This window comes from Roseivirga sp. E12 (genome assembly GCF_017592825.1).
Lineage (GTDB): Bacteria > Bacteroidota > Bacteroidia > Cytophagales > Cyclobacteriaceae > Roseivirga.
This window is the reverse complement of sequence record NZ_JAGFMD010000003.1, coordinates 1-57,671: the sequence shown is the minus strand read 5'-3', so window position 1 is coordinate 57,671 and position 57,671 is coordinate 1. Positions and strand designations below refer to the sequence as shown.

The window sequence follows — 57,671 nt, the reverse complement described above, 5'->3', positions numbered from 1 at the left end:
GTCCGAACTTAAGTGAAGCGGGCCTATTGGGCCTCTTTGTAGTTTTTCACTTGTTTATATATCCTGCCAGTAATGCTTATAACAGCTTTTATGACAAGGATGAAAAGAGCATCGGTGGTCTAAAGAACCCACCACCGGTTGACAAAGGGTTGTATTGGCTAGCGCAACTGTTTGACCTTATAGGCTTGTTGGTTGCCTTCATCTATTTTCCAGGAAACTATACGCTGATGGCCATGCTGCTGGCCTACGTCATCGCTTCCAGAGCTTATAGTAACCCAAGAATTCGACTTAAAAAGTACCCTTTTACGAGTTGGCTGATCGCTGGCTTCTTTCAAGGAGCATGGGTGGTTTGGCTGGTCTACATTGGGCTCAATGACTTTCCTTTTGCCAATGTTTTTAGGCCACATGTTTTAATTCCAGGGCTGCTGGCCTCGGCTATTTTATGGGGTTCTTATCCCATGACGCAGATTTATCAGCACGAGGAAGATGCCAAAAGAGGAGACATAACTTTATCAATTAAACTAGGCGTTAAGGGTACGTTTCTGTTTACAGGCGTGTTTTTTGGCCTTGCCAGCTTGGGTTATGTATTGTATTTCAATGAATTCTTTAGTCTGAACTATGGGCTGATCTTCTTGGTGGCCATGTCACCCGTGATCATTTTCTTTACCCAATGGTTTTTTAAGGCATTAAAAGATGAATCTAAGGCTGACTATTCAAATACTATGCGACTGAACTGGATTTCGGCTACCTGCCTAGGAGGCTTTTTTCTGTACCTCTTTTTGCATTCAACCAATATTCTATCCGTAGTGGGTGTCTATTAAAAGGGTTGTCCGTGGGTATTCTTCATGATTTGGTAGGCGAGAAACGAAGAATTTTTCATTAAGCTCACGGCTATTTCAGAGGTAATTGAAGACCCAAAAAGGGCTTGAGTCCTTCTTCCAACGCGAAGTCTCTTTTTAAAAGTGTCATTCCAGGTTTTGGTATACTCTTTTTCCAGCGCTTCTCTATTGAGCTTATCCTTTGTATAGTGTCTTTCAATACAGTCGGCCACAATTTTTGCAGAATGAATTGCCATGGCCATGCCATTGCCGCAAAGAGGGGTGATTAAGCCCGCAGAGTCCCCTGTCATCAGTACATGTTCCTCAACTGCGGATTTTGGGGCAAATGAGAACTCATTGATTACTTCTGGCTTGTCGAAAAGGAAGTCTGCATTTTCGAATATTCCTTTCAAGTATGGGTTGCGCTTTACTTCGGCTTCTTCCATCGCTGTAATGGACCCGTATTTTCGTAACCTATCCCTACTTCCTAGGTAACATAGGTTGTACTTGTCATCTTCTATGGCGCTTATACCACAGTAGCCATTCGGAAAATTGTGTAGCGCTATTTTATCCTTCGGAAAGTCCGTTTTGATATGATACTTCACTCCAATAAAGGGTGCTCTTTTTCGAGTAAAGCCTCTTTGCAGCTTATTGTCTAACACACTCTTTTTGCCATAGGCAGCAATGGCTACTTTGGTTTCGAACTGTTCGGTAGCTGTGCTAAGAACGAAGCGATCGGCTTCGAAGCTTGTATCGATTATTGTGGCTTTGGTAACCACATTGATGCCTTCTTTAAGAGCGGTTTGATATAGAAAATCATCGAGCACATATCGACTGATACCAAAGCCCCCTAAGTCCAAAGGCAGTTCAAAGCTTCTTCCTTTAATAGAAGTAAACTCAAAACGCTTTATTTCTGATGGTTCGGAAGTGTCAGGAAAGAGACCGTTTCGTTTGAGAAAAGGCTTTACTTCGTCAGAAATATACTCACCACAGACCCTATGGAAGGGATATTCCTTTTTCTCGTACAGACTGACATCATAGCCTTTGCGCTGCAAAAGAATGCTGCTGACAAGACCAGCTAAACCACCACCAATGATTGTTATTTCCTTCAAGATATCCCTTAAGACAGGTCTATAACCACTCAAATAAAACGGAACAGACACATTATAATTTGAATTAAGTTTATATTTCGATAAGAACCAGAATTTCTAAAATACAATCCAATGAAAATACTAAATCTAAGACCAGCAACACTCGTTGCTTGCGCGCTTGCGGCATTTATGCTGATAGCCGTAAATCCCGCTGAAGCTCAGCGGAAGAAAAAGAAAAAAGATGCGAAAAAAGAGCAAGAGGCACCTAAACCTGCTCCTAAAAAGCCAGCCCCTAAAAAAGGCGGTATTCAGCCTTTTGACAAAGTAATAACCAAAGATGCCAAGACGGATGAAGGCCTTTTCAATGTTCATAAACTGGACAAGAAGTACTTCTTCGAGATTCCTAATGACCTATTAGGTAGAGACATGCTAATGGTAACGCGTATTGCCAAGACAGCATCAGGTATAGGCTTTGGTGGTGGAAAAACCAACACACAAATGCTTCGCTGGGAAAGAGTTGAAGACAAAATTCTTCTTAGAATTATTTCGACAACAATAACAGCTGCTGATTCACTACCAATTAGTGAGGCAGTCAATAACTCTAACCTAGAGCCAATTTTAGCTGCTTATGATATCAAGGCGCTGTCTAAGGACTCGTCAGGGGTAGTTGTTGATGTGACTGCTCTTCTCACAGGTGATGTTAAGCCTTTGGGTTTACCGCAGTTTAGAAGAACACAATACAGAGTAACAAGACTAGACAACGCAAGGTCTTATGTATCTCGTGTAAGCAGTTATCCTGAAAACATTGAGTTAAGACACGTGAAGACATATTTCGCGAGTAACTCTCCATCAAGCTCAGCAGATGGATCTATTTCTGTTGAAATGAGCAACTCAATGGTTCTTCTTCCTGAAGTGCCAATGCAAAGAAGACTTTTTGATGAAAGAGTAGGTTGGTTTGCTAGAGGAACTACAGATTACGGTCTTGAGGCTCAACAATCAAAGACGGTCAGATATTTAGATCGTTGGAGACTAGAAGTAAGAGATGAAGACGTGGCTAAATTCCGTAGAGGAGAGTTAGTTGTCCCTAAGAAACAAATCGTTTACTATGTAGACAGAGCAACACCAAAGCAGTGGGTACAAGCAATCAAAGATGGTATTGAAGATTGGCAAGTTGCTTTTGAGGCAGCTGGTTTCAAAGACGCGATCATTGCTGCAGATCCTCCAAGCAAGGAAGAAGATCCAGATTGGAGCCCTGAAGATGTACGTTACTCGGTAGTAAGGTACTTGGCTTCTCCGATTCCTAATGCTAATGGTCCTCACGTATCAGACCCACGTTCTGGAGAAATCTTAGAAAGTGATATCAACTGGTACCATAATGTAATGACACTACTTAGGCGTTGGTTCTTTGTACAGACTGCTGCGATCAACCCACAAGCACAAAGCTCTGAGTTCGATGATGAAGTAATGTCTCGTTTGATTCGCTTTGTATCTTCTCACGAAGTAGGACACACACTAGGTTTACCACACAACTTTGGTTCAAGTAATGCTTACCCTGTTGATTCACTAAGATCAGCTTCTTTTACTCAGCGAATGGGTACTGCGCCTTCCATCATGGATTATGCTCGTTTTAACTACATCGCTCAGCCAGAGGATGCAGGTGTTGCTTTAATGCCAGAAGTTGGTGCATATGATAAGTATGCTATCTCTTGGGGCTACAGACCAATTTTGGATGCTGACTCACCAGAGGCAGAAGTACCTACTTTGAGAAGATGGATCGAAGAGAAAAACGGAGACCCACTTTATAGGTATGGTCGTCAAGGAAATGCAAATGACTATACTGCTCAGAGCGAAGACTTAGGTGATGACGCAATGAAAGCCAGTGATTATGGTATTGCTAACCTTAAGAGAATCATGACAAACCTTAGAGATTGGACCTACGTTCCTGGCTCGGATTATACCGAACTGCAGGAGATGTACGGTGAAGTAAGATCTCAGTTTAACAGATATATGGGTCATGTTGGTCGCTATGTAGGTGGCGTAAAAGAGAACTACAAAACTGCCGATCAGGATGGTTTAGTATATACTCATGCTCCAAAAGCGAAACAGAAAGAAGCGGTTAAGTTCATCACTGATAACCTATTCAATACGCCAAAATGGATGTTGGATCAAGAGATCATCGGTAGACTTCAGGATTATGGCGCTGTTGAAAGCATGCGTTCACTTCAGGTAAATGCTATGAACTCACTTCTTGAGTGGAGAAAACTTGGAAGAGTTATAGAAAATGATGCTATGAACGGTTCTGATGCCTACAGCATCACTGAGCTTTTCTCCGATGTGAGAAACGGTATCTGGTCTGAGCTTTCTAGAGGAAGAACAATCGATACTTATAGAAGGAATCTTCAGAGAGCTCATATCGAGCGTTTGGAATTGTTGATGACAGGTGAAATGCCTTCAGTACCAGCACAGTTCAGAAGGTTCTTTGGACCGGGTATCGATGCCAGTCAGTCTGACATCAGACCAGTTGTGAGAGCAGAGCTGAAAACACTTCAGTCTAGAGTAAGAGCTGCTATTCCAAGAACCGCGGACAGAATGTCTAAGATTCACTTAGAAGATGCTCTTGAGAGAATCAAGAATATCCTTGATCCTAAGTAAGACAAACAGTATTGCATAAAAAAAGCCCCGACCCCCGAAGTTTCGGGGCGGGGCTTTTTTTATGGCTTGAAATTAGGATCAAATCAGATCCTTTAATTCTATTGTTTTCTCTATTAGCTGGCCGTCTCTTTTGACTACAATTTTCAATACAGTCCCGGAAGGCTGTCTTAAAAGGCTGTTCATACTGGCAAAAGAATAGAAGAAAACAGGCTTATCACCTATTGAAATTATCTCATCGCCAGGTTTCAAACCCTTTATCATGGCTGGAGAATCTGGAATAATGTCAGCTACAAAGTATCTATTCAACTCTTCTCCTGATGCGCTAAAAGTGAAACCAGCAGTATTGAACTTGAAGGTGTTTTTATAATCATCGTTTCTCTTCAAGTAAATGGCCTCATTGAGGTAGTCAAAAATGACATTGAAGCGAGATAAGACATCAGAACCAATAGTGCCGTAACGTTTGATTTGTTTGGCATTTCCTTCGATTCCGTCTACCACTCTCTTCACCTGCCAGTTTTCAGGAAATGAAGTCACAACCTTAGTAAACCTGAATCGCCTTCCAAAACGAAGTCCTTGTACTCTCCCCACTTTGCCTTGTAGTTCGCCAATGAGGCTACTTCCCAAAGAATGATCAATGGTGTGCTTTGGTAGCACAATCTCTTCATGACGCTCCTGATCTAAAAATAGGGCACTACTCGCACCAGTATCGATCAATAGGTTAACGTTCTGTTTTTTCTGACCCTTCTGCTTGATTTGAGCCTCGATGTATGGGCGAAAATCACGGATCTCAACATCCACTTTACGGAATCCTTTTGGTGCCTTGAATTTGTCAGGCTCGTAAAGGCGAAGCTTTTCATTTGCGTAATCCACTTCCACCACAAAGCGATTGAATAGCTCAGAACCTAGAATTCCATGTGCCTCAACACCTAATACGTTACGGATATCTTTTCCAGATTCTTCTAGCAAAAGCATGGATTGATCTTTTCCGCTAACACCATTTAATTTTATACTGAGGTTACTAGCGACAATTAAATCAGTGATTTTGTCACCATTTCCGGCATAAATAGGAATCGTTCTGGCGTTAGCCAGATTATTATCCGCAATCACAAAACGATCGAAGATCATGCCTGACTCAGAGCCAGTATCTAGAATAAAATTGAAAGGGCCCTCCCCGTTCACGAGAATTGGGACAACAATGAGGTTACTTTCATCTTTGAAGCTCAATTCAACATACTGCTTGCCATCATCGAAAGAGAATCCGAGAGAGTTTTGGGCAAAGCTATTAATTGAAAATAAAAGCGCGAGTGTCAGTATTGTATATCGCATGGTAATGATTTTGGTTGTATGGCGCCAAGGCCAACTAATTAACACTAACGGAGTATTCATACCCTTAGTTTTATTTGAAGACTCGTCTATATACTGGTTTTCGATAAACGAATTGCAATAATAATAAAGGATAAAGAAGAATGGTGATTAATTTGTTTTTTGCTTTATACTCTATGCTATCAACTATTTCGCACCCTTCAGCATTGCCAATTAGTATATGATGGTGCTTCCAATAACTAAAGGGAAAAGGCAAGACGATACCCTCATCGATAAACTCGAATCGCTCAGGTGTCTCATTATCATAGGTGATTTCACTGACCCATTTCTGCTTTGCTAGTTTAAAGTCAAGCAATAGCTCTACAATATCGCCAGAACCGCAACCATCGAATCTCAATAATGATACGGAGGGAAATGGAGGGTTTAACTTCAAAAATAGCTCCTCATTAAAACCAGCTTTAACCAATGGTAAAGCCTGATTGACTTTTGTGGTCACCTTGACATTCATAAGAGGATAACATCAAATACAGCTAAATGTTAGTGCCTAACACTTGTTTGTATGTTGCATGAATGTTCGTATCTTCAATTAGATTCACCTCGACTAGTTAAAGTGTACAGAATATACCACCAGGCCACTATATTTTTGGCCTCGATGCTCTTATTGATTGCTACCCAAAGCCTATCGCTAGCACAAGAGCTTGCGCTAAAGTCGAAGTACTCCTATTCCACCCCTGATTTAGAAGCCGCCCAACAACTTTATAGTCAAAGAAAATACCCAGAAGCCTTAGCTGCTTTTGAAGCCATCATTACTCAGGCAGAAGCACAGCAAAACTATGAGGAGATCGTCTATGCTATGGAAAAAAAGGCTTTGGCTTTGAGGAGGTTAAATAAGTATGATCAGGCTATTGACACAATTGAAGAGGCTATTAGGTTAGCGCAACTTGAGTTACCAAAAGAGCATATACTAATTTCGAGGACATACTACACAAGAGGGGTATTGGACCATAGGCTGGGGAACTTTTATCAAGCACGATCATATTTTGATACTGCCCTAGTGTATTATGACAATGCTGTTCAATATGACTCAGCGGGGTACAATAGACTAATACAGTACAAGTACTATGCCTATCAGTATTCTGAAGGAAGTCAAGATACTCTTTTGAAGTATTTGGATAAGCTTGTGGAACTAGAAGAATTGAAACCAACACCTAGCAGAGATGAAATCTTAATTCTGCTTCAGAGCTATCCTACAATTTATACCCAAAAAGGAGACTTTGAGCAAGCTCTGTCTTATGCGATTCAAGGATATAAATATGCTAAAGATCATCGTGAAGAAGTTTCTGATAGGTATTTTGCCGAATCTCAGTATTACTTGGCACGAGTTCTCTATAACAAGAAGGATCATCGAAGAGCAATTGATATAGGGGAAGAAGCAATGCCTCTGGTGGAGAAAATTCCAAGGAATCAAATGCCAGAATACTATTCCTTCAACAATCTGATGGGCATCGCTTATATGGCCGTTGGTAAACCACAAAAGGCACTACCTTTTCTGACTAAAGCGATTGAATTACCCATTGAGGATAGTAGGGGAAACACTATTAGAAATAGTCTCAGGTTCAGGGCCCAAGTAAAAATTAACCTTGGCCTTTGCTATTTAAATTTAGGAGCCGATGAGAAAGGAAAAAGATTCTTGGACGAGTCATTGGCAGAAATGAAGAATCTAGTGACGAGCCCAAATTCTAACTTAAGAGTTAACTACAAACACCTTGGGGATTATTATTTCAATAAGAGAGACTGGAAAGAATCTTTGATAATGTATGATTCAGCCCTAAGAAATAGTATCCCGTCATATACATCTGAACTTCACGGGTTTCCCCCAACGGAAAACGTTGACTTCTCTTACGAAGACCTAAGGATACTACAGAAAAAGGCATCGAGTATGAAGAATGCTGCCTTTAATGATTATTCCACGGAGGAAGCTCTTCTATCTTCTAGAAAATATATTCTTGAGACTCACAAACTACTTTTAAGTAGGAGAAAAGAACTTCTTGCAACCCAAGGCAAGCTTTTTTTGAGCGAGAACTTCAAGAGGCTTTATGAGAATGGGCTGGATATTTCTTTCAAATTATATAAGTCCACGGGAAATAAAGAATACTTCAATGATGCAATGGGCTTTGCAAGCAACAGTAAGGCTATATTATTTCTGGAACAGTCAAATGAATTTGACCTAGTGAATAATGATCAATTGAATATTGATATCAAAGAACTGTTTTTTAAAGCCAAAAACAATGTTGAAAGACTTCAAAAAATCTTTGACGGCCTTATCGACAAGTCTGTTACAAGTGATTCGGTCATTACGATAAACGACCAGTTATTGCTGGCAAGGAATGATGTTCAAGAGGTAAGGGATACTGTTGAATTTTTACTTACTCAATTTGACAGCAAAAACTCATTTGTAGAACTCCTGAACAACAGTAAAACTCCGAACCTTAAAAAAAGTCAGGCGCTAGTTGAGTTCTTTTACGGTGAGGAAGACATATATATTCTGGCCAAAATTGATGATCGACAATCTTTTAATCGGGTTAAACTTGATGAACAACTTCTGGCATCAATAGAGCAGGTAATTGCGTTGGTTTCAAAAGCGCCAAAAGCGGAAGAGATTAGGGGTCAAGCAACAGTATTTCACAACGAATCAGCTAGTGTTTTTGATAAACTATTGCGTCCTACCTTTGATGAACTGGACATTGAGTCTGGACACTTGATTATTGTTCCAGACGAGATACTGTCAAGGCTCCCTTTTGAAACGTTGGTTATGGAAGGGGGTCCTTCAAGCTTTGACGAGCTGAGTTACCTAGTCAAACAATTCAGCGTTCAATATCAACTGTCAACACAATTGTTGTCGAATTCTTGGGATAAGGATAAAGCTGGAAAAGGGCTATTGGGTATTGGGTTTAAACAAGAAGGAGAAACTTCATACGACCGAGGCTCATATGAATCTCTTCCTGGTACTGAAAAAGAGATACGATTTTTGGAGGCATCAGTGCCAGGGACATACCTCATCGGTGCAAATGGCACAAAGACAGAATTTTTAGATAAAGCAAAGGATTATGATATTTTGCATCTTGCTATTCATGGGCAAGCAGACACTGTAAGTAGGTACGAATCAAGTCTGATCTTTAATGGCCAAGAAGATAATATCCTTAACACAGATGATCTCTATAGAGCTGATTTAAGAGCTAGGCTTGCCGTGCTAAGTGCCTGTGAAAGTGGTATAGGAGTTTTGAATAAAGGAGAAGGAACCTTCAGTATTGCGAGGGGCTTTGCTTTGGTAGGAGTCCCGTCTGTCGTAATGAGTCTTTGGAAAGTGAATGATCAAATTACATCTGAAATAATGGTTGACATGTACGAATCGTTTAGGGAGAGTCACACGATTAATGAGTCATTGCGCCAGGCTAAGCTCAATTACTTGGAAAGAAGTGACGAGTATTCAGCTCATCCATATTATTGGGCGGCATTTCTTCAACTTGGTGAGAATGTTAGAAAAGATCAGAGAAAGAGCGGTTGGACTTTAGGTCAAGTAACTCTTTTATCGATAGCTGCCCTATCCTTGTTAACCATTATTGCCCTACTCTTAATAAAAAGAAAAAGGGCTATATAGCCCTTCTTCTCGCGTGTATATGTGTGTGAAATAAAGATTCTTAATAAACACTATCTAATATAAAGGCCCAGCCTTTGGATTTCCTACCACTACCTTTTTTCAAGATAATAAACTCAACATAGTCTCCTTCCTCAAGAGATTTGATTGGTGTTTCATTGTGAAATCTATAAAAATCTCCGGTTAAAAGGCTTTTGACTTCACCAAACTGGATTTGGCGTTTGCCCATAGACCCGTCAGGACTATCTCCACCTTCCGAATCATCAGGCCTCACAATAACTTCTACAGCAGGGCCACCATCAGGTTCATTGTCTAGACCGTCAAACCCAAGGCTAGTTAAGGCCTCTTTGCTTCTCTTTGAATATGAATTCTTTTTCATAGACAAGGAAATTAGTGAAGACAAAGCTTCTTCCTCCTTCTTATCAGCTAAAAGGGCCATACTCAAGTACCACTTAGATTGGTCTTTGAAAGTGGAGAAGTTGTTAAGCGTAGTATTTAAACTCTTAACGGCAGTTTCATAATTACCGATTTCGATATTGGCAATACCCATATAGAAATAGTTTTCGGCTGTCTTCTCAACTTCTACTAATACTTCGAAGTTTTCAACAGCAAGAGCGTAGTTACCGGCATCATAAGCACTGTACGCAGCAGCACTCATTGATTCAGTATTTATTGATTCGCCCCTGACTTGTCCGTTCAGGTTATTATAGGGTTTGTAATATTCAGTAAATACGTCCTTCGGTGACGGTTGCCCGCTCCCGTTTAGGACAAAGTAGCTGACCGATACCATAAGTATCAAGCTGGCAGCCACGGTTAACATTCTTTTCATAGCAGTCTGATTGTTGGTAGTCAATTCTTCTTGGTTGAGGGAGTCCTCGATGTCAGTAAATAAGGACTTAATATTCTTGCGCGCTTCTAGCTTAACGGCAAGTTTAATTTCTTTGATCTCCTGGAATTCCTGATTGAATTGGGGGTCAGTTTTTAGCCTTTCATTGAAAGCCTTGAGTTCGCTTTTGTCAAGCTCATTGGAAAAATACCTGTCTAGCAGATCAAAATTGCTCATCATAAGGGTTTACCTATAGTTGATTCTTTATTCTTTGGATACACTTGTATTTTAAGTTTTTCACAGTGTTTCCATTTTTATATCTCATCACCTCAGCAATTTCATCGTTGCTAAGGTTGCTGAAATAGAAAAGTCTTAATATTTCACTACAGGGTTCTCCCAGCTCGGAAACGAGCTTCTTGATTTTGTTAAGTCTGACCTCTTTCTCCGAATCATCTTCTTCTAGGACTTCGAAGAGTTCATCTTCGTCAATTTCTTCTTGATAAGAAATCTTAGAATTCTTTCGCGAATCCGCGAGTAGTTTATTCTTGCCTATAGAGTAGAGATAAGTCTTAATCCCTGCTTCGTTCATTTCTTCAAACGACTCTTCTAGAACGTTTTCGTAGAAGGAGAGTATGGAGTATTGAAAAATATCAACAGCCTCGTCATCGGTGCACTTGTGGGTATAGGTAATCCACTTTAAAAAGCTGGCTCTATACTTTTTGTAAATGTCCTCAAGTGCAGTACGATCACCGTTCCGCAATCGTAAGATCAACGAGTTTACACTCATGCTCTACTTCTTTAGTGATTAGGCAATTAAAAGGTCACCCAAAAGAGAGGGTTTTTTTTAAAAAAAATTCATGTCCGGGAGCAATTCTCATTATCAAAAAGGTAAAAGACAATATATACTAAAAAAAGGCACATTTAGAGAGGTTTTTTGGCCTCGGTAAAAAAAATGTCCACTAAAAGGGTGACATTTGCAATCCCCTAATCATTAATAACATACAAGCAACTTATTTATGGGTGCCAAGTCGTATTTTTTGATTGACAACAAAATCCAACCAATGGACGATGAGTTCGTGGAGGGTGTTGAGAAAAAAGAAACGACTTCAAGCAAGGTTTTATCAGACATAACTGTCCTTGTAATTGATGATAACCCAATAAATCTAATTGTTGCAGAAAAGACACTCAGCAAGTTTGGAGCGAATTCTATCAAAGCGCTTTCTGCCAAAGAAGGAATTCAAAAATTTTCTACGGGTTCGATTAATCTCGTTCTAATGGATTTGCACATGCCCGGCATCGATGGCTACAAGGCTACCAAGCTTTTGCATGAGACTGAGCAATTCAAAAACAGCCCTGTTCCTGTTTTAGCCTACACCACTTTTGCCTATGATGAGGTAAAAGAGAAAGTCGAAGCACACAAGCTGGATGGTTATATCGGAAAACCATTCACCCAAGGTCAGGTTTTTGAAACTATTATGTCTGTTTTGAGCATCAAACCTGATACAAAACAGGCTTAAATAGACTTCCTTAATTTCCCTGAAATCTTCGCAGCAAATGCCATTGGTAATTACTGAACCAAAGCGTATTTTTGACAAAACATTATTGAATGCAGCAAGACCAAATCGTCTTTGATCTGATATCAAAAGAAGAGAAAAGACAAACCGAAGGGCTCGAACTAATTGCCTCAGAAAACTACGCTTCACCTCAGGTCATTCAAGCCATGGGCTCGGTTTTGACCAACAAATACGCAGAGGGACTTCCTGGAAAAAGATATTACGGTGGATGTGAGGTAGTCGATGAAATCGAAAACCTAGCAATTGATCGTGCCAAAGAACTTTTTGGAGCGGTTTGGGCCAATGTTCAGCCACACTCAGGTGCACAGGCCAATGCTGCGGTCATGCTAGCCTGCTTAAATCCGGGCGACAAAATCTTGGGTTTTGATCTCTCACATGGTGGGCATTTGACACACGGATCTCCAGTTAATTTCTCGGGTAAGCTTTATCAACCCTTCTTTTATGGAGTAGAAAAAGAGACGGGCCTTATCGATTGGCATAAGGTGGTGGAGACTGCCAGGAAAGAGAAACCTCAAATGATTATATGTGGCGCTTCTGCCTACAGTAGAGAATGGGATTATGCCACTTTGAGAGAAGTTGCGGATGAGATTGGAGCCATACTATTGGCAGACATCTCGCACCCATCAGGCCTAATCGCAAGAGGTTTGCTCAGCGATCCATTGGAGCACTGCCATATTGTGACCACAACAACCCATAAAACACTTAGGGGACCTAGGGGTGGTTTGATTATGATGGGCGAAGACTTTGAAAACCCATGGGGTCATAAAACCATGAAGGGCGATGTCAAGATGATGTCTCAGCTCTTAGATGGTGGTGTTTTTCCGGGAACTCAAGGAGGTCCATTAGAGCATGTAATTGCCGCTAAAGCTGTCGCTTTTGGTGAAGCGCTCAGCGATGAATACATGGAGTATGTGCTTCAAGTAAAGAAAAACGCGAGTGTTATGGCGCAGGCATTTGTGAACAAGGGTTACGATCTGATTTCTGGCGGAACAGATAACCACTTGATGCTAATAGATCTGCGGTCGAAAGGACTTACAGGTAAACTCGCAGAGAAAGCACTAGGCTTGGCAGATATTACGATTAACAAAAACATGGTACCTTTTGATGATAGGTCGCCATTCGTTACTTCAGGAATGAGGGTTGGTACCGCTGCAGTTACTACACGTGGTTTGGTGGAGGCAGATATGGAAAGAATCGTTGAGTATATCGACAGAGTGCTGTTGGACCCGGAAAACGAGGCTAACCTTCAAAGTGTAAAGGCAGAAGTGAATGCCTGGATGAATCAATACCCATTATTTAAAGCATAATTGGCACTAGACCAACTACAAGACGATCAGCAAGAAAAGGAAATGGGGTTCCTTGACCACCTAGAAGAACTTAGGTGGCATTTAGTTCGTGCTGCAGCCTCAGTATTTATTTTTTCCATAGCTGCCTTCTTGTTCAAGGATATTATTTTCGAGACCATTCTTGGCCCAACTCAGTCAAATTTCTGGACATACCAACAGTTATGCCGATTGGCCGAACTGATCAATACCCCAGCGCTCTGTTTAGGAGATATGGATATGGTAATCCAGAACAGAACCGTTACAGGACAGTTTGTATGGCATATTAAGTCCTCACTGGTGGTTGGCTTGATCCTTGGGTTTCCATATACCTTCTGGGAGGTATGGAGATTCGTTAAACCAGGTCTTCGTAACACTGAAAAGAAGGCATCTCGTGGAGTTGTGGTGGTGGTAACATTCTTGTTTTTACTGGGGGTACTTTTCGGGTACTTTATAGTGACTCCGCTTAGTTTCAACTTTCTCTACAACTACGAGCTGAGCATCAAAATTGACAATATCTTTGATTTATCGTCAATTATTGGGATGGTAGCCACATTGACATTGGCTTGTGGCCTGATGTTTCAGTTACCCGTGGTCACCTACATTTTGTCAAAGGCTGAAATTATCACGCCTAAATTGATGAAGCGATACAGAAGGCATTCTATTGTGGTTATATTGATCATATCGGCCATTATTACGCCTCCCGATGTCATTAGCCAAGTATTGATTGCGATGCCACTGACCTTCCTTTACGAGATCAGTATTATCATATCTAGAAGAGTCCAAAAGAGAATAGAAAAAAGACGATTATGAAAAAAGTAGGAATTGGTGGCGATCATGCTGGGGTTGAGTACAAGGATAAAGTAGTATCCTTCTTGAAAGACAATGGATATGAGGTGAAGGACTTCGGACCAAATTCTACGGATTCTGTTGACTACCCCGATTATATCCACCCGATGGCCACTGCGATCGAAAATGGTGAATTGGACTGCGGTATTGCAATTTGTGGAAGCGGTAATGGTGTGTGTATGACTGCCAATAAACACCAAGGGATCAGGGCAGCCTTAGTTTGGCAAAATGACTTAGCAGCACTTTCCAGACAGCATAACAATGCAAATGTGGTTTGTATTCCAGCCAGGTTTGTTGACTATGATTTAGCGCAAGAAATGGTTTCTACCTTTTTGACTACAGACTTCGAAGGAGGCAGACACGAAAGAAGGGTAGACAAAATTAGTTGTCAGTAGCCGAGTACTATAGTTGCGATGGCTACGGCCACGATACCCAAAAAGAGTAACTCTCCCACATATTTCTTAGATAGGTCGGCAAACAATTTGGTGCAGAAATAAGCCATGGCCGGTATTACCAAGACCAAAGCAGCTAAGTTATTGAATCCGAAAATGGCAAAAGCTAGTATTCCGAAGAAGCCAACCCAGCTCATAGCTTTCTGAACTAGTATTTGATGATTGGTCATCCCCTGACCTGCAAAATTTTGAATGGCGGCTACCAAACTCAAGGCCAGAGCAAAGCCATAAACAATCAGAGACTGCTCTAACAATTCACCCAAGATTTGATGGTCTACACTTCCAGAAAACAGCGTGTTAAGGAATTGATCACCCTTGTCTAATACAAAGAAGATAAGCCATGTGATCAGTAGGGGTAAGACAAATCCCCAGGTCAATAGAAAATACCTGCGTGTTATAGTACCAGAGTAGAGCAGATAAATAATTAACACCATGATGTATATCCACATAAACGGATAGTAACAGAGTGCAGCAAGACCTATGGTGAAGCCAGTACTGATTATATTTTCTTCGGTACCTCTATACTTAATATGGTAGAACAAGAAGTTGAGCGAGATTAGAAGAAAGCTACTCCCCACCAACGCTGGACTCAAGTGGTAAAAGTCCTTTGAGGCACTCATAAGAATTATGTACATCGAAGCAGGCACATAGGAGCTTTCCTGAAAGGATGCGTTTCTGATAAATATTGAGTTCAGCAGAATGCCATTGAGTAGAATAAGCGTTCCTGCCAAAAGAGTGTCCAGCACCTCGGTGTTAAAGAAAGAAACAACCATAAAGAGCAGGTTCGTTATAGGTCCAGAGTGAATGGTTTCGTTCGACAAGGGACCTTCAGAATCAATGGTTAGTACCCAATCTTCCGTTTTGAAGAAGAAGAAAAACGTTATCCTTGTGACTATTAGTATCATTAACAGTCCAACAATTCGGTAGGGGTCGTTTTTCTTAAAGTAGCTGAGCAATATCTGGGTTTAAAAGACTGTGCAAATAAGCTAAAAATTAGGCTGGAAGGAAAATCAATAATTATATCAGATATTTGCAAAATGGCAGGAAGCAAAAGGCAGCAGAAATTTTCTAAGCTTATTCAGAAAGAGGTGAGTCAGATTCTTCAACAGGACTACTCTGCAAATTTTTTGGGAAAGCTAGTTACCGTCACAGACGTGGAGATGAGCCCTGACTTGGGTTTAGCACGACTGTACATCAGCATCTTTCCTGTAAGCGCGACTAACGAGTCATTGGAGTTTTTAAATAGCGTAAAATCCCGAATTAGAGGATCACTAGGAAGGGCTATCGGCAAGGATGTGCGGGTTATTCCTGAACTGGCTTTCTTTAACGACAGCACAGCGGAAACTGCTTCAAGAATGGATGAGATTCTCGGCTCTTTGGAAATTCCTAAGGACGAATCATCAGAACCAGAAGAAGATTGAATGTCTCCAGCTTCATAGCAAGGCGTTACTTTACCTCTAAAAAGACCAAAAACTTTATTCAGGTGCTCTCTTGGGTATCTATGATTGGCGTGGCGATCGGTACCATGGCACTCATTGTGGTCCTTTCCGTTTTTAATGGGTTAGAAGATGTATTAAGATCTGTGTATCAGACATTCGACCCAGACCTGAAGATTGAATCAGTTAAGGGAAAGTCTTTCGAGGTATCTGAAGACTTCATCGAAGAGATCACGCAGATTTCAGGAGTTACCAATACAGCACAGGTCATTGAAGATAACGCGCTGGTGTCATATCGCGATCAGCAAGTGGTGGTGAGGATTAAGGGCATTGAAGAGAGTTACTTGCAGGCCAATAAGCTGGATACCTTTCTGCTGCAAGGTGAACTGAAATTGAGAGAAAATGACGTGAATTTTGCAATTCTAGGGGCAGGTGTTGCCTATGAATTGGGCATTTTGTTGGATAATGATCTGTTTGAGATTGAAATTGTCTATCCGCGAAACCTCAGGCCTGAAGCAAGTTTTACAACCAATTCTGTGAGAAGAACCAAAGTAAAGCCCTCGGCAGTCTTCAGTGTAGAACAGGCTTATGACGAGTCATTGGTAATGACATCCATTGAAGCAGCCAAAAGAGTTTTAGGCTATAAAGATGAGCGAACATCTGTTGAGGTTTACATTGGAGATGGTGAAAACCTGGGTCGCATTAAGAAAGAACTAAAGGCGCTTCTAGGGGAAGACTATCGCGTGCTGGATAGCGATGAACAACATTCTGAGCTTTTGAAGGCCGTAAAAATTGAGAAGCTGTTTGTATACATCGCCCTTACATTTATTACACTGATTGCCTCCTTCAACATCTTCTTCTCTTTGTCTATGTTAGCAATTGAGAAGCGCAGAGATATGTCGGTACTCTTTGCCTTTGGTGCTACCAAAAACCTTGTCAAAGGCATCTTTATAAAACAAGGGATCATCATTGCCATTCTGGGTAGCGTGGTGGGCTTACTATTGGGCCTATTCCTTTGTTGGTTACAGCAAACCTATGAGTTAATTGGGCTGGGTATGTCTAACGCAGTCAATCAAGCCTACCCGGTAAAGATCATCTGGACAGATTTTATAATGGTAGGCTTGAGCATAACGATCATCACTATTTTGACCGCTTATCGACCAGCAGTTCTGGCTTCAAAAGTAAACCCAATCGCTTACTTAGATTAAATTAATCTTACTTTACACGAGACAGTTTTTCCCTTTGAGAGAAATCTTTAATTTGCGATTCGCTCAAGATTCAAATGAAGGTTTCAACTGCTCAACCGTTCCAATTAATTTACTCACTCTATGAGCACGAATACCTTGGATATCTGTTTGAATCATTTGTAGTTCAATTGGATGAAAAGGGACGTCTCACGCTCCAACACCAGAATATTTCATCAAAAAACGCAAAGGAATTTGCAGCCGGCCTCAATGAGACCGACTATGAGCTTATTAAGCTTATGGATGAAATGCAGCAAGAGTCGATAGTACTCAAGTTCTATAAGCAAAGGGTTAAGCCAGCGGACTTTTTTTTCAAAGTTTATGACAAGGAGAAAGGAGACAAGGCCCTTCAAGAAACAATACACCACCACCTTGAGCATAGAAGGGCGAAAATACTTGAACGTTTAGGAGGCAAGAGAATTTTTGAGATGGGCCGTGACGGTGAGCCAGCTTGGAAAGAACTTTCTTGGGAGGACGAAAAGGCGACAGTGCTCTTTCACTTTAGAAGAAACGATGATAACACCCACTACTTCCCAACCATGAAACACAAAGGGGAAAAAGTGGAGTGGCAGTACAATGGTTCATTCTTGGTTTGTCATGAACCGGCTTGGCTCATTGTTGGTAATAAACTCTTGCGCTTTGCTAAAAATGTAGATGGTAAGAAACTGAGACCTTTTCTCAACAAGAAGTTCATTGTTGTGCCTAGGAAGGTGGAAGAGACCTACTACGAAAAGTTTGTGACCCAATTGGTGGCTTCCTTTGACGTTTATGCCAAAGGGTTTGACATCAATACAGAGAGTTATCCGGTAAAACCAGTCATTTCGTTCTCAGAACTTGTTCAAACAACTAATGGAGAACTTTTTGGAACTAATGGCAAGGCGAATGCCGAGGAGGAAGAGAGTAAGATTCTATTCAAACTTAGCTTTGACTACGGCCCTTATCAATTTCCTTATGAGAATGCGCCTAACTCCTCAGTAAAGCTTGAAAAGAAGAACGATTCCTATGTTTTTCACAAAGTCAGGCGTGATGCCGATACCGAAATAGACTTGGTACAAAAGCTCCTAGATTCTGGTTTAAAGTTTCAGAATGGGCGTGTGGCTATGTCAAGGGGCAGGGCTTTTTCCTGGTTAAAGGACAATGCGGATGTACTCGAGCAATATGATATTAGCGTCAAGCAGACAGATGCTGAACGCAAGAAATACTTTGTTGGTGAGTCTTCGCTGGAAATCAAGGTAAATGAGAGTATAGACTGGTTCGACATTCACGCTGTTGTACGCTTTGGAGACTTCGAGATCTCCTTTAATGAGCTTCGAAAACTGATCAACAAAAAGAGCAAAGAGATAAAGCTTCCAAATGGAGAGATCGCTGTTATTCCAGAAGCGTGGTTGACTGATTATGCAGAGCTTTTCGCTTTTATGGAAGACGATGGCCATGGCCAAAACCTAAAATTGAGAAAGCATCACCTCTCCCTAGTCGAAGACCTTAGAAACGGGCAGTTGGCGCAGGTTTCGATGGACCGAAAGCTTCAAAAACTTCAGGGTTTTGAGGAAATCGAAGACTATGACTTGCCCAAAGAATTTAAGGGAGAACTCAGACCATATCAAAAGGCAGGCTATAACTGGATGCGCTTTTTGGCAGAATACAGTTTTGGAGGGTGCCTAGCAGATGATATGGGGCTTGGTAAAACAGTACAGACGCTTGCCCTCTTACAGTCCCAAAAAAGTGAAGGCGCCATACAAACGTCTTTGTTGATTATGCCCACCTCATTGATCTATAACTGGCAATTGGAGGCGTCAAAATTTACACCTAATCTTAAGGTACTCATTTACGCAGGGACGCAACGTGATAAAAACCCTGAGCAGTTTGCCAATTATGACTTGGTGATCACCTCATATGGCATTACTCGCATCGACATTGATATTCTCAATTCGTTCTATTTCAACTATGTGATTCTCGATGAATCGCAAGCGATTAAGAACCCAGGTTCGCTCATAGCTAAGTCTGTGGGTAAGCTTAAATCAAGGCACCGTCTGATTTTGACGGGTACGCCATTGGAAAATAGCACCATGGACCTTTGGTCTCAGCTGAGTTTCGTTAACCCTGGTCTTCTGGGTGCCGAAAAGTACTTCAAGAATGAATTTCAATTGCCTATTGAGAAGAAGCAAGATGTTCAGAAGACTCGGAAGCTTAATGTGATCATTAAGCCATTCATTTTGCGAAGGCATAAATCACAAGTGGCTAAAGACCTCCCGGAGAAAATCGAGAGTGTCAAATTCAGTGAAATGTCTCCTGAGCAAGCCGAAAAGTATGAAGAGGTAAAGTCATATTACCGAAACAAAATTCTTGATACGATTGAGTCCAGCGGGATCAAAAAATCTCAACTCCTTTTGTTACAAGGCTTGACTAAGCTGCGTCAGATTGCAAATCACCCAAGAATGGTAGAAGAGGATTTTGAGGGTGATTCAGGTAAGCTCGAAGATATTCGCTACATGATCGAGTCGGCCTTGAGTGAGGGACATAAAATCTTAATCTTCAGTCAGTTCGTGAAGCACCTGACCATTGTACGCAAGTACTTTGATGACAAAGGCATGTCGTACGCCTACTTGGATGGCACCACTAAAGATCGACAAGGTCAAGTTGATGCTTTCCAAAACAATAAGGACATTAAGCTTTTCTTAATTTCCCTTCGTGCTGGTGGGCTAGGGCTCAACCTGACCGAAGCTGATTATGTCTTTTTACTTGACCCATGGTGGAACCCAGCCATCGAAGAGCAAGCGGTGGATCGTGCCCATAGGATTGGACAGAAAAAGACAGTGTTTACCTATAAATTTATCGCCAGAGATACGGTAGAAGAGAAGATATTGGCTTTGCAGAAGAACAAACTTAAACTGGCTTCAGACCTTATTTCTACTGAGGAAAGCTTTATCAAAAAACTTACAACCGAAGACATTTCCGAGCTGCTCGCTTAGGGTATGAAAATCGTTTATATTGCTAGTCAATGGCCAAGGTAAAAAGCGTCTACATCTGTCAAAATTGTGGCGCCAATTCAGCAAAATGGATTGGTAAGTGCCCTTCGTGTAATGAGTGGAATACCTATGTTGAAGAAGTAATCGAAAAAGGAGACCCGGCTAAAACTTCTTGGCGAGATACCGACCAACCAACCCTTAAGCAAAAACCGGTCAACGTTAAAGAAATTGAGAAGGGTGCCGAACGAAGGTTAGTCACGAAAGACGCTGAATTGAATCGTGTTTTAGGCGGAGGAATTGTCGCAGGCTCGCTTGTGCTGATTGGGGGAGAACCGGGAATTGGCAAGTCGACATTAATGCTTCAGGTGGCCTTAAGCTCTGCGAAGACCAAAGTCCTTTACGTTTCTGGTGAGGAAAGTCAACAGCAGATAAAGATGCGTGCCGATCGTATCGGAGTCCAAAGTGATAACTGCTTTATTCTATCAGAAACCAGCACTCAGAATATTTTTAGTCAAATCAAGGAAATGTCACCTCAGGTGCTGGTCATTGATTCCATTCAGACCTTGCATACCAACCGCATAGAATCGGCTGCAGGATCAGTTTCTCAAGTAAGAGAGTGTACAGGTGAACTAATGAAGTTTGCCAAAGAGACCAATACACCTGTTTTCTTAGTGGGTCATATTACCAAAGACGGAAGCATTGCGGGGCCTAAAATTCTCGAGCATATGGTAGATACTGTATTGCAATTTGAGGGTGATCGTCACTTAACCTATAGAATTCTACGGACAGTAAAGAACCGATTTGGCTCGACTTCCGAGCTCGGTATTTACGAAATGCAAGAGTCTGGTCTTCGTCAGGTTTCGAACCCGTCTGAGATCCTTATTTCACAGAGGGCTGAGGATTTGACTGGTGTGGCTATTGGAGCAACCATTGAAGGAAACCGTCCATTGTTGATCGAAATACAATCTCTAGTAAGCTCTGCCACCTATGGCACCCCTCAGAGAAGTACAACGGGCTTTGATAGTAAGAGACTTAATATGCTATTGGCAGTTCTTGAGAAGCGCGGAGGTCTGCGTTTTAGTGCCCAAGATGTTTTCTTAAATGTTGCTGGTGGCATAAGAATAGAAGAGCCTGCTTTAGACTTAGCTGTTTGCGCCTCCCTTGTCAGTTCTTATCATGATGTGGCTATTTCTGAAAAAGTAGCCTTTGCTGCGGAGGTTGGCTTGGGTGGTGAGATTAGGGCAGTTAATCGTATTGAAAATCGAATTTCAGAAGCAGAGAAGCTTGGCTTTGAAGAAATATACATCTCCAAGTACAATGTAAAAGGCCTTGACTTAAAGGGCAGGGCCATTGCCATCAAGCCCTTCGGTAAGTTGAGAGAAGTATTTGAAGACTTGCTCTCTTAGTACTTCAAGCGATAGTCTTGATGGAACGAATTTGTTTCCACATGACGTTATGAGTGAAATTTTCATATCATGAAGACCATCTCGACCCTTTTAATTTTTGCTTCTCTCTCATTTCTAAATCAACAAGAAGTCGTTTATCAAGGAGAATTTGACAATTACAGCCGTTGGACAACTTTTGAAGGTTCTTGGAAGATTGTGAAATCTGGAGACACGCATCAGGTTGTATTTGCTGATGACTTTAAAGCAAAAGAGGCCCCCGACTTGAAAATTTTTCTTTCAAAGGCAGCACTTGATGATATTGAAAGTAAGAATGCATTAAAGAAAGGTGACCCCGTCTTTGTTGCCAAGCTTAGTGCTTACAAGGGCGCTGCGACTTATGACATTCCGTCTTCAATAGACATTAGCCAGTACAAAACCATCATAGTACACTGTGAAGAGTACACGAAACTCTGGGGTGGCTCACCTCTGAATTAGTTATAGTCCGAAGCCCTTTCTGCCCTGCAGTCCACCCGTGTGGATGAAGAGAATTCTATCTCCTGAATTGAAATGATCATTGTGGATAAGTTGGTATAGCCCATACATGGCTTTACCCGTGTAAACTGGGTCGAGCAATACACCTTGCCTACTTTCAAAGCCTTCCATAAACTCTAATAAATCAGGCTTAGTCTTGGCATATCCCCCAAAATGAAAATCGTTATTGATTTGCCAGTTCTCATATAAATTATCAGAGTACTCTGAATTCAGTTTTTTTACTTCTGAAGTCAAGAATGATCCTTTTAGTGAAGAAAAGCCTACCACATTTGAGCTGCCTTTGAGTCCTTGAATAATGCCTGAAATAGTGCCTCCCGTGCCCACTGAGAGACAGTAGTGGTCATAGTCGTGTTCCAGCTCCTGAATGATCTCCGTACAGCCCTTAATGGCTAGGTTGTTGGTGCCTCCTTCCGGAATTTCATAGAAGGGCGTAAACAAATTATGTAATGTTTGCTTGACATTTCTTGCATTCTTCTCACGATAGTCACTACGGTTGAGATAGTGCAATTTCATTCCACAAGAAACTGCGAAACTCAGTGTTTTATTCAAGGGAGGAATCTCCTCTCCCCGAATAATTCCTATCGTTTCGAAGCCATAAGCTTTACCGGCACCAGCCACTGCATAAATATGATTGGAGTAAGCACCCCCAAAAGTCAGGAGCGTTTGATGTTCTTGATTTTTGGCTTCCTGTAAGTTGTATTTGAGCTTACGCCACTTGTTCCCGGAGACTATGGGATGGTTCAGGTCTTCACGCTTAATGAATACTCGGACATTCTTTTCTTTGAAGAGCTCTTCCTTAATTTCCTGAACCGGTGATGGCTTTATTTCCACACTGCGAAGTTAGTGATATCTTTGCTTGACTTTAAAGCAGCATCATGAGCGAAGAATTGGAAGAAGGTGAATTGTTCGAACACCACAGAATTGTCTGCGACCCGGGCCAGGAGCCGTATCGTATTGACAAGTTCTTAATGGACCGACTTCCCAATGTTACACGCAATAAGGTGCAACAGGGCATTAAGGAGGGCTTTGTTAAGGTGAATGGCAGTGATGTTAAGCCGAACTACAAGGTTCACCCTGAGGACGAGATAGTTGTGGCATTACCTGAGCCGCCAAGGGAAACGGAGCTAGTCCCGGAGGATATTCCCTTAAATATTGTCTATGAGGATGACGATTTGCTTATCGTCAATAAGGAAGCCGGAATGGTGGTACACCCTGCCTATAACAATTGGTCAGGTACTCTGGTCAATGCATTGGCTTATCACTTTCAGCAATTGCCAACGATGGAAGGCAATGATGGAAGGCCCGGTTTGGTCCATAGAATTGATAAGGGAACTTCAGGACTTTTGGTTATCGCCAAATCAGAGATGGCAATGAGGAGTCTGGCCAAGCAATTCTTCGACCATAGTATTGAAAGAACTTATTATGCACTGATCTGGGGAACTCCTGAAGAGAAGGAAGGAACCATTGACGTTAATTTAGGAAGGAGCGAAAAGGATAGAAGAGTCACTGTGGCGATCGAAGATGGTTCACGAGGAAGAACGGCCATAACTCACTACAAAGTACTGAAGGAGTTGCGCTATGTTTCACTGATTCAATGCAATCTAGAGACGGGTAGAACACACCAAATCAGGGCTCATTTTAAACACTTAGGTCATCCCTTGTTCAATGATGCTACCTACGGAGGTGACAGAGTGGTAAAAGGAACTCAGTTTTCTAAATACAAATCCTTTGTTGATAACGCCTTTAAAATGATACCGAGACAAGCTCTTCATGCAAAATCTCTGGGCTTTATTCACCCCAGAACAAAGAAGTTTGTGCAGTTTGACTCAGAGCTCCCTGAAGATTTTAGTAATGTGCTGAATAAGTGGGAGGATTACGTGAAGTATGACTAATACACAATGTAGTTAAGCACTGCCCAATAGTGAAAACCTGTGCCTCCGAGCACGAAGAGATGCCAAATGGCATGGTGATATTTCAGCTTTCTCATTAGGTAGAAAATGATCCCTACTGTATAGGAAATACCTCCATAGATCATAAAGTTGACTACCTGATTGCCGAGTTCTTCGGAAATACGATCAAACATAAGAAAACCGAGCCAACCCATTCCGAGATAAGAGAGCAGAGAAATAGCCTCAAATCGGCCAGTAAAGAAGGTTTTAAAGATTATGCCGGCAGTAGCAATAGCCCAAATGCCTATGAGCATGTTGATACCGAAAGCTTTCTCTCCCAGTACTCCCCAAGCGAATGGAGTGAAGGTTCCCGCAATCAAAATATAGATGGCTGCATGATCTAATTGCTTAAACAAGTACTTTCTTTTTTGATCTGTAACGAAATGATAAACCGTTGATGCGGAGTAAAGGATAATCATGCTAAGAAAGAATATGATAGTGCTCCAGAACCTAGAGATTTCATGAGAGGGTACCCTGAGAATTACAAGTACGATTCCTACATATCCAAAGATAATTCCGACCGCATGCGTTAGCACATTGGCCATTTCTTCCTTAGGAGAATCAACATCAAGTTTAGATGGTTTCAAGCGTCTAGTATTTCTCCACAGAATTTGCAGTGAATGGCGTTGCTATCATGTCCTTTTTGGCCACAGTTTTCACACATGATTTGCTCTCGTTTCTTTTTATCCTTGCCGAGCTCGACAGTAACAATGCCAGTGGGGACTGCTATAATTGCATAGCCTAGAATCATCACAAAAGAAGCAATAGTCTGTCCTAATACTGTGTGTGGAGCAATGTCCCCATAACCAACGGTTGTCAGTGTCACAACGGCCCAATAAACGCTTCTAGGAATGCTGGTAAAGCCATTTTCGCCTCCCTCAACCAGGTACATAATGGTTCCCATCATAATAACGAGCATTACCACTGTGGCCATGAAAACGGTAATCTTATGACGACTAGATTTGAGTGCCCTCGCTAGTTGTTCTCCTTCACCAACGAAACGGCCGAGCTTGAGAATTCTAAAAACCCTTAAGAGTCTTAGGGCCCGGATGACTAGCAAATATTGTGTTCCGGCAAAGACTAGACTCAAGTAACTGGGCAATAGAGAAAGGAGATCGATGATGCCGTAAAAACTAAAAATATAGCCTCGTTTTCTCTCGGTAATGTAAATACGAGTAAGGTATTCAAGAGAGAACAGAACAGTCAGTACCCATTCTACAACCCTGAATACATTTCCGTAATTCTTTTCGATTGACTGGACACTTTCTAGCATCACAGCCAACACACTTAGTATGATGGCAATCAGTAAACCGACATCGAATGCTTTTCCAGCAGGAGTATCGGTACCAAAAATGATGATGTCGAGTTTGCGCTTGATGCCCATTGTCTAAAAGTAGTAATAATTCCTTGTGGCCTAAAGCGCCCAGACCTTTAGGCACACAGAACTATTATTCAGTAATGTTTTTAAGTCTAAACCACGGTGCTTGATAGTTGTCAGGTAAGTGTTCCTGCGGAATTGTGCTATGGTTTCCATCACGTTGAGCACCATAGTGAGGAGACAGAATTTCGATTCCTGCTTCGTTGCACTTGTCTTGAATATTTTTATGCATTTCGGAATAGATAACTGCCATCTTATGGATTTCTCGGGTTCTGGCATTCAACTGATAGCTCACATAGAAATCATCAAGACTTGTCTGCAACACATAGGGCTTAGGCAGTTTTTTTATGAACTCTGTTTCCAGCGCTGCCTCGATCAGCACATCATGTACCTTGCGCCATGGCACATCATACCCAATGGTAATAGTGGTATTTAGGATAAGCCCTTCCTCATCATTCGCGGTTGTATAGTTGATGGTGTGGCTGTTGAGCATTTGTGAATTCGGAATCGTAATGATTTCGTTTTTTATTGTCTTTATTCTCGTATTAAGAAGAGACTTCTCTTTTACATCTCCCATTACATCACCGATCTTAACGCGATCTCCAATTTTGAAGGACCTCATATATGTTATTACGAGTCCTGCAATGACATTTGAAATAGCACCGGCACCACCAAGAGCAACCAGTAGACCGATGAAAGTAGATACTCCTTTGAAGATCTCTGAATCAGACATTGGTAAGAGTGGCCATATGGCTATGAAGCTTAAAGCAATCACGAGTATCTTAATGATATTATAAGTGGGTTTGGCCCACTCAGGATAGAAACCCGGTAATTCCAGCTTACCTCGAGCTACTTCATCCTTGAAGAATAATAGAACCTTTAAAATATATCTAGTAACAAACCAGATGACAGCAATGGTCAGTAGGTTAGGTATAAAGTCGAGGAATTTAGAACCAATGCTTTTGAGAGGGTCGAGTATATATCCAAAGAGTGTGGTCGCTATGTCTTGAGTCCATGGAAACAATGAAAAAAGAACGGGTAGTAAAAGATAAATTATGAGGATAAGCACTGCTAACCGTAGCCCTTTGGCAACATAGGTGAGAAATAAGACTTGTTTTTCCTCAGTTAGTAATTCATAGGTCTTAATCTTGAACCCTGTAAGTAGCTTGCCTTTTTGCCCATTGATTTTCATATATAGGAGCCTGAAAAGCCTGTTGAAATACCTAAGCCCAATAACAAAGAGTATTATGATAGAGAGAGCAATGCCTATGTTGATAATTAGCGATTTTAAGGCGAGCGTTTCTTTTTCCTCTTTTTTGTTAAAGCTCAGTAGCATATCTGTATAGTACTGAGTTGCCGCATTCTTACTTAAACCAAGAGCCTTGGCATCTTGGGCAGTTACGGTCATGACAAACTGCTCTTTGTAAAAGATGTCGTTTTCATCAGTACTCTTCTCAATGCTGATCATTGATGCATCGAACTCTGAGTCGCCAAAAGTTTCCAGAGCGGATTTTATTCTGGCAGAGCGACTTTCTAAACTATAGGGACCAATACCATTGTATAGGTAAAAAGAGGAGTCTGCGCCAAAAGCGACTTTAGTAGATTTAGAAATGCTCTCCTCTTGGACTATCTCTTGCGCCTCTTGGACGCCAGTTACAGGGATAGAATTTTGAAAAATGATTACGAAAGAAATGATTAGATACTTCATACCAATAATTTACCTGTTGTGGTAAACAAAGCAGATGGTATCTATTGAATGAGGAGGGTTTGCTAGTTAGACCGGAATGGGTATAAAAAAACCACAGGCCTTTTCCGTTACTAATATAGGAAACCTGTGGCTTTTAAACTTCTTTCTTGTGTCTTATAGACTCATCATCTCTTTAAATCGTGCTGCTTGTCTACGACTTACCTCTACTTTGTCTCCTCCTCGAAGCACGACCATCAGGCCACCATTGAACCAAGATTCAATGCTTTCTACCCACGTAAGATTAATGATATGTTTTCTACTGGCTCTGAAAAAAGACCTGTCGTCTAACTTCTCATCCAAGGCATTCAATGACTTGTGGATCATTGGTTTGAAATTGTCAAAATAGATTTTGATATAGTTGCCATCAGACTCGAATAGCCTAATGTTTTCCAACTTTACAAACCAGCACTTATCCCCATCCTTTACAAAAACTCTGTCCTGAGGTCCTAATTTTTGATCACCCACAACTTCTGCAATCGGCTCTTTTTTAGGCCTATTGATTAGCTTGGTAATGGTTTCTTTCAATCTGTCTGGCTCGATTGGCTTCAACAAATAGTCTAGGGCATTAAAGTCAAAAGCCTTCAGGGCGTACTCATCATAAGCCGTGGTGAAGACCACATCTGGTACAGAATCTAGTGTTTCCAATAGCTCAAACCCAGTTTTACCTGGCATTTGAATGTCTAGAAAGAGCAAATCCGGCTGAAGGCTCTGAATTTTTTCCTCGGCATCTTCAGCGTTTACAGCTTCTCCTACTATTTCCACTTCAGGGTATTCTTGCAGCAGATTGGTTAATTCCTTTCTAGCTAGCCTTTCATCATCGATAATCAGTGCTCTCATCTGTTTCTATTTTCCTTAAATGCGCTGAGGTATTTTCACTTCAGTCACAACAAACTTATTATTTTCATTGTAAATACGAAATGAGGCAGCATCTCCGTAGATCAATTTTAGCCTTTCTTTCGTATTAATCAGTCCAACTCCTCGTCTTCCTCTTCTTTGAGGTTGCCCGTTCATGAGTTGACCACTATTTCTAATTTTCAGTATCAATATTGAATGCTCTACAACTGATTGAATTTCTATCAGTCCTCCCTGCATTAAGTTCGATACGCCATGCTTAATCGCATTTTCTACTAATGTCTGAACCATCATAGGCGGGATTTCATATCCGTCAGACTTTGGGTCTATTTGGTAACTGACCTCCAGCCTCTCCTCAAATCGTATGCTTTCAAGTGCGAGATAGTCCTTTACGGTATTAAGTTCATCACCAAAGCTCACTACCCTCTTCTTATCCGTGATCAGTGAGTTTCTCAGAATATTAGAGAGCTGTGTAATAGCAATTTTTGCCTTTGTTGGCTCTTCATCGACCAAAGCCCGCATGCTGTTGAGTGCATTGAAGATAAAATGAGGGTTCAACTGCGATTTCAGCTGGTTGAGGTGCATCTCATTCATGGCGGCCTCGTATTTCAAAGATCTGTTATTGGTCTCCAGAAAGTGGTATAGGAAGTATACAGTAGCCCAGAGTACATAGAGGATCACATATGTAATGAAGGCAAAAAGAATGTCGGTTGCTAGCGCTTGACCTGTAGCAAGGTTCCCTACTAGACTGTAAAAGGCAAAGGAAAGAGCAACAACAATCAGAGATGACATTCCGATTATACCAAGGATTCTAGGGATTACTCTCGCAATGTTAATTTTTAGCCAACCCCGCTTTATAATTATCTCTCGCAGAATTAAATGAGAGCACATCAGCAAAAGGGGAGAATGAACCATCACCTCAATTCTCGAAATGCGCATCGTTGCCTCATCTAAGTTTTGAGGATTGATGGATATAGTGATGAAGTTGATGAAGAAATAAATCCCCCAACCCAAAATCTGAAGTGTCCAGTATAATCTCTTTTTCCTCATTTAACGAGTGGAAAATAAGCAATCTTTAAGCATTATAAAGGCTGCTTTATCATGAGAGGTAACTAAAGGCTATTTGTGGGGCTACAAACTATCTCCTGGCTTGTATTTGTGGTTTCTGAGGAAGGTTCGAATGATCAGCCTGGTACCCCTATCATAGGTCATATAACTCCAGACCCAGTTGCTTAATACAACCAACCTGTTTCTAAAGCCAACAATGGACATCAAATGGACAAACATCCAGACTAACCAGGCGAAGAACCCCCCAAAATGAAATTTAGGTAGGTCAACTACGGCCCGGTTTCTACCGATTGTGGCCATTGAACCCTTGTCCTTGTATTTGAAAGGCGCAAAAGCCTTGTTTTGGAGTTTTCGTTTTAGGTTTTTGCCCAAGTACTCAGCCTGTTGCATGGCTACAGGTGCTACCATTGGATATCCATTCGAATATTCATTAGTCTTCATCATTGCGATATCACCAATGGCGTATACGTCTTCATAGTCCTTCAACTGATTGAATTCATTAACCAATATACGTCCTCGTTCAACAACTCCTTCAGGTAAGCCATCAATGATATTTCCTGTAACACCCGCAGCCCAAATAACTGTTTTGGCAGGAATAACAGTGCCATCAGTGAGAGTAACATCGCGGCCGTCATAGTCTGCCAGCCTTGTATCGGTTCGAACGTCAATGCCAAATTCTTTTAAATACTCCATTGCCTTCACACTAGACTTTTCAGACATACCAGCTAACAGGCGAGGCCCTCCTTCCACCAAATGAAGTTTCATAATATCGAAGTCAATATCGGGATAGTCTTTCGGCAAGACGTGCTTCTTTAACTCGCCAAGGGCCCCTGCAACCTCAACTCCCGTTGGTCCGCCACCAACAATTACAAAGTTGGTCAAGCGATCTTGCTCGTCAGGGTCAGGCGACATTACTGTTTGCTCGAAATTCTGGAGCATATGACTTCGTAAATCCAATGCCTGCGGAACCTGCTTCATAGGGAAGGTGCGCTCATACATCTTCTTATCTCCGAAGTAGTTGGTCTTAGAGCCATTGGCAATGACTAGCATGTCATAGTCAAGCTCACCAACGAGTGTTTTGATACACTTCTTTTCTAAGTCTATTCCAGTTACTCTAGCCATTCTAAAATAGAAGTCTTCGTGCTTTTCGAAGAGTTGCCTTAGGGCACCTGCTATGGAGTCTGGTTCCAAACCAGCGGTTGCTACTTGATAAAGAAGTGGTTGAAAAGTGTGATAGTTATGACGGTCGAGTAAGACTACTTGATAAGGGAGTTTTCGAAGCGATTTAACCAGCTGAATTCCGGCAAATCCACCGCCAACAACAACAATCCTTGGCTTGTCACACTTAGGAATTTCTAAGTGTAGATGATGAAAGGTAGACATAGGCAATATGTTAGTAATGCATACGTTTTTGGTTGCTCAAAGTTGATGCTTATCGGGTCAATTATTACTAAAAAGTGAGATTTATTAATAAATGTTAAAAACCAATAAATATGAGCACTACGTATAATACACATTGACCAATCACCGTTCTATGGGTGAGCTTTCAAAGAAATTTTAGAAAGAAATTAGAATCGATAATGGATGTCCGTAACTGGTGTTAGGTTACAGACTGTTGAGGAGTGAGATAGTTGTATCGATTTTAATGTTTTGGTTGAAGACGGTGCTGCTCGCGAAAGCGGCAGCATCTATTTTTTATACCTATGAAAGCTCTTCTTTCAAGAATTTGGCTGTATAGCCCTTGGTGCTTTTAGCAACTTTTTCAGGCGCACCTTCAGCTACAATAATTCCGCCACCATTTCCACCTTCTGGCCCCAGGTCAATGATATGATCCGATACCTTGATCACATCAAGATTATGCTCAATCACTAAAACGGAATTGCCTTTGTCTACCAATCGGTTCAAAACGTCCAACAAGTGCTGAATGTCCTTGAAGTGTAGCCCTGTTGTAGGTTCATCCAGAATGTACAGTGTCTGGCCAGTGTCCTTTTTAGAAAGCTCTGTTGCCAATTTCACCCGTTGCGCTTCTCCTCCTGAAAGGGTGGTGGCATGCTGACCTAAAGAGATATAACCCAAGCCAACATCATTAAGCGTTTTGATTTTTCTTAAAATCTTCGGCTGATGTTCAAAGAATTCAACGGCCTGCTCTACCGTCATGTCGAGTACATCAGAGATTGATTTTCCTTTAAACCGAACCTCTAGCGTCTCACGATTATAGCGCTTGCCTTTGCAAGTTTCGCAAGGCACATGAACATTAGGTAAGAAATCCATTTCGATCAGCTTCATACCAGCCCCTTCGCAAGTTTCGCAACGCCCTCCTTTTACATTAAAAGAGAACCTTCCGGCCTTATAGCCTCTAATCTTGGCTTCTGGTAGTTCGGTAAAGAGCGTTCGAATATCAGAAAAGACTCCAGTGTATGTTGCTGGGTTTGACCTTGGCGTTCTACCGATTGGTGACTGATCAACCTCGATTACCTTATCAACATTATTAAGCCCATCAATGGACTTATAAGCCAGAGGGTTCTTTCTCGACCTAAAGAAGTGCTGATTTAGAATTGGAAAAAGGGTATCATGAATCAAGGTAGATTTTCCGCTCCCAGAAACACCAGTCACGCAGACCATTTTGCCTAAAGGCAACTTTAAAGTAACATTTTGAAGGTTATTACCTTCCGCACCCTTAAGTACAATTTGATTGCCGTTGCCAGCCCTGCGTTTCTTCGGAACTTCAATGCTACGCTGTCCTTTAAGGTAGTCCGCTGTGATACCTCCTTCGTCCAGAAACTTTTCAGGAGAACCCGCAGCCACAATTTGACCGCCATGTCTACCAGCACCTGGACCGATATCGATGATATGGTCCGAAGCCAGCATCATATCCTTATCATGCTCAACTACTATGATGGTATTACCGATATCACGAAGGTTTTTCAGGGCATTGATAAGCTTTACATTGTCTCTTTGGTGAAGCCCAATACTTGGCTCATCCATAATGTAAAGAACACCAACCAATTGTGTACCAATTTGAGTAGCCAATCGAATTCTTTGTGCTTCGCCACCCGACAAGGTTCTCAGTGGGCGGTTCAAGGTCAAGTAATCCAAGCCGACATCAAGCAAGAAGCCGATTCGCTTTCTAATCTCTTTTAGAATTTCAGGAGCAATCTGGCGCTGCTTCTCTGTCATTCTATCTTCCACACCCACAAACCAATTGCTCAATTGCGTAATGTCCATTCGCGCGAGCTGCGAAATGTTGGTATCTGCAATTTTAAAGTGCAACGACTCCTTTTTAAGTCGAGCGCCATCGCAGGAAGGACATGTTTTGATAGACATAAAGTCTTCAATCCATCTTTTGGTCTTTTCGGTGCCTTCGTCTTTTTGCTTTTCAAGAAACTTGATAATGCCTTCGAACTTCGTACTCCATTCGGTGCCTGGATATTTCTTTGAGCTGACTGCTACAGGCACATCGTCTCCATAGAGGATAACATCCAGTACCTCTTCAGGAATTTTCTCTATTGGGGTGGAAAGATTGACTTTGTATCGCTTCAGAATGGCATCAATCTTCTTAAAGATCCAAATGTCTCGGTACTCACCTAATGGCGCAATGCCACCACGACTTATACTGATGCTCTTGTCTGGGATAACGTTAGCCTTGCTAATCTCTTCAATTTGCCCGAGCCCATTACAGGTTTGGCAAGCGCCATAAGGAGAGTTGAAGGAGAAGTTGTTAGGGGCGGGCTCGTCATAAGAAAGACCCGTTTCAGGATCCATCAAGTACTTCGAAAAATGGTGCACGTTCGTTTCTTCATCGCGAACCACCATTACACCTTTACCATGAGACAAGGCTGTCTTGACACTCTGAGCAATACGATAGCGATCTTCTACTTCAGCAATGATGCGGTCCACAACAATCTCGATGTCATGTGTTTTGTACCGATCGACTTGCATTTTGGGCACCATGTCCATGACCACGCCATCCACACGGACTTTTGTAAAGCCCATTTTTCTTATTTGAACGAATAGTTCTCGGTAATGACCCTTTCGTCCTTTGACTACAGGAGCCAAAAGAATAAGCTTTTGTTTGTCAAAATTTTGGATCAAATGATCGACAATCTGATCTTCCGATTGGCGAATCATCGCTTTGCCTGTCAAGTAGGAATATGCTACTCCGGTACGGGCAAACAGAAGGCGAAGAAAATCATAGATTTCAGTCAGCGTACCTACGGTGGATCGAGGGTTTCTCGATGTAGTTTTCTGCTCAATGGAAATAACAGGACTTAAGCCATTGATTTTGTCGACATCTGGTCGCTCCATATCGCCAATAAAAGAGCGGGCATAGGCCGAAAAACTCTCCATATACCTGCGCTGGCCTTCTGCATAGATTGTGTCAAAGGCTAGGGAAGATTTTCCTGAACCGGAAATGCCGGTAATGACCACCAGCTTGTTGCGAGGAATTACCGTATCGATGTTCTTTAGGTTATGCTCCCGAGCACCGAAGATTTCGATGTTTTCATGACCAGAAAGGTCTACAGGGGCAAGATCGATAGAGGTGTTTTCCTTAAGTTTTTCCATGAATTGGACTGCAAAATGCAGAATTCACAAAGGTCCTTATTTCATGGGGTAATTGCAAGTTGCTCTAAAAAATAGGCTTAGCAACTAATGAGTTTTTCTAATTGCTATCCAATTCGTCTTGTCTATACTAAGAGTATCAAGGGGGACTTCATAAGTGAACCACTTATAATCATGGGCCTTTATAACTTCGAAGGGTCCGTCATACCAATACCTGACTGATAATATTTCTTGGTTCTTGGACTTGTGCTTATACAATACCCTCCTGTCAGGGTATTTTAGAGCCGTATCTACAATGACTATTAGGCTGACATACGCACTTAGAATAAAGAGAATAGTACCGCCAACTATATTGACTACTAAGTAACGTTTTGACCGGTTAATCATGTAATCCATTGTAGCCACAAGGAGTACTAATATTGGCGTTGCTAAGGCAAAGAATGTGATCACGTCCTCAACCAGGTTAGGGTGCTTAATATGAATAGGCACATACTCGTTGAGGGCAAAAGCTATATATCCTGTGATCAACGTTCCGATGGCAAACTTTTGCCAAATCTTGAGTGACTTTACTTCTGAGCGATCCATTATCCTGCAATTTGAAATGTACCCATGATTGCTTTGTGGTCTGATGTGATGGTCACGGCATTCAAGGAGTCACATCCAATCCCTTTTGAGTAGAAAATATAGTCTATTGGTATCTGCGCCACAAAAGGGTTCCAGGTGGGATAAGTAGGCGTCAACTTCTTACGGCTATCTTTCAAATCTGTACCCGATTTGAAACTGATCAAACGCTTGTCCCAAGGCACAGTATTAAAGTCGCCCAAAACAAGGAACTCCCCTTCCTTTTCATTAATGAACTGCTTGGCTGCATGCATATGTGCATTGCGGTAATTCCAGCGGTTTCTGGTAGTAGGAGACATCGTGTGTAGCGCTAAGAAATTAACCAGCTCTTCTCCCACCTGAATTTTACCAGTAATGTTTGCCGTCTCGTGCCATATCAGATGTTCAGTATCTATCAACGGGTATTTACTGAAAACAGCAATGCCTTGACTCACCGATGGATGTGTCATCACGGTATAGTAGGGGAAGGCTGTCTTTAGTCCTTCCTCCAATTTTTCGGCCCAAACTGGCCCTACTTCCTGAAAGGAAATAAAGTCTGGATTGAGTTGAATAACACGGTCAATGGTTTCTTCATAAGTATTGTTACTCGCGTGAACATTGAACTGCATCACTTTTAGCTCTTCGCTTCCAGCAGATAGACTGTAACCCATATCGATAGGTCCATTGATCTTAATAAGTAAGAGCAGATAGATACCAAAATTGACGCTCGCCAATCTATAATGGTGTTTGACAATCCATAGAATACTGAAAATGCCATAGACCAACATGGCTTGGAATAAAAAGGATTGCAATAAGGTTAGCGTGAAAGTATAGGTTGGCATCAGCAGCACAATTGCTGGCACCAATAGCATAGCGGCAACCATTCTTTCCTTGTTTTTCTTTTGTCTTGTCCAGCAGTATGCTCGGAGGAGGAACAGGCCTCCTCTGAGCAGTATTTTGAGTTTAAATGGATTCATTTCTGGTTATTTACTTTTCTGAAATCGATAAATAAGCCCGATGGCCGCACTGGAGTTTATTCCGAGATCTGCTATAAATGAGCCATCGTCACGGTTCACGTTTGCACCTACAAATGGAATGGCTTCAACATTGGCCGAGAAGTTCGGGGTAACATCATATTGAAAACCCAGAATGTACCCGAGGCCCACTCTTGCTGCGGAGTTGTCGTTCCGTGAGGAAATTGAGAGGCTAGGTTCAAATCCATGGATAAAATGGAGTTGATCCTTGATTTCCTTTCTTTTTTCTATTCCAATACCAAAGACAAGTCCAAACCTAAAGTCTTCAGAATAGCCTAGGTCTGTAAGCCCCACTCGAAGCCTTTTGAACTTCCCTTCCTGCTTTTCTTTTTTAAAGACGAAGTCCGAACCTCTGGAAGCAGTCAATCGCAAGCCGAGTTCTCTATTAGTGGTCTGAGCATTAAGCGCGTTACTGTTTAACATTTGAGAAAAGGCCAATAAGGCAATGAAGAGTATGAATTTGATTGTTTTCATAGTATTTAATTCCATGAGTTTACCTGTTTAATGATATAAGCGTTGGGTTTGGGTGCTTAAGCGTGAATTTGATTGTTTTCAAGGCGCTCTTTTGAGCTTTTGATATTGTACCAGTCTACCTTTCTGGAAAGGAACATACAGAAACCAAGGACGATCAGCAGACCAAAGCTTCCTACCAATAATGAGAAGTCTTCCATTCTAAGAATCACGAAGATGAAACTGTATATGAGGGAGAAAAATAACAGCATGAAGCCGGCCAATTTCTTGCTCTTTAGAATAGAGAGAGAGTATGCGGTTAGCATGGCAATGATGAGAGAAGATGCCACCCAATAGGCTCCACTAAAACCAATTAACTCGGAGAGTGATAGAAGCAAAGTATAGAAGATTGTGAGAGTAAGCCCGACAAGTATGTACTGCACTGGGTGGATTTTCTTCTTATTTAAAACCTCGATGAAAAAGAATGAGAGAAAAGTGAGAAATAGGATAAGTACTGCATACTTGGCTGACCGCGTGTTTTGCTGGTAGTTGTCTACCGGTTGATAAAGGTTAACACCAAAGTCGGCATTGCTAATACTATGTGATTTTCCGAGCCATTGTTGCGGATAGTTTCTGTTAAGGTCAAATACTGACCATGTGGCCGTGAACCCGCTATCACTAATTTCATGAGTATCGGGTAAGAATTGACCGGCAAAACTTGGATGTGGCCAACTTGATTGGATTTTGACTTTGGTGGTTTTGCCTACTGGATTGAACATCAAAGTCTTTGTTCCTCTGATGTCAAGGTCAACAGCAAAAGCTGTCTCCTTGCTCTTTAAGTCAAGTTTTACTCGGGTATTGACCCCTGTTTGATTTCTTGTTTCTCTGATGCTTTCAGTGCCGTACTTTAGATCATTCTGATCAAGGTCTAACTGGATAAAATCTGGAATGCCTGGCTCCATTCTGTATGACGTATCTTTCAGGTGAAACTTAACGTCTGATTGTATCCCTCGCATATCAGGAATGCCAATGCTCAAGGTGGCTTCTTGCCACAGAATATGATCTGGCTGATCGGTAAATTGAGAGAGATCAATCTTACTGAATTTTCCAGTAACTGATAGCGAAGTGGAATAAACAATTACTTCATATATTCCTCTCTTTCTAGTTTCTGGTTTTAAGTCACCATCTATTATAAGTTCTTCAGGAAGGAAGTGAGCGTACCTTTTCGTGCGATACGTCTTTTCTTTGTCTTTGAGGGTGACTTCAAACGGTATGGTTAGTATAGGACCAGTGAGCTCGAGAGGTGCGGCCCAGCTGTCAGAAACTTCGTTGACAGCTACAAACTGGTTTGATTGACGTTCCGTTATCAATGATTTAATCATCGATTGGGGGATAAGGAGAATAGCAATGAGAAAACCAATACTCAAGAGCTTTACACTTATAGAGTTCTTAATTGCGTTGTTTACTTTTTCAAAAGTCGATTCTTGTTTTTGTTCCATGCTTATATATTTAAAAGTACTTTGTATTTCAAAGTGAAAGAATAAAAAAATATTACCCTCTCCCTGTTTGTTTTTTAATGAGTGCTTCAAGAGCATTGATATGCTCCATAAAAGCTTTCTTACCTAATTTTGTTACCATATATTTTGTGTTTGGCTTGCGACCGATAAAGGACTTTTGAACCTCTACAAAGGCCTCCTTTTCAAGTGCCTTTAAATGACTAGCAAGATTACCATCAGTTACTTCCAATAGCTCTTTTAGCCGGTTAAAGTCCATGGCTTCACCGGCTATTAGAGCGGACATTATCCCCAATCGCACCCTGTTTTCAAAGGCCTTACTCAGCTTATGAATATCTACTTTCAACGCTCGTATTTAAAGTACATTAGTGCACCATAGATGATGTGCAAAACACCAAAGCCTAGCGCCCAAATCAAGAGCCCATAGCCTATAACTGCACTGGCAATAAGCCCCAATATTACCTCTGAAATTCCCAAAAACCGAATGTCTCTATAGGTATAGTGGCTGGCATTAATGAGGCCCATGCCATAGAAAATTAGTGTCACAGGCGCTATCAGTGCAATTAAGCCTTGGTTATAGAAAATGACAACCAAAATGCCTCCAGCGATCAATGGAATAAAAAGATTGATAAGCAGTCGTTTAGTTGTTTCGTCCCAGCTCTTAACACCTTCCTTTTTGGCTTTTCGCTTGGTGAGAACTATTCCGGTGACAATTGTTAGCAAAAGCACTGAGAGGGCGATAATGATAAGTGCTGTCAGGTTGCCTCTCACGTCACGGAGTACGAGTCGTTCGTAAACGATGACTTCGCTAGTGTAAACTAATTCATGGGCTATTGCGGCACCAATCAGCGCATAGATACCTGCTAATACTCCAGATAGGCCACTAAGAGAGATAAAACGCGATGACTTCTCCATAATGGAGCGTATCTGAGAAATATCTTTTAAGTAATCTTTTTCCATTTTAAAAGTACTTTGAATTACAAAGTAAACAAATGAAATTTATTGTGCAATCCAAGATTGAATAAATTTTCGAAGTATTTTTGACCACCGTGCACAACCAAGACGAGATTCGACTTCAACAAGAATTGTCACAAGGCAGCGAAAAGGCCTTTGAGGAAGTCTTTCAGGTTTATTTTAAGGTGCTCACCGTTTTCTCTAAGAAGTTTGTTCAAGACTTAAGTATTGCCGAAGATCTAGTACAAGAGGTATTACTTAAGCTTTATGAAAACAGGAGGTCAATCCAATTTCATACTTCGCTCAAGGCATTCCTGTTTCAATCAGTTCGTAACAAATCAATTGATTATCTCCGTTCGCTTAAGTCAAAATCTGACCACCATGATCAGATCAAACTACTGACTGTTACTGAGTCGACAGACTGGAGTGACACCATGGAACAGACAGAATTGGAGGAGCGAATTTCAGAAGCCATTTCAGCTTTGCCTGATCAGTGCCAAGTAATATTTAAGATGAGTCGTTTTGATGGTAAGCGGAATCAGGAGATTGCGGAAGAGCTGGATATTTCCAAAAGAACCGTAGAAACGCAGGTGAGCAATGCGTTGAAGCGGCTAAGAAAGGATGTGCTACCCTATGTCAATTTATTGGTTATAATCCTCTCAAGGCTGTTTTATTAAATTTTTTTGACTGGCCTTACGTGTGTTTTGCATGTGGGTCGTCATAATATTGAAACTGAATGAAAGAAAAGGCTAACATATCGGATCACTTGTTGATCAGCTATCTGAATCAAAGCGCTACTGCTGAAGAAAGTCAGCAGGTAGAGGCATGGCTAGCGGCCGGTGTTCAAAATCAGGTAGAATTTGATAAAGTGAAGTTAGTCTGGCAACATTCTGAAAACCTCAGCGATTTTGAGGCTATTGATCTAGGTCGGAACTGGAGAGAGCTGCAAGGCAAAATTCAAAGGGAGCGAAAAGATAGTGGGCCAAAATGGCAAATATGGAAGTATGCCGCTGCCGTATTGCTGGTAGCGACTGTCTCTTTCTTATTGTTCCGACCAGGGCCTGTTGAAATGCAGCAAGCAGTCGCATCAAATGGACCGATGGAAGTTCTTTTGGCTGACGGTTCCGTAGTTTGGTTGAACGAAGGCGCGGTACTTGACTATCCTGAAGAATTCACCGCTTCGACTAGAGAGGTAAGTCTAACTGGCGAGGCATTCTTTGAGGTAAGCCACAACCCTGACAAGCCGTTTATTGTGGAGGCCGATGGTACCACAACAGAGGTATTAGGCACAAGCTTTACCATTACTGAAGAAGATGGTGAAGTACTCAGGCTTGTACTGGCCACTGGAAAAGTTCGGTTTACTAAAGACAACCAACAGGCCACTTTGACTCCAGGACAAATGATAGTAGTAGATGCCAACGGTAAAGTAAGTAAGTCGGTAAATGACAATCAGAATTTCATGTCGTGGAAGACAAGGAAACTCACTTTTGATAACACGCCAATGAAGGAAGTTATCAGCGATATTTCAGAACTATATGGAGTGGTTTTGGAGATTAAGGATAAAGAATTTTTGACTTGTCCGATGACAACAACTTTTCAAGACGACTCGCTTAAAGACGTTTTAGAGACAATAGAATTACTTTTTAATATAGAAATACAACAAAACGGTCAGCTCTATCAATTGATAGGAAAGGGTTGTGAGCAATAGCATCACCCCAAAAAAGAAATAACTCAAACAACCATGCAACGCAAATTAATACTTCAAGCAGCTATGCTGCTCATGGTCTTCTATGGCTTTTCACAAAAGCCACCAAGCTTACTCAACAGGGTTTTAAGCATTGAAGTTGAGGAGGAACCTTTAGCCAATACGCTGAAGAGAATTGAAGAATTGGGTGGTTTCCGATTTGCCTATTCTAATCAGGATATTGATTTGAGTCGTGACATTACGCTAAAGGAAGATAGCACTCAACTCATTGATATCCTTCGTCAAATCTTTCCTGCGGAAGACATCTCTTTTCGCGAGAGAGGAAACAAAGTGCTGATTGTAAAAGCTCCTGTTGTCAAGATTTATCAAACAGTAAGGGGAACAATCATTGATCATGAGACTAAGCAGCCTATTCCAGGGGCAAATGTGATTATCATGGGCATAGAACCCTTGACCGGAGCGTCCACGGATTTATATGGTCGGTTTAAAATAGAAAAAGTGCCTGTCGGTAGGCAGTCGATCAGAGCCACTTTCAGTGGATATAAGCCCTATTTGCAACAGAATATTTTAGTCGATGCCGGGAAAGAGTCGGTAATTAATATCACACTCTCAGAGTCAGTCACCGAACTTGAGACGATTGTTGTAATTGCAGAGTTGGACAAGGCTAGACCTTTGAATGACATGGCCATGGTAAGTGCCAAATCATTTACAGTTGAAGAGACCAGCCGTTACGCAGGAAGCTTTAATGATCCTGCGAGAATGGCAACCTCCTATGCGGGAGTTGTAAGTGCTCAGGACGATACTGATAATGGTATTATCATTAGAGGGAATTCGCCTAGAGGGCTTTTGTGGAGACTGGAAGGACTTGAACTTCCGAATCCAAACCACTTTGCTTCAGATGGTGCTTCTAGCGGGGCGATCAGCATGTTGAATAGCAATGTGTTGACCAATTCGGACTTTCTCACCGGAGCCTTTCCTGCTGAATATGGTAATGCTTTTTCAGGAGTATTTGACCTCAAATTAAGGAATGGTAATGATGAGAAAAGGGAATATGCAGTTCAGGCAGGTCTTTTAGGGATAGATGCTTCCTTTGAAGGGCCAATTCGCAGAGCCAGTAGTGACCTGCCAAATGCATCCTACTTACTGAATTATAGGTACTCAACCATCTCGTTGCTTGAAGATTTAGGGTTGAATATAGCGAGTGATGGAGTAAGTGTTCCAGCTTATCAAGACCTCGCATTCAAACTCAACCTTCCCACAAAGAACTCTGGTACGTTTTCGTTTTACGGTTTAGGAGGAACATCAAAAACGGATGAGGTCTTCGACTCGGAGAGTAATGGTCAGATTTTTTCGTTGAAAGAAACGGAAGAATATGCACTGGGTCTAGCAGGCCTATCTCATGTGATCAACTTGAATCCAAAGTCCTATTTAGAGACCTCGGCTTCGTACAGTATTACCCAATATGACTTTTTTCTGGAGGGTGTCGAGAACCAGCAGGTGTTCGATGAAGATATTGAGGACTATCGCAACGAAAACGTACGATTGGCAACCACTTATAAAACCAAGTTCAATGCAAAACATAGCACAAAAATCGGGGCAATTTATACCGACTTCGCCTTCAACCTAAACTCTTTAGGAAGGGAGCTTGATGGTACCTTACGATACCGATCTAACGAGTCTGGCAACTTTGGCATGTTTCAGTCTTTCATAAGCCACAAGTATAACCTGTCCAACCAATTGTCATTTACAGGAGGAATACATTATATCCGACTAGACCTCGCAGGGCAAGATAATATAGAACCGAGGCTCGGTATGACATGGCAGTTTACCGAGAATCAGGCCTTGAGCTTTGGCTTCGGAGTTCATAGCAGAAAGGAAGAGACATCGCTTTATTTTACCGAACTCTTTCGTTCGAATCTTTCTACGATTCAGCCAAACAAGAACCTTGGCTTAGCCAAGGCAAGGCATTTCGTATTGGGCTATGACAGAGATATTGCGGGGAATTTCCACCTTAAAGTAGAAGCATACTATCAAGACCTTTATGATATTCCTGTAAGCGCGGACCCATCCAGCCGGTACTCTTCACTGAACCAAGAAAATGCATTTCAGCGCGAACCACTGGTGAATGAGGGCAGAGGAAGAAACTATGGCGTTGAATTGACCTTTGAAAAATTCCTTTCGGATGGCTACTTCTTCTTATCAACGGCTTCCCTCTATAACTCAGAATTTAAAACGCTCACAGGCACTTGGCATGATACGCGCTACAATGGCAACTATAACTTCAATCTGGTAGGAGGCAAAGAATTTGTCCTAGGCTCGGGCTCAAAACAGAAAACGCTGAGCCTTGGGCTAGAGACAGTTTTAGGTGGAGGAGCAAGGGCAACGGACATAGATCTTACTTCTTCCGTGAATCAGGGAGAGACTGTCTTTTTTCAAGACCGCCCCTTTGCTAGGCAATTAGAAGACTATGCACGCATTGATTTTCAAGTTGCCTTAAGAACGAATAAGAAAGGACTGACGCATGAATGGAAGATTGATATCCAGAACCTAACGAGTAGATCCAATGTAATTGGAGAGCGCTATTCGAGTGTGGAAAATCGGATTGTACCGGCTGCATTTTCTGGAGAGATAATTCCCGTGCTTAGTTATAAACTCACTTTTTAATCAATTATCAAAAACCAAAAGTCATGAAAAAAACAACAATTACACTTTGCCTTTTACTACTGACTAGCCTAGCCTTTTCGCAAGAAAACGGTGAAATGAAAACGCTTTTCGGTAATGGAGGTATTTATTCACATGGTGGATATGGAGGGCTCAGCACCAGCTACTCAAACATCGGTGGCCGCGATGCAATTTTAATCGGAGGCCGAGGAGCTTGGTTGATCAACCACCGTTTAGGCATTGGTCTGGCCGGTACAGGCTTTCTGACAGAAGCACGTACTGACTTACAACTAAACGATCGCTATGAATTTGTAGGTGGCTATGGAGGTCTGTTTTTAGAGTTCATCGTCAACCCAGAAAGTCCTGTTCATATTAGCTTTCCGTTGACTATAGGTGCTGGAGGCATTGCCTATGCTCGCTCGCATAATTCTTTTAGGGGAGGAGACTTTGACTTCTTGGAAGAAGATAGTCAGGCCTTTTTTGTCGTAGAGCCGGGAATAGAACTAGAGCTTAATGTTATCAAATTTATGCGTGTTGCCTTTGGAGCCAGTTATCGCTATACATCGGATATTGATCTGAATTACCTAAATGATGGACAGGCGATCACATCCAAGGATGCTTTAAGGGGACTTTCCGGAGGAATTACCCTTAAATTCGGTAAGTTCTAAAACGTTGAAATTTCAGTGATCAAGATAAGTATCATACTTTCATTTTTGGCCTTCTCCTGTGTAGTGCAAGCACAGGGGAAGACGCCATTTCTTGATCAGAAGGTCAGTTATGAATTAACGGATCAACCTATAGTAGAAATTCTTAAAACGCTGGAAGCCAATCACAAGGGTTTAGTATTTGTTTATTCATCCAGTACATTCGACATGCAACGAAAAGTCTCGGGTCACTTTCAAGAGGTTACCCTGAGCGACTTACTAAAGGAGGTTTTTAAAGAAGAGTATGTAGACTTTCAAGAGAAGAGTTCAAAAATTATAATCAAACCGAAGAAAAAACCGAAGGAGAGCTCAACCACTCAGAAAAAGGTAGCACAAGACACGTCAAAAAAAGAGACCAAACTAAGACGAAGAGCAAGGGTAGTTAGCCGACCTGTAAGCCAGAAAAAAATTGAGGCATCAACCGAGGATATAGAGAGTCCTGTGAGCTATCCGGTAAAATTGGAAATCGAGAAGGAGGCAGATACCATAAGTGAGGAATCTAAAAGTCAAACGCCAAAGATCCATTTTGACTTAGTAAGCCTTGAAAACAATAAGAGCCTGACTTTCAATAGGACAAAGCTTGTCTACCCTCATATGAGCTATACAAACACTTTAATAGATAGCAGTCTGCTGGAAAGCAAGGCTTATAAGAGAGCAATCTTAAAGGAGGAAAAAGAGAAAAAACGTCAAGAGCGCCAGCAAGAGAGGCTGAATGAAGAAAAGAAGTTTAGAGCCTACATTACATCCTACACTGGATATACCCAAGTAGGTGGCAATGGCGGAATTCAAATGGGAGGCAGCCTTGTTTGGTTAAAGAACAAACGATGGGGGTTCGGCCTTTCTGGATATGCGGTGCAAAGAGCTGTTGATAGTGACATGGTATTGTCAGGTGATTACAGATTAGCGGGGGGCTATGGAGGAGTGTTTGTAGAGTACACCCCAAGGCCTAGCGACAAGTTCCACCTTAGTTTCCCATTGTTAATCGGTGGAGGAGGCCTGGCTTATTTACAGCAGATAGATCGAAGCGTGAGTGTGACGGATCCATTGGTCGAAGACTCTCACGCTTTTGCGGTAATAGAGCCGGGAGTGACCTTTGAGGCTAATTTACTTAAGTTTCTGAGGGTTGGGATGTCAGTCAGTTATCGATATACCACCAACACTGCTTTGAATTATCAGAGTAATTCTGATCAGATTGTCAATGGAACTGCCATCAACAGCCTCAGTTTTGGAGTGTCCGTTAAAGCTGGAATTTTCTAGTACTCGGACAAATGGTGGGTCAAGGCGGCATGATCATTTACCAATGCATCTACACCCGCCATTAACAACTGACTGCCATGCCCTTTTCTCACATGGCTTCCACCCAAATAGCCGATGGTCTTTAGTCCTGCCGCTTTTGAAGCGACTACACCCGCAACGCTATCCTCAACTACGAGCACCTCATCCTTTGTCAACGACAGTTTTTCAAGGGCCAGCAGATAGACCGCTGGGTCTGGTTTGCCTTTGGCTACCATTTCGGCTGAATAGATTCTGCCTTCAAAGTGATGCGTGATTTCAAGTTTTTCGAGAGCGAGTTCTACATAATCCTTGGCGCTATTAGAGACCACTGACCGCGGAGTGATGAGTGAATCTAGCATGTTCCAAACACCATCAATTGGGCGTTGGTTGTCACGAATCATACGGTCAAGCTCAGGAACTACCAGACTCAGGTCTAAATCGGCATTCAGGCTCCCTTTGTCTTTTAGGATGTTGATGATATCACTGAAAGTCTTTCCCGTATACTCACGGATAAACTCCTCAATGTCGATTGTCACGTTTTCACTATTGAGCCAGTTAGTGACCACTTCGGCAGCCACGATTTCTGTATCGATCAGCACTCCGTCACAATCGAATAGTATGTGTTTGATCATTAGAAGTTCGGTGAAAGCAGGTACTTAGAATAGAACTCATCGATCACTTTAACAGCATCTGTTGGTGTATCCACCAAATTGATCAAGTCTAAGTCCTTAGGACTAATATTGCCGAATGACAGCATAGTGCCTTTTACCCAATCCAGCAGTCCTCCCCAAAACTCAGTACCGACTAAAACGATCGGGAAGCGACCGATTTTGTTGGTTTGAATGAGGGTGATTGCTTCAAAAAGTTCGTCTAGCGTACCGAAGCCCCCAGGCATTACGATAAAGCCTTGAGAATACTTTACGAACATGACCTTTCTTACAAAGAAGTAGTCAAAGGAAATAAGCTTGTCTGGGTCTATATAAATGTTGTTTCCTTGTTCGTGCGGAAGTTCAATGTTCAGTCCCACTGACTTTCCATCTTCACTTTGGGCCCCTTTGTTTCCCGCTTCCATAATACCCGGACCACCACCGGTGACTACACCGTATCCGTGGCGTACCAATTTGGCAGCAATTTCTTCAGCCATTTGGTAGTATTCGTTGTCAGGTTGTGTTCTGGCAGAGCCAAATATCGACACACAAGGGCCAATTTTTGCCAGTTTTTCGAAGCCTTCGACCATTTCTGCCATCACTTTGAAAATCACCCATGAGTCATGGGTTTTGATCTCGTTCCAGTTTCGATCTTTAAAGGCTTGTTTGATTTTATCTTCGTTTGTCATTTTTGTCTTTTATCATTAGCTGACTCATAACGTTATGAATGTCAATTTAGTCAGTTCGGCTTACCATTTACGAGTATCTCAAACAAAGGTTGATTTAATAAATCATGCACCTATTTAGAGCTTAAGTCATCCAATGCATTTTCCAATTTCGGAAAACGAAATTTAAAACCTGCTTCTTCCATCTTGTGACTACTGATCCGACTTCCACCTAAAACAATGGAAGCCATTTCACCGAGCATAAGTTTCAAAATAAGGGAAGGCACAGGAATGGGTAAGAACATTTTTCCAAAAGCCTTAGCGGCTTTCTTGGTAAAATCTCTATTAGTTTCGGGTCTAGGTCCCACGGCATTATAGGCGCCCGAATAGCTCTCGTTCTCTGCTGCTTCCATAAACATCTGGGCTAGGTCTGCAATGTGAATCCAACTCATATATTGACTTCCTTTACCCAACGGTGCCGCTACAGGAGGTTTTAGCAATTCAATCAGAGCGCCCCCTTCCTTACTCAAAACGATGCCTATTCGAAGTTGAACAAGTCTAATGCCTAATGCATTGACTTTATTGGTGGCTGTTTCCCAAGCATCGGTCACGTGAGCTAAAAAGTTATGGCCGACAGGTGCTTTTTCTCTAATAATTTGATTGCCAGTATCATCTCCATAGAGACCTATTGCAGAGGCTGCCACAAAGGTTTTTACCTGATTTTCTCTTTTCTGAAGCTCATTAAAGAGAAGCAGAGACGCCTTAGTCCGGCTATTGTAGATTTCGTCTTTGCGCTCGGTAGTCCACTTGGCATCTGCAACACCTGCCCCGGCCAAATGCATAATAGTATCTACTCCTTTAAATGCACCTTCTTCGATGTACTCGCGCTTATAGTCCCACTCGAATACTTCGTAATCAGGATGTTTTTTCTTGGAACGACTTAGGACAACAATTTGGTGACCCTTAGCCTTTAGCATTGGAATAAGCACGGAGCCTACAAGCCCGGTTCCTCCGGTGATAAGTATCTTTTGAGACATATAGTTAAAAGCAAAACGAGGTAAATATGTTCTACGAATATAGACTTTTGGGCATAAAAAAAGCCCCAACATTACTGAAGGGGCTCGACATTATATTAGTTACTCTACCTTAAAAAGTTGTAGCTGTACTTTAATCGGAACGATGTTCCAGGGTCTCTTCTCGTTTCAATAGCATTTGCGCTACCGAATGACTCGAATTCTCTCTCTCTTAGGTCGCCAAGTAGGTTATTAACTCTTAAGCCAAATGTGTGCTCTCCATCGAGTCCAAAACTCTTCTGAACATTGAAGTTCAAGCTGTTGAAAGGGACATCATAAGTATCAGGCGTACGGTTAACACCTACAACAGCTAATGTTCTTCCCTGAACATTGTAACTCACGCTGGCTTCCCAGAAGTTTTCGAAGTCAGTATAGTTAAACGAAGCGTTCACAATGTATGGAGGCTGCCCAACGAAGTCTCTTGTCAAGTTGAAGGTCTCACCTGTTCTTAAACCATTGATTCTACCGATTTGCTCGGCAGCGTTCAAGTTCACTTTCGCATCTGTTACTGTGATGTTAGTGATGAAAGTTAAGTTTTCGAGTTTCGGAGTGATGAAAGAAAGGCTCTTTCTAACTTCTAATTCTACCCCAGTGATTTCGGCATTTCCTACGTTTCTAGGAGTGAAATCATTCGCAGCAGTTTCAGATCTAATCAGCTCGATCGGGTTAGTGAAATCCTTGATGAAACCACCAATTGAGATAGTTTCTCCACGGCCGAAGAAGTACTCCCAACGAATATCAAAGTTGTCGATAGTAGTTTCTACTAGGTCAATATTGCCAATGAAGGTTCTGCCCGTAAGTACATCTTGAATCTCTGCGGTAGACTTTTCTTTGAAGGAAGGCCTTGCGATTGTTCTTGCGTAAGAGGCTCTAATGTTAGAATTCTCAACAACGTTATAAACGAAATTCACAGAAGGGAAGAACTCAAATGAACTCAACACTTTGTCGTCTTCGAAGACTCTTCCTGTAGGATCATTAGGGTTAGCGCCTGCTTGGTTTACCCCAGTATACCATTGATCATATTGCTCAACTCTTAAGCCAAGAATGGTCTTAAGCTTTGGTGTAAGCGCCAACTCACTCATGGCGTAAGCACCGAGTGTATTAATACGGCCTTCGTAAGCATTGGAAAGGTTAAAGTTGTTTTGGACATAAACTCCTGTTCCTCTGTCTGGAGTCCAAATGTTCTCCTCTGCAAACAATCTGTCTGGATTGGAATCTAAATTAAGCAGGTCTTGGCTTCCTCTGATAGAGGCAACGAAGTTCTGGATTTCGTAATCTCTTGTTTTGTAAATATTGCTAACACCAACTTTGAATTTTGATTCTCTACCTCTGAAGGCAAAGTTCTGAGTGAAATCAGCTTTAGCCACATAATTCTGCTCAGTAAGCGACCTCCAAATTCTATTAGGCTCCCCACCTTCTTGTGGGTTAATAGCAATTGATCCATCATCGATTGTAAATGGAGTAATTCTGATGTCTTTATCATTGATAGTAGAGAAAGTCGGAGAAACTTTCCACTCGAGCTTGGCATCCCTTTGGTTGAAGTAGTGCTCTCCGGCTAACAAAAAGTTAGTAAGGAAACGCTCAGTGTATTCCAAGTTGTCAACTATCGCTGTATTAAAGTTGTTGTTTGAACGAACTCTGGTTCTATTGGCAGCACGCTGAGTTCCATTCTGAATGTGCATTGCTTGGAATCGGTACTTGTTTTTGTCAGTCTTCAAAGAGAGACCAGCCAAACCACTTAGTTGAACATCTTGGATACCGAGTCCGCCTTCAAATCTTGTATCTGAAATCAAACCAAAGTCATCTCTTTGGCTTGGCTTTACTTCCGCAGCATCAATAGCATTCTCGTAAAATGTAGAAGAGTTGTTATAGTTGAGCGCTGCGATGTAACCTAATTTTCTTCCTTTCCAATCAAGCTGGTCTCCAGCAGAGAACCCGAAGCTGATATTGGCAAAGTTTGACTGCTCAGAAGCAGCCATTGTTGGGTCAAAAGACCTTGTGATTGACTCTGTCTGTGGGTCACGAAGGATTGGAGAAGGGATATCTCCATTTCTTCCGTCAAATGGTAAACCTCTTGTACCATCATCAAAACCTAGGAAGTCTGTACCGCCACCAGCGTATCCTAGAAAGTCATTTCTTAGGTGCATGCTTGGGTTATACTCCAGACTGAAAGAGAGATTCATAGTTTTCTCATCCGGAAAATCCTTGGTCTCAATATTTACAGTTCCGCCTACAAAGTCTGCACTTAGGTCTGGGGTGAAGTTTTTGTAGACAACGATGTTGTCAATTAGTGATGTTGGGAAGATGTCAATTTGGATGGCGTTTCTGTCTGGATCTAATCCAGGAACTTCCATTCCGTTCAAAATGGTCTTTGTATAGCGGTCTCCTAAACCTCTTACAAAGACATACTGTCCACCCTGGATAGATACACCAGGTACTCTTTTGATAGCTCCAGCAACGTCACTGTCACCAGACCTTTTAATTTGTTGAGATGAAATACCATCAATTAGATTTGTTGATTTTCGCTTGGCCTGCAACAGTGCAATGTCTGTAGTACGAATAGCCTCGGCTGTTACTACAATCTCGTCTAGTTCAGAAACGGCTTCTTCCATCCAGATCGCCTCAATAAGAGTGACCTCTCCGGCTTTGACCACTACATCACTAATATTAACGGTAGTAAAACCGATGAATTTAGCCTGGACGGTATAAGTGCCTGGTGCGAGCTCGACTTCGAACTTTCCATCAAAATCAGTTACTGAACCTTGGGCTACTTCTGGTATGAAGATTTGTACACTGTACATTCCTTCACCATTAGACCGTTCATAAGCGGTACCTCTTATCTTCCCTTTCTGGGCAAACGCACTTTGACCGAAAGCAATCAAAGATAGGAGTAAAACAAATTTTAGAGTTTTCATTATAAATCAGTGTTAGTATTTCTTATCAAATAAAATTGCCCGTGAGCTAGGCTCACGAGCAAAGTTCTTGCGCTAAGGTCTTTCTTATTAGAAATTGGCCAGTAGTCCTAATGCTGAGGTGTATGACCAGCCCAATACTGATACATCTGCACCTACAGACTTGTTAGCGGTGGTAACAATACTGTTAGCACCTGGAAATTTTACGTCTTGGTTGTTGGTTACCTGTGCGGCTCTGTCAGCGACAGAAGCAATAGAAGCATCCAACTTGTCATTTAAAATTGTTGCGATATCTGTGAATGAAGTAGCACCATCTCTATCAAGGCCGTTAAACTGCAGGCCAGAGAAGGCAATGATGTCATTCGCATAGTTATCAGAGTTAGTTGTGTTGTCAGAAAGCTTTTTAGAAGCATCATTAGGATCAGTAGATCCGTCAGCGTCAAGCTCTAAATCAACACCGGCTTTGAAACCAAAGAAGTAGATGTCTTTTAAGTCGTACTGAGCACCATCTCTAAGGTCAGCGAAGTCAGAAGCACTTCTACCCCAAATGGTACCGTTAGTGAATTTTCCAATTTCAGGCTCACCTGCATCGTTTCCTTCAGGACCATCCAACTCGAAGGGGTGGTCAGAGTCGAAACCAGCAGAGGTAGAGGCACCGATGTAAACGATATTGTCGGCAGTACCAGACCATCCCTGGTCAGCATCGAAGCCATCATCGTCAGGGTTCAAAACGATAAAATTTGAAATGTTAACTGTTCCACCGAAAATTTCAACACCATCGTCAGCGGAGTTGATAGACTCAACATGGTTGATTACAGTTCCTGAACCTACACCACCAAGTGTTAAACCTTGTAACTCGTTACCAGGGCCTAATTGCTGACCAGTATATCTAATAGAGCAGTATGTGAAAGAACCAGAGTTGTCTGCCGGATCGCTACCTCCGTAAAGACCTTCAGTTACAGAAGAAGGAATACCTTCGATTTGTACTTCGTTTGCTTCAGCAACGATTGGCGCGTTTCCAAGGATCAATACACCACCCCAGAGACCAAGGTCATTGTCGATATCTAAAGTAGAATTGAATTCGCCAACATTAACGTTGTCAAGAATAGAGGTGAAAACGATAGGGTTTGCAGCAGTACCGTTCGCTTGAATGTCTGCACCCCTTGCCACAAGTAGTACTGAAGCCAAAGCTCCTTGTCCGTTTGTACCTTTAACTATTGTACCTGGTTGAATTGTCAAAGTTGCACCAGCACCAACAATCACACGACCGTTCAATACCCAGGCAACATCACTTGTCATGGTGAAGTCTCTATTGATGATACCAGAGATTTGAGTTTGCTTGAATTCCACGTCATTACCACCAATTGATCTGGTTTCAGTAATATCAGTGGTTTGGAATGTATCAGGGACATCTCCTATTTCAATTACCACTGTAGAGGAAGTAGTATTTGTCACTTGATCAGTAACAGTTAATACTATGGACCCCGCTCCATTGCTTTCAGCAGCATATGACACTTCAACTGTACCAGTAACGGCTGCCACTGCCGGCTGAGAAGTTACAGTTGCTGTACCGCCTGTTGCTGTAACTGAAGCTTCAGCGTAGCCTCCAGGAACGGTGATGTTGAACGTAACTGTTGTTGATTGATTTTCGGTAACACTGACCTCATTAGGGCCGCTTACCACCGGAGCCGCAATTTGCGGATCATCTTCGCCACATGCAGAAACAACCAGTGCGGTTGCGGCTACAAAAAGTAGGCTAAATAGTTGATTAATAGAACGTTTCATGTCTTTGATTAGGTTTTAATTTCTAAACCCAAAACAACATGATAGGAACTACAATGCGTTTACGCCTTTGTTAAGAATAGTTGTTATTCTGTTTAACAAAGTGTTAGGAAGGTTATCGGAATGTTAAGGAGAACCTTAGTGATTGATTGGAATCTTCTTTAGGAGCTTCTCAATGATCTGTTCGGTGGTAATACCATCAGCTTCAGCTTCATAATTGAGTATAACTCTGTGATTAAGTACATCGGAAGCAATCTCTTTGATGTCCTCTGGTAGCACGTAGTCACGCTGATTGAAGAAAGCAATCGCCTTGGCAGCAAGGTTCAAGTTAATGGAAGCTCTTGGAGAAGCTCCAAACTGCATGTAATAAGCTTCTTCGTCTAAGCCATACTCTTTTGGATGACGTGTAGCGAAAACCAATTCAATGATATATTTCTCGAGAGACTCAGAAATAGTAACCGCATTCACTTCATCGCGAATAGCGAAAATGTCTTCTTTGGTAAGTAGTGTTTCGATTTCTGGATGGAACTTCATGTTGGCCATCCTACGCATTACTTCCAGTTCGTCTTCCTTAGTAGGATAGTCAACCTTTACTTTTAGCATAAACCTATCGATCTGTGCTTCGGGTAGACTGTAAGTTCCTTCCTGATCGATCGGGTTTTGAGTCGCTAAAACGATAAATGGCCTGTCCAGCTTATAACTCGTTTCACCAATGGTCACGGTTTTTTCCTGCATGGCTTCAAGTAATGCTGACTGAACCTTGGCTGGAGCACGGTTAACCTCATCAGCAAGAATTACATTACCGAAGATGGGGCCTTTCTTTACTTCAAACTCTGCCTTTTTCTGATTGTAAATCATAGTACCCACTAAGTCAGCAGGTAAGAGGTCTGGGGTAAACTGAATACGTTGAAAATCTAAATGAAGAACCTCGGCAAGTGTATTAACGGTTAAAGTTTTCGCAATTCCCGGAACACCCTCTAAAAGAATATGGCCATTTGTGAATAAGCCAATCAACAATCGGTTGACCATATACTCTTGGCCCACAACGATTTTGCTTACTTCAGAAGCAACGCGATTGATTTTTTCTTGATGTTCTCTTTTTAAGTCGTTTGATACAACCTCTTCCATGATTTTCGATTCTTAAGGCGCGCTAAAATAATCAAATAGATAATATGCTAACCATAATACTTACATGAGCGCCAAAGGTTTTATATGGCTAGCAATTCGCAAATATGAGGCATAGCCAAATTAAGTCACAATCTGGCCTCGGCATTTAACAAGAATTAACAGGCGGAAATATTTCAAATTTTTTTTTCTGAAGAATGCTCGAAAGAATCTAAGTGCCTCCTTGATTTCTGCTATTCGCCTGAAATACACGGAACTGTTTTTCACATTTTCATTTTCGAAGGCCGAAAGCAAATGTTGGAAAAACACAAAAAATAACACACTGCAAGACACCCTAATTTTGCACAATTCAAAGGGACCTTCTTTTAGCACCGGGCTTGATTCTTATGTTTAAAGCCCTCATATTCAGTATGTGGTAATGTAATTACTCACCTAAGCTAAACAACCACAAAAATGCCAGTCACAACTAACAAAAGGTATTACCTTAGAATAATTCTATTGTTGATACTTTTTTCATGTACTGCAAAACAGGTCTTTTCTGCAGAAGAGGAAGAGCAGGCAGGTCCTGTAATTTCCTCTGTTAGCATTAACAGTTGCGTTGGCTCAATTACCATAAGTGTCACTTCTGGAGTTCTTCCTTATAGCTATGAATGGAAAGATAGTGGGGGTACTACATTGCCTTTTACGTCATTCATTGCGAGTGGTTTAACGGCTGGAAATTATACAGTTGAAGTGACTGACGGCAATGGTGATTCTACCGGGCCAGCAACTTATACGGTTACAAACCCACCTGATTTAGTAGGTACTGTTGTGGTCAACGATGTTACCTGCCGAGGAGATTCGGATGCTCAGATTGTAGTGACGATGGGTAATGGCAACCCGGGCTACGATTGGGAATTATTTGATGGAGGAATGTCTTCCATCGGCACAGGATCGATTGCATTTCCAAACAATGTGATAACCATAACCGGCTTAGGAATTGGAAACTATACCCTGAGAACGGCTGACCAAGACGGATGTACTGGAGACATCGTATTCACGGTTACGCAACCGGCTAATTTTCTTGGTTATTCAATCGGTTCTTCCACGGATGCTACTTGTTTTAACTCATCGGATGGCTCTATCACAGCGACAGGTACGGGTGGCTGGGGAGCCTATACTTATCAATGGGTCAGGCTTTCGGACAATGCGGTCATTGGAACGGCAGCCACTATTACAGGACTTGCCGCGGGAGATTATAGACTGGATATTATCGATAGATCAGGTACCGGCTGTACAATTAGTACTCCAACACTAACGATCAATTCACCTCCTGAAATCATTCCAACGGCTAGTATTTCAAATGCCCTCTGTAATGGGGATGCCAATGGAGCGATCGATCTTTCGGTGGCGGGGGGTGTCGCTCCTTACACTTATTCCTGGTCTAACGGAGCCACTAGCCAAGACATTTCTGGATTAACAGCAGGCAACTATACGGTTACCATTACTGATAATGCTGGCTGTACCGATGTGGAGACATTCACCGTTACTGAACCCGGTGTACTGACCATAAACCCTGTTATTACAGATGTTGACTGTTTTGGAGATAATACAGGACGGATTCAAAGCAATGTTTCTGGAGGAACTGGACCCTATACCTACGCTTGGTCAACAGGAAACAGTGGGACAAACCTTAATAATCGTGTTGCCGGAACATATTCTCTGACCGTAACAGATGCCAATGGCTGTGTCGCCACGGCTGTGGGCCTGACGGTTTCACAACCTGTAATGGCACTTTCTAAACTGTCTGATGTGCAGACAGACCCAGCTTGTTTTGGCAATAGCGATGGATCAATCACCATAACTATGCAAGGAGGTACAGGACCCTATAGTTATCTATGGTCGAACGGAGATAATACCACTACTGCCACTGGTTTGAATGCCGGGATTCATTCCGTAACCGTGACAGATGCAAATGGGTGTACCTATTTTGAGGCATTCACGCTGACTGACCCCGCTAGAATTGCTGTTGCCCCAGTACTCACCTTGCCAACATGTAACGGTGGAGCGGATGGTGCAATAACAGTCTCCGCATCGAATGGTACAGGTCCTTACATTTATAATTGGAACACCGGAGATTCAGGCCCAACCATTACCGGTCTGGTCGCAGGGACATATACAGTTACCGTTTCTGACGCAGGAGGTTGTTCGGTTATGGAGAACATTGTACTTGGTGAACCTGCCATCCTTGTGGGCAATGCAACAGTCAATAATATATCATGTAATGGCTCAGCTGACGGGAGTGTCTTTTTGGGAGTTAGTGGAGGAACGGCTCCTTACACTTATGCTTGGAATACAGGGGCAACTACCAATAACATTACTGGATTAGCTGCAGGAGGGTATTCAGTTACTATTACAGATGCCGCAGGTTGTGCCATTGTAGAAAACTATACGATCATCGACCCAGCTCCAATTGGGGTAGCTTTCACACAGACCAATATCCTTTGTAAGGGAGCTACTACAGGAGGTATTGATATTACACCTTCAGGTGGAACCGCACCTTACAGTTATCTATGGTCAAATGGCGCTACTACACAAGATTTGACTAATGTCGCTGCCGGAAACTACAGTGTCACTGTAAGAGATGCTTCAAGTTGCACGACAGTTTTGAATGTTACCATCACCGAACCGGCATTGGTACTGAACTTATCGGGAACCGAGACCAACGCAACTTGTAATGGATCAAATAATGGATCGATTGATGTGACAGTAACAGGGGGTGCGGGTCCATATAGTTATTCATGGAATACAGGTGCGATTACTGAAGATATCACAGGTCTTGCCCCAGGCAACTATTCGGTATCTGTTACTGATGCCAATGGCTGTATCAAGTCAATAGGGTTTACAATTACTGAACCTGCGCCTTTAGCAGCATCACCATCCAAAACAGACATTACCTGTAATGCAGCCAATGATGGTACTATATCGGTCGCGGTATCAGGAGGCACAGGTCCTTACACTTACAGCTGGGCAGACGATGGATCCATTACCTCAAATACTAGAACAGGTCTTACGCCTGGAAACTACACGGTTACCGTCATCGATGCCAATGGGTGTATGGACGTTGAAAGTATAACGATTATTGAACCTGCTCAACTAGCGTCCTCTGATGTAGTACAAAACGTTAGTTGTTTTGGTGAGAGTACGGGTGCTATAAACCTCTCCATCTCAGGAGGAGTAGCCCCGTACTCATTTTTATGGTCTAATGGAGCCCTCACCGAGGATCTTGTTAATATTCCTGCGGGAAACTATTCCGTTGTTATTACAGATGTAAATGGTTGTACCATCAACGATAATTTTACAATTACTCAACCTTCCAGTGCACTCTCTAAGACTGAGGCTGTACAACAAATTACATGTAATGGTGCCGCTGATGGTATTATCAATCTAACTGTCACGGGTGGGTCAGCACCCTATACATACAACTGGTCAAATGGCAGTACTTCCGAAGACTTAAATAGCCTTCCGGCAGGATCTTATTCGGTTACCATTACAGACAATAACGGTTGTACCATTAATGACACTTATGTAATTACCGACCCACCAGTGCTCGTATTGGCAGGCACCAAGACTGATGTCTCCTGTTTTGGAGCCGATGATGGAACCGTTGATATCACTGTTTCGGGTGGTGAAGCACCTTATACATACGCTTGGTCAAATGGCGAAACCACAGAAGATGTAACCGGTCTTGCTCCGGGAAATTACACGGTAAATATTACGGATGCCCGAGGCTGTACTACCAATCAGGCTTTTAACATTGTGGAACCTGCAGTCTTAAGTATTGGGCATTCCTTAAATAATGTCAGTTGTTTTGGTTTGGCTGATGGCGCCATAGATATTACCGTCAGTGGAGGCTCTGCTCCTTACACCTATGCGTGGTCCAATGCGAGCAATTCTGAAGATATTTCTGGCTTGACTGCTGGAGATTATACAATCACCGTCACCGATGTTAACGGGTGCTCTTTGGTCGAAACAATTACAGTAACGCAGCCTTTGGCTGCTTTGAGCACAGCCGCAGTTGTAACCGATATTGGTTGCTTCGGTGGAAGTGACGGAAGCATTCAACTTACTCCTGCAGGAGGTACGGCACCTTATAGCTATAGCTGGAACACAGGGTCTACGAGCAAAGATATTTTTGGTCTATCGGACGGAAGTTATCAAGTGACAATTACTGATGCCAATGGATGTAGTATTGTTGAAAACTACACGATCGCCATGCCAGCCGCTCTACAATCAAGTGGAACACAAGTGAATGTGCTTTGCAATGGAGACAATACCGGTAGCATTGATCTTACAGTTACTGGTGGAACCGGAGCTTATACTTACACATGGTCAAATGGAGTGACAACCGAAGACCTTAATAATGTAGTGGCGGGAAGTTATACCGTCACAATTGCAGATGCTCGAGGTTGCTCCATTAATAGAGCTTTTACAATTACTCAACCCTTGGCGCTCAATGTAGTGGACAATGTTGTAGATGTCGCCTGCTTTGGAGATGGAGATGGTAGCATTGATATATCCGTTTCTGGGGGAATTGCCCCCTATACTTACAGTTGGTCAGGGGGGGGAACCACCCAAGACTTGTTCAATCTTACGGGTGGAAGCTATACGCTGACGGTGACAGATGCTAATGGATGTCAATCGGTAAATACTTATACAGTAAACGAGCCAACAGCGGCCTTGGCAGTTTCAGGTGTTGTCACAGACGAAAACTGTTTCGGAGACAGTCAAGGAGCAGTTCAGTTGACTGTGACGGGTGGTTCAGCTCCTTATAGCTATTCGTGGAATCAAGGATCTACCACCAAGGATGTTTCTGGTCTGGGAAGAGGAAC

45 protein-coding genes (1 of these 45 running past the window's edge) are annotated in these 57,671 nt (G+C 42.1%); 19 read left to right on the top strand and 26 right to left on the bottom strand.

Annotation, left to right across the window (positions count from 1 at the left end):
* Positions 1–821 carry the 3' portion of a UbiA family prenyltransferase gene (locus tag J4E76_RS09725; RefSeq protein WP_208503604.1) on the top strand. It extends 85 nt beyond the left edge of the window, so only the last 821 of its 906 coding nucleotides appear in the window; the start codon falls outside the window, past its left edge; the stop codon is at positions 819–821.
* On the opposite strand, the gene J4E76_RS09720 is transcribed toward J4E76_RS09725, so the two are convergent.
* On the bottom strand, positions 818–1,930 hold the full coding sequence (locus J4E76_RS09720; RefSeq protein ID WP_208503602.1) for an NAD(P)/FAD-dependent oxidoreductase: 1,113 nt from the start codon (positions 1,928–1,930) through the stop codon (positions 818–820). The genes J4E76_RS09725 and J4E76_RS09720 overlap by 4 nt on opposite strands.
* Before the next feature lie 111 nt (positions 1,931–2,041).
* Here J4E76_RS09720 and J4E76_RS09715 point away from each other — a divergent pair, with 111 nt between their 5' ends.
* Complete coding sequence (locus tag J4E76_RS09715; RefSeq protein ID WP_208503600.1) at positions 2,042–4,561, top strand: zinc-dependent metalloprotease; 2,520 nt, start codon at positions 2,042–2,044, stop codon at positions 4,559–4,561.
* Positions 4,562–4,639: 78 nt separating this feature from the next.
* On the opposite strand, the gene J4E76_RS09710 is transcribed toward J4E76_RS09715, so the two are convergent.
* Positions 4,640–5,947, bottom strand: coding sequence for an aspartyl protease family protein (locus J4E76_RS09710; protein WP_208503598.1), 1,308 nt, complete (start codon positions 5,945–5,947; stop codon positions 4,640–4,642).
* A gap of 10 nt (positions 5,948–5,957) precedes the next feature.
* Positions 5,958–6,392: a hypothetical protein gene (locus J4E76_RS09705; protein WP_208503596.1), complete on the bottom strand. Its 435-nt coding sequence runs from the start codon at positions 6,390–6,392 to the stop codon at positions 5,958–5,960.
* Positions 6,393–6,536: 144 nt separating this feature from the next.
* Between J4E76_RS09705 and J4E76_RS09700 the strand changes: the two genes are divergently transcribed.
* Positions 6,537–9,542 (top strand): CHAT domain-containing protein, encoded by a 3,006-nt coding sequence (locus J4E76_RS09700; protein ID WP_208503594.1) that lies wholly within the window; start codon positions 6,537–6,539, stop codon positions 9,540–9,542.
* A gap of 40 nt (positions 9,543–9,582) precedes the next feature.
* On the opposite strand, the gene J4E76_RS09695 is transcribed toward J4E76_RS09700, so the two are convergent.
* Both J4E76_RS09695 and J4E76_RS09690 read right to left on the bottom strand, forming a co-directional pair.
* Positions 9,583–10,602, bottom strand: coding sequence for a hypothetical protein (locus J4E76_RS09695; RefSeq protein ID WP_208503593.1), 1,020 nt, complete (start codon positions 10,600–10,602; stop codon positions 9,583–9,585).
* Between the two features lie 13 nt (positions 10,603–10,615).
* Positions 10,616–11,152, bottom strand: a complete 537-nt coding sequence (locus tag J4E76_RS09690) for an RNA polymerase sigma factor (protein WP_208503591.1) — start codon at positions 11,150–11,152, stop codon at positions 10,616–10,618.
* Positions 11,153–11,381: 229 nt separating this feature from the next.
* On the opposite strand from J4E76_RS09690, the gene J4E76_RS09685 reads away from it, so the two are divergent.
* From J4E76_RS09685 to rpiB, 4 genes are all read left to right on the top strand, one after another.
* Positions 11,382–11,882, top strand: coding sequence for a response regulator (locus tag J4E76_RS09685; RefSeq protein WP_208503589.1), 501 nt, complete (start codon positions 11,382–11,384; stop codon positions 11,880–11,882).
* 89 nt (positions 11,883–11,971) lie between these two features.
* Positions 11,972–13,246, top strand: coding sequence for a serine hydroxymethyltransferase (glyA, locus tag J4E76_RS09680; protein ID WP_208503587.1), 1,275 nt, complete (start codon positions 11,972–11,974; stop codon positions 13,244–13,246).
* Entirely contained in the window at positions 13,247–14,074 is an 828-nt protein-coding gene (tatC, locus tag J4E76_RS09675; protein ID WP_208503584.1) for a twin-arginine translocase subunit TatC, read from the top strand.
* Complete coding sequence (rpiB, locus tag J4E76_RS09670; protein WP_208504090.1) at positions 14,068–14,505, top strand: ribose 5-phosphate isomerase B; 438 nt, start codon at positions 14,068–14,070, stop codon at positions 14,503–14,505. The genes tatC and rpiB overlap by 7 nt, the downstream gene beginning before the upstream one ends.
* On the opposite strand, the gene J4E76_RS09665 is transcribed toward rpiB, so the two are convergent.
* A complete protein-coding gene (locus J4E76_RS09665) occupies positions 14,499–15,518 on the bottom strand; it encodes a DUF6427 family protein (protein ID WP_208503582.1) in 1,020 nt (339 codons plus the stop codon). The genes rpiB and J4E76_RS09665 overlap by 7 nt on opposite strands.
* Before the next feature lie 81 nt (positions 15,519–15,599).
* Between J4E76_RS09665 and rbfA the strand changes: the two genes are divergently transcribed.
* The 5 genes from rbfA (at position 15,600) to J4E76_RS09640 (ending at position 22,088) form a co-directional block, all read left to right on the top strand.
* Positions 15,600–15,983, top strand: a complete 384-nt coding sequence (gene rbfA / locus J4E76_RS09660; protein ID WP_208503581.1) for a 30S ribosome-binding factor RbfA — start codon at positions 15,600–15,602, stop codon at positions 15,981–15,983.
* On the top strand, positions 15,980–17,206 hold the full coding sequence (locus J4E76_RS09655; protein ID WP_208503579.1) for an FtsX-like permease family protein: 1,227 nt from the start codon (positions 15,980–15,982) through the stop codon (positions 17,204–17,206). The genes rbfA and J4E76_RS09655 overlap by 4 nt, the downstream gene beginning before the upstream one ends.
* Positions 17,207–17,280: 74 nt before the next feature.
* Positions 17,281–20,211, top strand: a complete 2,931-nt coding sequence (locus tag J4E76_RS09650; RefSeq protein ID WP_208503577.1) for a DEAD/DEAH box helicase — start codon at positions 17,281–17,283, stop codon at positions 20,209–20,211.
* A gap of 29 nt (positions 20,212–20,240) precedes the next feature.
* On the top strand, positions 20,241–21,614 hold the full coding sequence (gene radA / locus J4E76_RS09645) for a DNA repair protein RadA (protein WP_208503575.1): 1,374 nt from the start codon (positions 20,241–20,243) through the stop codon (positions 21,612–21,614).
* A 69-nt stretch (positions 21,615–21,683) separates the two neighbouring features.
* A complete protein-coding gene (locus tag J4E76_RS09640; protein WP_208503573.1) occupies positions 21,684–22,088 on the top strand; it encodes a DM13 domain-containing protein in 405 nt (134 codons plus the stop codon).
* Here J4E76_RS09640 and J4E76_RS09635 read toward each other — a convergent pair whose 3' ends face one another.
* Complete coding sequence (locus J4E76_RS09635) at positions 22,089–22,976, bottom strand: pyridoxal-phosphate dependent enzyme (RefSeq protein ID WP_208503571.1); 888 nt, start codon at positions 22,974–22,976, stop codon at positions 22,089–22,091. It lies immediately after the preceding gene.
* Between the two features lie 44 nt (positions 22,977–23,020).
* On the opposite strand from J4E76_RS09635, the gene J4E76_RS09630 reads away from it, so the two are divergent.
* Complete coding sequence (locus tag J4E76_RS09630; protein ID WP_208503569.1) at positions 23,021–24,037, top strand: RluA family pseudouridine synthase; 1,017 nt, start codon at positions 23,021–23,023, stop codon at positions 24,035–24,037.
* On the opposite strand, the gene J4E76_RS09625 is transcribed toward J4E76_RS09630, so the two are convergent.
* From J4E76_RS09625 to J4E76_RS09565, 13 genes are all read right to left on the bottom strand, one after another.
* On the bottom strand, positions 24,034–24,681 hold the full coding sequence (locus J4E76_RS09625) for a hemolysin III family protein (RefSeq protein ID WP_208503567.1): 648 nt from the start codon (positions 24,679–24,681) through the stop codon (positions 24,034–24,036). The two genes, J4E76_RS09630 and J4E76_RS09625, sit on opposite strands and share 4 nt — an antisense overlap.
* Positions 24,678–25,478: an ion transporter gene (locus tag J4E76_RS09620; protein WP_208503565.1), complete on the bottom strand. Its 801-nt coding sequence runs from the start codon at positions 25,476–25,478 to the stop codon at positions 24,678–24,680. The genes J4E76_RS09625 and J4E76_RS09620 overlap by 4 nt, the downstream gene beginning before the upstream one ends.
* 64 nt (positions 25,479–25,542) lie before the next feature.
* Positions 25,543–27,180: a mechanosensitive ion channel family protein gene (locus J4E76_RS09615; RefSeq protein ID WP_208503563.1), complete on the bottom strand. Its 1,638-nt coding sequence runs from the start codon at positions 27,178–27,180 to the stop codon at positions 25,543–25,545.
* Between the two features lie 153 nt (positions 27,181–27,333).
* Positions 27,334–28,056 carry a LytTR family DNA-binding domain-containing protein gene (locus tag J4E76_RS09610; RefSeq protein ID WP_208503561.1) on the bottom strand — a complete coding sequence of 241 codons (723 nt, stop codon included), beginning with the start codon at positions 28,054–28,056 and terminating at the stop codon, positions 27,334–27,336.
* 15 nt (positions 28,057–28,071) lie between these two features.
* Positions 28,072–29,121, bottom strand: coding sequence for a sensor histidine kinase (locus J4E76_RS09605; RefSeq protein WP_208503558.1), 1,050 nt, complete (start codon positions 29,119–29,121; stop codon positions 28,072–28,074).
* Positions 29,122–29,202: 81 nt separating this feature from the next.
* Positions 29,203–30,522 carry an NAD(P)/FAD-dependent oxidoreductase gene (locus tag J4E76_RS09600; RefSeq protein WP_208503556.1) on the bottom strand — a complete coding sequence of 440 codons (1,320 nt, stop codon included), beginning with the start codon at positions 30,520–30,522 and terminating at the stop codon, positions 29,203–29,205.
* A 318-nt stretch (positions 30,523–30,840) separates the two neighbouring features.
* The gene (gene uvrA, locus J4E76_RS09595) at positions 30,841–33,702 is read right to left on the bottom strand and encodes an excinuclease ABC subunit UvrA (RefSeq protein WP_208503554.1); all 2,862 of its coding nucleotides are present in this window, start codon (positions 33,700–33,702) and stop codon (positions 30,841–30,843) included.
* A gap of 84 nt (positions 33,703–33,786) precedes the next feature.
* Positions 33,787–34,284, bottom strand: a complete 498-nt coding sequence (locus tag J4E76_RS09590; RefSeq protein WP_208503552.1) for a hypothetical protein — start codon at positions 34,282–34,284, stop codon at positions 33,787–33,789.
* Entirely contained in the window at positions 34,284–35,276 is a 993-nt protein-coding gene (locus tag J4E76_RS09585; protein ID WP_208503549.1) for an endonuclease/exonuclease/phosphatase family protein, read from the bottom strand. The genes J4E76_RS09590 and J4E76_RS09585 overlap by 1 nt, the downstream gene beginning before the upstream one ends.
* A 6-nt stretch (positions 35,277–35,282) precedes the next feature.
* Entirely contained in the window at positions 35,283–35,807 is a 525-nt protein-coding gene (locus J4E76_RS09580; protein WP_208503548.1) for a hypothetical protein, read from the bottom strand.
* Between the two features lie 56 nt (positions 35,808–35,863).
* On the bottom strand, positions 35,864–37,282 hold the full coding sequence (gene creD, locus J4E76_RS09575; protein ID WP_208503545.1) for a cell envelope integrity protein CreD: 1,419 nt from the start codon (positions 37,280–37,282) through the stop codon (positions 35,864–35,866).
* A gap of 52 nt (positions 37,283–37,334) precedes the next feature.
* Positions 37,335–37,643: a transcriptional regulator gene (locus J4E76_RS09570; protein ID WP_208503543.1), complete on the bottom strand. Its 309-nt coding sequence runs from the start codon at positions 37,641–37,643 to the stop codon at positions 37,335–37,337.
* The gene (locus tag J4E76_RS09565) at positions 37,640–38,257 is read right to left on the bottom strand and encodes a hypothetical protein (RefSeq protein WP_208503542.1); all 618 of its coding nucleotides are present in this window, start codon (positions 38,255–38,257) and stop codon (positions 37,640–37,642) included. Before J4E76_RS09565 ends, J4E76_RS09570 begins: the two co-directional genes overlap by 4 nt.
* An 89-nt stretch (positions 38,258–38,346) precedes the next feature.
* Here J4E76_RS09565 and J4E76_RS09560 point away from each other — a divergent pair, with 89 nt between their 5' ends.
* The 5 genes from J4E76_RS09560 to J4E76_RS09540 are packed head-to-tail and all read left to right on the top strand — an operon-like array spanning position 38,347 to position 44,578.
* Complete coding sequence (locus tag J4E76_RS09560; RefSeq protein WP_208503540.1) at positions 38,347–38,928, top strand: RNA polymerase sigma-70 factor; 582 nt, start codon at positions 38,347–38,349, stop codon at positions 38,926–38,928.
* Between the two features lie 59 nt (positions 38,929–38,987).
* Positions 38,988–39,959, top strand: coding sequence for a FecR family protein (locus tag J4E76_RS09555; RefSeq protein ID WP_208503538.1), 972 nt, complete (start codon positions 38,988–38,990; stop codon positions 39,957–39,959).
* A gap of 33 nt (positions 39,960–39,992) precedes the next feature.
* On the top strand, positions 39,993–42,620 hold the full coding sequence (locus J4E76_RS09550) for a TonB-dependent receptor (protein WP_208503536.1): 2,628 nt from the start codon (positions 39,993–39,995) through the stop codon (positions 42,618–42,620).
* A gap of 23 nt (positions 42,621–42,643) precedes the next feature.
* Complete coding sequence (locus tag J4E76_RS09545) at positions 42,644–43,285, top strand: hypothetical protein (RefSeq protein WP_208503534.1); 642 nt, start codon at positions 42,644–42,646, stop codon at positions 43,283–43,285.
* A gap of 15 nt (positions 43,286–43,300) precedes the next feature.
* Positions 43,301–44,578 (top strand): hypothetical protein, encoded by a 1,278-nt coding sequence (locus J4E76_RS09540; protein ID WP_208503532.1) that lies wholly within the window; start codon positions 43,301–43,303, stop codon positions 44,576–44,578.
* On the opposite strand, the gene J4E76_RS09535 is transcribed toward J4E76_RS09540, so the two are convergent.
* From J4E76_RS09535 to J4E76_RS09510, 6 genes are all read right to left on the bottom strand, one after another.
* Entirely contained in the window at positions 44,575–45,228 is a 654-nt protein-coding gene (locus J4E76_RS09535) for an HAD family phosphatase (RefSeq protein WP_208503530.1), read from the bottom strand. The genes J4E76_RS09540 and J4E76_RS09535 overlap by 4 nt on opposite strands.
* Entirely contained in the window at positions 45,228–45,932 is a 705-nt protein-coding gene (locus J4E76_RS09530) for a TIGR00730 family Rossman fold protein (RefSeq protein ID WP_208503528.1), read from the bottom strand. The genes J4E76_RS09535 and J4E76_RS09530 overlap by 1 nt, the downstream gene beginning before the upstream one ends.
* 110 nt (positions 45,933–46,042) lie before the next feature.
* Positions 46,043–46,945 (bottom strand): TIGR01777 family oxidoreductase, encoded by a 903-nt coding sequence (locus J4E76_RS09525; protein ID WP_208503526.1) that lies wholly within the window; start codon positions 46,943–46,945, stop codon positions 46,043–46,045.
* A 104-nt stretch (positions 46,946–47,049) separates the two neighbouring features.
* Positions 47,050–49,896, bottom strand: a complete 2,847-nt coding sequence (locus J4E76_RS09520) for a TonB-dependent receptor domain-containing protein (protein ID WP_208503524.1) — start codon at positions 49,894–49,896, stop codon at positions 47,050–47,052.
* Between the two features lie 87 nt (positions 49,897–49,983).
* A complete protein-coding gene (locus J4E76_RS09515; RefSeq protein WP_208503523.1) occupies positions 49,984–51,678 on the bottom strand; it encodes a hypothetical protein in 1,695 nt (564 codons plus the stop codon).
* Positions 51,679–51,813: 135 nt separating this feature from the next.
* Positions 51,814–52,803, bottom strand: a complete 990-nt coding sequence (locus J4E76_RS09510) for a MoxR family ATPase (protein WP_208503521.1) — start codon at positions 52,801–52,803, stop codon at positions 51,814–51,816.
* Positions 52,804–53,253: 450 nt separating this feature from the next.
* Here J4E76_RS09510 and J4E76_RS09505 point away from each other — a divergent pair.
* A partial coding sequence (locus tag J4E76_RS09505; RefSeq protein WP_208503519.1) for a SprB repeat-containing protein occupies positions 53,254–57,671 on the top strand: 4,418 nt, incomplete at its 3' end.

Excerpts from the sequence above, each read along its gene's own strand:
- J4E76_RS09600 (WP_208503556.1), bottom strand. The coding sequence starts at position 30,522 with ATGTCTACCTTTCATCATCTACACTTAGAAATTCCTAAGTGTGACAAG.
- J4E76_RS09630 (WP_208503569.1), top strand. The coding sequence starts at position 23,021 with ATGAGCGAAGAATTGGAAGAAGGTGAATTGTTCGAACACCACAGAATT.
- J4E76_RS09525 (WP_208503526.1), bottom strand. The coding sequence starts at position 46,945 with ATGTCTCAAAAGATACTTATCACCGGAGGAACCGGGCTTGTAGGCTCC.
- J4E76_RS09565 (WP_208503542.1), bottom strand. The coding sequence starts at position 38,257 with ATGGAAAAAGATTACTTAAAAGATATTTCTCAGATACGCTCCATTATG.
- J4E76_RS09605 (WP_208503558.1), bottom strand. The coding sequence starts at position 29,121 with ATGAGGAAAAAGAGATTATACTGGACACTTCAGATTTTGGGTTGGGGG.
- J4E76_RS09610 (WP_208503561.1), bottom strand. The coding sequence starts at position 28,056 with ATGAGAGCACTGATTATCGATGATGAAAGGCTAGCTAGAAAGGAATTA.
- J4E76_RS09530 (WP_208503528.1), bottom strand. The coding sequence starts at position 45,932 with ATGACAAACGAAGATAAAATCAAACAAGCCTTTAAAGATCGAAACTGG.
- radA (WP_208503575.1), top strand. The coding sequence starts at position 20,241 with ATGGCCAAGGTAAAAAGCGTCTACATCTGTCAAAATTGTGGCGCCAAT.
- J4E76_RS09700 (WP_208503594.1), top strand. The coding sequence starts at position 6,537 with ATGCTCTTATTGATTGCTACCCAAAGCCTATCGCTAGCACAAGAGCTT.
- J4E76_RS09705 (WP_208503596.1), bottom strand. The coding sequence starts at position 6,392 with ATGAATGTCAAGGTGACCACAAAAGTCAATCAGGCTTTACCATTGGTT.
- J4E76_RS09545 (WP_208503534.1), top strand. The coding sequence starts at position 42,644 with ATGAAAAAAACAACAATTACACTTTGCCTTTTACTACTGACTAGCCTA.
- J4E76_RS09615 (WP_208503563.1), bottom strand. The coding sequence starts at position 27,180 with ATGAAGTATCTAATCATTTCTTTCGTAATCATTTTTCAAAATTCTATC.
- J4E76_RS09710 (WP_208503598.1), bottom strand. The coding sequence starts at position 5,947 with ATGAATACTCCGTTAGTGTTAATTAGTTGGCCTTGGCGCCATACAACC.
- rbfA (WP_208503581.1), top strand. The coding sequence starts at position 15,600 with ATGGCAGGAAGCAAAAGGCAGCAGAAATTTTCTAAGCTTATTCAGAAA.
- J4E76_RS09695 (WP_208503593.1), bottom strand. The coding sequence starts at position 10,602 with ATGAGCAATTTTGATCTGCTAGACAGGTATTTTTCCAATGAGCTTGAC.
- J4E76_RS09510 (WP_208503521.1), bottom strand. The coding sequence starts at position 52,803 with ATGGAAGAGGTTGTATCAAACGACTTAAAAAGAGAACATCAAGAAAAA.
- J4E76_RS09685 (WP_208503589.1), top strand. The coding sequence starts at position 11,382 with ATGGGTGCCAAGTCGTATTTTTTGATTGACAACAAAATCCAACCAATG.
- J4E76_RS09580 (WP_208503548.1), bottom strand. The coding sequence starts at position 35,807 with ATGAAAACAATCAAATTCATACTCTTCATTGCCTTATTGGCCTTTTCT.
- J4E76_RS09620 (WP_208503565.1), bottom strand. The coding sequence starts at position 25,478 with ATGGGCATCAAGCGCAAACTCGACATCATCATTTTTGGTACCGATACT.
- J4E76_RS09690 (WP_208503591.1), bottom strand. The coding sequence starts at position 11,152 with ATGAGTGTAAACTCGTTGATCTTACGATTGCGGAACGGTGATCGTACT.
- J4E76_RS09715 (WP_208503600.1), top strand. The coding sequence starts at position 2,042 with ATGAAAATACTAAATCTAAGACCAGCAACACTCGTTGCTTGCGCGCTT.
- uvrA (WP_208503554.1), bottom strand. The coding sequence starts at position 33,702 with ATGGAAAAACTTAAGGAAAACACCTCTATCGATCTTGCCCCTGTAGAC.
- J4E76_RS09650 (WP_208503577.1), top strand. The coding sequence starts at position 17,281 with ATGAAGGTTTCAACTGCTCAACCGTTCCAATTAATTTACTCACTCTAT.
- J4E76_RS09590 (WP_208503552.1), bottom strand. The coding sequence starts at position 34,284 with ATGGATCGCTCAGAAGTAAAGTCACTCAAGATTTGGCAAAAGTTTGCC.
- J4E76_RS09550 (WP_208503536.1), top strand. The coding sequence starts at position 39,993 with ATGCAACGCAAATTAATACTTCAAGCAGCTATGCTGCTCATGGTCTTC.
- J4E76_RS09640 (WP_208503573.1), top strand. The coding sequence starts at position 21,684 with ATGAAGACCATCTCGACCCTTTTAATTTTTGCTTCTCTCTCATTTCTA.
- creD (WP_208503545.1), bottom strand. The coding sequence starts at position 37,282 with ATGGAACAAAAACAAGAATCGACTTTTGAAAAAGTAAACAACGCAATT.
- J4E76_RS09555 (WP_208503538.1), top strand. The coding sequence starts at position 38,988 with ATGAAAGAAAAGGCTAACATATCGGATCACTTGTTGATCAGCTATCTG.
- J4E76_RS09535 (WP_208503530.1), bottom strand. The coding sequence starts at position 45,228 with ATGATCAAACACATACTATTCGATTGTGACGGAGTGCTGATCGATACA.
- J4E76_RS09520 (WP_208503524.1), bottom strand. The coding sequence starts at position 49,896 with ATGAAAACTCTAAAATTTGTTTTACTCCTATCTTTGATTGCTTTCGGT.
- glyA (WP_208503587.1), top strand. The coding sequence starts at position 11,972 with ATGCAGCAAGACCAAATCGTCTTTGATCTGATATCAAAAGAAGAGAAA.
- J4E76_RS09585 (WP_208503549.1), bottom strand. The coding sequence starts at position 35,276 with ATGAATCCATTTAAACTCAAAATACTGCTCAGAGGAGGCCTGTTCCTC.
- J4E76_RS09515 (WP_208503523.1), bottom strand. The coding sequence starts at position 51,678 with ATGAAACGTTCTATTAATCAACTATTTAGCCTACTTTTTGTAGCCGCA.